We start from the raw sequence: 57,671 nt of genomic DNA, 5'->3' as shown, positions 1-57,671 counted from the left end.
CATACCCGACTATTTTATGAAATTCATCAACCACTATAATTTTAAATAACGACCTGAAGTAGGTAGCCGGTAAAGAAGCGTATTCTTCGTGAAACGATGGAGGCACCGGTATCAGTGGCCAGAGCGGGTATTGGAGGGTGTTATCCGGTTTACACAAACATAAAGCGCCACAGCAACCACCAGCAGGATGATGCCTGTTCCCGTCCATAAGGTATTGAAGCCATAGTCCTCCGCCACCTTGGTTCCAAGCAAAGGCGTAAAGATAAATGAGATGGACACGGCCATGCCATTAAGTCCCATATAAGAACCTTTATTTCCCTTTCCGGACCGCAGGGCAGTTATAGCCGACATAAAGGGAAGCACCAGGATCTCTGCCAGACTTAGTACTGTGATGGACAGAAGAATCAGCCAGATACTATGACCAGCGATCAGCATTGCATAAGAAGCTGCTGCGCCAAGCGTGCCCACCAAAAGCGTGGCAGCCGGCGTCAGTTTTCTTTCGGCCAGGTTTACCAGCAGCATTTCCATCACCACAATCACGAAGCCGCTATACCCCAGCACATAGCCAATGGTTGTTTGATTGAGCCCGGCTTCGTCGCGGTAAAAAAGAGGCAGCGTATTAAAAAACTGGAAAAAGCACAGGGCAAAGATCCCGCAGAACACGGAATACAACACAAAGGGCGCATCCCGGTAAGCAGACCGTTCGCTTAAGCCTCCGGTTTCTTTCATGGCCATTTTCCGTTCCCGCTCCTTTTTACGGAACAGGATGGAACGTTTTCTGAAAAAACGTACGTATACGATACCGGCAGCCAATGCAGCCAGCGCATTTACCGCGAACAGAAAATTGTACGACACTGCTGCAAGAATACCACCCAGGGCGGGGCCAATGGAAAAACCCAGGTTGATCGCCATTCGGTTTAGTGAAAAAGCACGGGTAAGATTTTCCGGTGCCGCATACTTGGTAATGGCCACGGAGTTGGCCGGCCGGAATGATTCGCTGATAACGCTCTGGATAAAAATAATAGCCGCCAGCCCCTGCAAGGTGGTAAAAAAAGGGATCACCGCAAACAAAGGTGCACTTAAAAACAAACTGGCCCATTGCACCCTGAACTCACCGATGCGGTCTGTAATATAGCCGCCCAGCCAGGAGCCCACCACCGATCCGATGCCAAAAAAACTAAGTACAACACCCGACTCCTTTAAACCCAAATGAAGATGATCGGTCATATACACACCTAAAAAAGGCAGCACCATGGAACCTGAGCGGTTGATCAACATAACCGCCGCAAGCATCCAGGCCTCTTTTGACAGCCCTTTAAATGAATTGATATAGACGCGCAGAATTCCCATAGGATATGAAAAGCTGCGAAGGTCTGTAAAAAAAAGGAATAAACCAGTAAATTTGAACTACCAGGAATTGTAATATGCAGCATCCGTATGTTTTCAAACCCGGGTTTGCGCATAAACTGCGCGCCATCGACCGGGTCTATCTATCGTTTATTGCCGGCAGTATTACTGCTGCTGCATTGTATCTGTCCGGCCTTCCTACTATGATGATCATTCTTGCCGGCTGGCTGGCTTTTTGTATTTGCTATCTCGTGCTTTGCTGGCAGGTTATTTACACTACGCCGCGGGAATACATTATAAAAAAGGCTGCTGCAGAAGATGGCAGCAGGGCCTTTGTTTTTTTATTTATTGTATTGGCCTGCTTTGCGTGCATGGGTGCAGTATTAAGCATTGTGATCAATTCCCGAGGAAACAATGTCAGTCATTTTTTGTGGTTACCCCTGTCGGTATCCGCAATGATCGCCTCCTGGCTACTGGTGCACACCATTTATACGTTTCATTACGCCCACCTGTATTACCAGGATGGGGCCGAAGGAAGGGGCCTGCATTTTCCAGGAGATGAGCAACCCGATTACCGCGACTTTGCATATTATGCGCTTTGTATGGGCTGTACCTTCCAGGTTTCGGATGTAGATACCACTTCCCGAAACCTGAGAATGGTGACCATGTATCACGGACTGATTTCCTTCGCTTTGAATACCTTCCTGGTAGCCCTTACCATCAATATTGTTTCAGGGTTGGTGCATTAGGTGAGGTCATCAGCATTCAGCTGTTGTTAAAAGCCGATGGCTGATGACTGGTAACTGACCGCTTAATTCTCCTGGGCGGACAGGTTCCGCTTATCTTTCCTGAAATATACCGGCTCGGGAATTTCGGAAGGATTAAAGGGGTTGTAAAAATAGATATCATCATCCCGGTAAAGTGCAAACTGCTTTTTTAAACGACCGGTAAAGTCCGCATAATTTTTTAATTCCTCCTTTGTCCAGGCCGCCTCTGCCAATGCAGCAATACGTGGAAACACAAGGTAGTCCATCCGGTTAAAATCAGGAACAGTTTCTGTCCATAAATTCGCCTGAATGCCCTGAACCTGTTTTTGGTGCCGCGCACCTATCAGTGCAGAGAGGTTAAAGGAATAAACATCTTCCAACGGACTATAGCCCTTTCCCCATTTGCGGCCCATACGATGCGTGCTATCCTGAACAAAATCGAAATAATACGGCAGGCGCGGGCATACCACTACGTCATATCCCCTATCCAATGCCATTTTCAACTGCGCCGGCTTGTCGTGCCGCCACCAGAAAATCACGGTCTTGTCATTGGGGAGGTTGATCTCGGCCATCTCATCCCAGGCCAGCAATTTTGCATTCATTGCATATACGGAGTCGGCCATACGCTCCATAAAATAACGCTCTACGGCTTTCAGATCCTTTAAGCCTTCACGTTCCATTAATCTCCGGATGCCCGCATTCTTCAGCCACTGATCGGTACCAAAGCTCACTTCATCGCCCCCCAGATGCATCATTCCGGAGGGGAACAACATATTCACCTCACGAAGCATATTAGTCAGGTACCCATAGGTATGCTCATTACCTGGGTCAAAGGTAAAATCCGGATGCTGCTCATTGCCGCCGCCGCTGTATTGCGGGTACGCACGATTTGCTGCGGTGGCATGCCCTGGCATATCAATCTCGGGGATTACAGTGATATTGCGCTGCCCTGCATAATGAACGATCTCAGCAATCTCCTGCTGCGTATAGTAGGCGGCCGGCGCTTCGGGATCTGTAAAACTACCGGCCCCGCCAACCAGGGTCAGCCGGGGATACCTACGGATCTCCAACCGCCATGCAGGTTCATCAGTCAGGTGCCAGTGAAACCGGTTCAGTTTGTAAAAAGCCATCCAGTCCAGCAGTTGCAATACTTTTTTCTTGCCCATAAAATGCCGCGATTCATCCAGCATAAACCCGCGCCAGCGATAGCGGGGACCGTCGGAGATCTCCCATCCATCAATAGCAATGGTACTGTTATGGCTCTTTTGTGAGCGCACCAATTGTAAAAAGCTGGAAATCCCGTTAACCACGCCTCCCACCGAGTTGCCCATAATATGTACGCCCCGGTCTGTAATGCGCAGCGTATATCCTTCATCTACTTCCATAGCGCCCTTACTCAATGTAAGCAGGATCGTATTGGCTTCTGAAGATTGCGTTGTTAGACCCAACGGGAGCAACTCTTTTTTGATGAGCTCCTGTTGAAGATACCCCGCAGCATCTTTCAGCAGTGTGGTTGCGATATAGATGCGGGTATACTTATTAAGCACAAATGAACGGTTGGAGACGGTTGCCTTCTTCGGCGCAGGAATCACCGGACAGGAGGTTTGAGCATTCGTCAAAACAACCATCGTCAAAAACAGCAAGGCAGTATACACTTTTTTCATCGTCGGGTATTTGGTTGAAAGATAGGATTTTTAGCAGATTCCGTCATCGTGCCGCGGTATAGGACAACCAAGTTACAGGAGCACAAAAGCAACAGCTTTGTATGCCGTGGCAACTCACATTTTCGCATCCATTAATTTGCCGGTTTTTTTTGCCGGCGCTCCCAGATGTATCTGGATCACAAACGCTCTTTCAGTCTGAAAAGATGACGGCAGCCGGATATCATAATAGGTATTTTTATCCAGGTCCAGACCCATATCCGCAGGCTCAACCTCCAGCTTGCCACCCGTTTCCACTAATATTGCCGAAACCGGCACCTGTTTAAAATTCTTTGGAACCGTGATCCGCACCCGGTTGTTTACCGGCCGGTTGAATACCGTAAGATACAATGTGCTATCCTTTTGTGTAAAGTAGCCGTATTGACCAGCCGGAAAATCGGAATGCCGGCCTTCATATACCGCCGGGGCGTTATGCTTTATCCAGGCCCCGGTTTCAGCGGCAATCCGGTCTTCTTCCGGGCGCATATTCCCATTGCCGTCCGGTCCGAAATTGATTACAAAATTGCCATTCATCGAACGGCAGCGCATCAGCATATCCAACAGGTCATCGGTTGTCTTGGTGTAGATCCCTGACCAGTCTTTCATATATCCCCAACCGTTCGGGGGGATCGTCATCACACAATCCCAATCGTTTCCATCGAGCCATTCAAAACTTCCGGGCATCTTCCGCTCCCATCCCTGTTCATAATCGCCCAGCAAGCGGCCGTTGCTGTCGAAATGCCGCGCACCAAATTCATCATTACGGAATCTGGATCCAATGATCAGCCCCGGGTGTTTCTCGCGCAGTTCTTTCTCCAGCTTATAGGTAAAATCGTAGGCGCTTTTCCAGGAGTTGTCCCAGGTGCCGTCGAACCAAAGTCCTTTGATCTGCGGGTAGTTTGTGATCAGTTCCAAAAGCTGGTTGCGCGTATAGGTCAGAAACCGGTCAAAGCGTTTTTTTTCATCTGCTGTTTTTGGCACACCGCCGATATAATCCGGGTTGTTCCACTCCAGCACGGAAAAATACAGGTATACATCAATGCCTTCTGCTGTATAGGCATCAACTACCTGCTTAACAATATCTTTCTTATACGGTGTTTTGGCAATACTATAATCAGAGTACTTTGTAGGCCATAACGCAAAACCGTCGTGATGCTTGGTTGTAAAGATCACATAACGGGCGCCCATTTCTTTGGCCTGTTTTGCCCAGCGTTTTGCATCAAACCTTTTGGGATTAAATTGCCTGTATAAATTATCGTAAATATTTTTCCAGTCCTTCGGAGCCGTTGGCCCTCCCCAGGAGCGGATCCATTCCGATGCAGCTGCCCCGCCTCTGGCACTTACCCCGTTCCATTCGTTGCCGGGGATGGCATACAGGCCCCAGTGAATAAACTGGCCCAGGCCGTAATTTCGGAATGCCTGCATAGCCGCGTCGCTACGGTGCGCCGGTGTTATCGGACCATATTGAATTGTTCTTAAACTATCCGGTTTCCTTTTGGGACCTGTCCATTGTGCGTTTGCGAACGGGTTTAAAACCACGATCATTACAAAAAAAATGAAGCCTGTTTTTTTTATCTTTGTCATTATCTGATCCTTTACCTATCTTTTTTAAATTACCGCATCCCCGCCCTATCGCCATCGGGCGCTATATTTCCATATTCCCGCATTTTCAAATTCCTATTGCAGTATCCACGTCATGGCATCTTTTAATATTTTACCATTGCTTACACCCGTTGCTTCAATTTTATTGTTCCCCTTCTTCAACGCGATATTTTCAAATATCCAATGTCTTTGATTTACCCCATGGATGCCTTTTACTTCCTTCCCATTTACAAAAAGATGTACCTGTGCCAGGTTTGAAAAAGCCTGCACGCTGGTAGTAGCCTGTGTACGCAAGCTGTCTCTCCGGTTAGCTAAGTAGATCATCGGTTCCGGGTTCCAATTGGCTTTATACCAGTAAAAGGCATCCTTTTTCCGTTTGCGGTCGAAGCTCACCAGTCCTTTCAGGTTACGCGCATTTACGCCGCCCCGATTCCACAGCGGCACCGCAAATTCAAATGTATTCCATAGGTAGGAAGCCAGGATATAGGGATGCTTTTCAATGATGGCCCATTGCCGGATATGGGTTTCCGTCTGGTAGTTTTCGGGATAGAACTGCCCGTTTACGGGATTGATTTTTGAAGGGTCCGGAAGCCTTTCCGAAGCCTGGTCCATATTGCCGTCCGCACCATATTCGGATAGCATCACCTTATAACCGGGGTACTGGGTCTCCAGGCCAGACGCCCATTTTTCCAGATCGCTGATCCTTCCTTCATACCAGCCATAGTAGCGGTTCATGCCCTGCACGTCGGCGGCAAGATTAGCCGGGCGGTCCATTTCACCATAACCGGAAACTGCGACCGTGTAACGGTCCGGATCATCGGTCTTGGCAATATCATTAAGTTCTCTTGTAAGTACGGGCACATGCTCATCTTCTGTTTTGGAATATACTTCATTATGCAGTCCCCATAAATAGATGGACGGATGATTCCGGTTCTGGCGCACCAGTTCTGTCATCTGCTGCCGGGCATTCTCTGTTTCTCCCAAAGAAGTTGTATTTACAAATGGAATCTCTGCCCAAATCAGAAGGCCCATTGTATCGGCCAGCGCGTACATATCCTCCGCCTGTTGATAATGTGCCAACCGGATGGTAGTGGCCCCCATTTCCCGGATGATCTTCATATCTTCTTCGTGCTGTTCATGTGAAAGCGCATTCCCGTACTGCCAGCGATCCTGGTGCCTTGTAACGCCGTACATCGGATACTTAACACCATTCAGATACACGCCATCTCCGGCCCGAAGTTCAACCCGGCGAATGCCAAGCGGCTGGGTAACCGCGTCCAGTTCCTGCCCATCCCGGATCAGGGAGGTGGTCAGGCTATACAGATAGGGATCCCTGATTCCATTCCAAAGGTGCGGACGGCTTACCTGAAATACCTGCTCTACGTAGGTGGCCCCCTGGGGGTTTAGCAACACATTTTTGCGTACCTGGACCACGGTCTTCCCTGCAGCATCTTTTACAATGGTTTGCAGCATCACCGGCTGCGCCTTCATTTCTTTATTCTCCAGTTTTGCCTTCACATGGATATCAGCATTTTTTGCCGAAACATTCTTTTGTGTAACGTAAATACCCGGCGATGCATAATCTGTAACGGTTATATTTACAGGGCTAGTAACAATCATGCTTACCGGCCGGTAAATGCCTCCGTAAATCGGAAATAAAAAATGGTTTACCGGTATCACATCTTTACGGGCCTCATTATTGGTTTTGACCAGGATCTGGTTTTCTTCCCCATACCTTACGGAATTGGTGATCTCAAAAGAAAAAGCCGCATAGCTTCCTTTATGCTCCGTAAGGTAACGGCCATTGATATAAATAGTGGCCACAGATCCCACGCCCTCAAAGCGCAGAAAGATCCGCTTTCCCTTTAATTCATTTTTCACCAGGAATTTCTTTTTATAAAAAGCGTCACCCGCGTAAAAATTTTTATCCAGCTGCATGTCGGTGCGGTTATAGGTATGCGGCACTACGATCTTTTCCCAATCCTGGTTCAAATAGCTGGTATCCTTTCCAAAATCACCCGGTCCCTTTTTAAACTCCCAGTTATCATTAAAGCCGATCACCATCCTGCCGTTCTGGGCGGCAACAGTATTGATCGCCCAGCTCCCAAAAATAACCACACCTAAAACCACCCTTTTTAAAAAAGGGAGAACATAATATTTTATTTCCATAATTTATGATAGATGCTCAACATCAAATTTCTCCTGAAGGATTTAGGAAGCCCTGTAGCAAAAAAGAGTTCCGGCGCTTAAACGTCTGCAAATATAACTTCCCCTCTTCTAAAACCTCTGTATGCCAGGTTGCTTTTTACCTTACTTGCGATATTTCACTGCATGCAAACGATTGTCCTGGTTTATAAAAAAATTGGCAATCCGGCATCACTCCCGGGAACAGGTAAAGGCGGTCTACAGCCGCGAATCCGCAGCACGCGCTGTACCGGAAAAGAACAGGATCCTGTGTTATATTTGCATAGCAAACCCCACCGGAGTCAAAAAGCAACACTTATACGATGAATCATAAAGATCCCAACCCATGGTTAAAATACCTGGGGCTCACGGCCCAGCTGCTGGTGCTGTTGGGCGTGGCCGTTTATGCCGCCATCTGGCTGGATAAAAAACTCGGCGTTTCGCCATTGTTTTTAATCCTGCTACCTTTGCTAGTCTTAGGCACTACGTTTTATCAACTTTATAAAGAAACCATTAGGAAAAAAAATGACTCAGTTTAATGCAAAGGCCGCCATCAAAACCCCGGTAAGGATCATGATTATCCTGTTTGTGATCATCAGTGGCCTCTTTATTTTTGGAAAAACCACATTACAACAACAAAACATTGATACCACGGTAGTGCTGGCAGGGAATCTCTTGTTATTCCTGATCAGCCTGCTAAACCTGGTGCGTTCTGCAAACGCCATCGACAATCCTAATCCTCAGGTATTTGTACGTACTTTTTACAGCGGGTTCGTAATCCGGCTATTTGCCTGTGCTATTGCAGCCTTTATCTATATTTATACGCAGCAGGGGCGTATCAACAAGCCCGCCCTGTTTATTTGCCTGGGCATCTATATTGTTTATTCGCTTATTGAAACCACTACCCTCAAAAAAATATTCAACAGCAAAAAGAACAATGCCTAAGAAACAGGTTCCGATGGGGCAGTTAGCCGCATACCTGCCCGATAATACTTACGAAGCAGTGCTGGCCTACCTGGATCACTACAACGTGCATCTGACCATTGCTAAAAGCCGGTCCTCGGTGCTGGGCGATTACCGGCACCGGCTGTCTACGGAGCATCACCGCATTAGTGTAAACGGAAACCTGAATAAATATGCGTTCCTCATTACCCTGCTGCACGAACTGGCGCACCTGGTTACATTTGAGCAATACGGAAATAAGGTAGCCTCCCATGGCCGTGAATGGAAACACCACTACGGGCAATTGCTGGCGCAGTTTCTACTGAAAAAGGTCTTCCCTGCTGATATTGCGGCAGAGCTGCAACGGTCCCTGCACAACCCGGGTGCGTCTACCTGTGCAGAAGAAAGCCTGCAACGGATTTTATACCGGTACGACGATCGCAAACAGCATCATTACCTGGTAGAAGAGCTGCCGGCAGGCACCCTGTTTGCCCTCTCGGATGGGCGCATTTTTAAAAAAGGAAAGAAACGGACGAAGCGGTTTGAGTGCCTTGAAATGAAAACCGGAAAACTCTATTTGTTCAGCCCGGTGTATGAGGTATATGCACCGGAGCGGTTTCAAGCCTGATGTTTGTAGTTCCCCGGCAGAGGTATGTATTTCAACCGGAGAAAGGGCACCAAACAGTAACGACACCTCCCCCTTTTATATTTGATATTCCTCATTGGCTATTTTACATTCCCGAAGGGAAGGTTTGACGTTGGTTTTCGTTCCGGCTTGGTGAGAGATATGAGATACCAGATATCAGACATCAGATGTCAGATATTAGTGTCTATTGTCTATAGCATATCGATCGGCGGTGATTTACGGAGCAGGAACGGCATCTCCATTTTCACATTTCCGCATTCTCAAATTTTCAAATTCCGAAGCAGGAACGGCATTTCACTTCTACATTTAATATTTCCAATTCGATATTTTATATTCCCAAGCGGGGACCGGTATGTGTTTTTTGTCTTTTGAATCTTGTCTTTCCGAAAGATGGATGATCGAACCGCAACGGAATCTTCATTCTCACATGCGCACATTTTCAAATTATTCCAATATCAGCTTTTGTAATTTCTTCCGGTCGCCTACGATCCAGATAATATCCCCCCATTCCAGCACGGTAGATGATTCGGGATTCAGGATCCGTCCCTTTTCCTTCTCGATCCCAACGATCAGTCCGTTGGTCCGTTCCCGGAGCCCGGAGCCATGTATGGTTTGCCCCCTCAGCTTGGTATGCTCATCCACCAACACTTTCTGAAGTACAATATCCTCAATGCTTATAGCCTCATCCTCCAATACCTCCCGAGTATCAAAAATCGGTTTAAATACGGCGAGTTGGTCATCGGTGATCAGGATTCCTACCCGGTCAAACGGAAGCAGGCGGTTGTTCCGGCCGGGTGTATGAATAATCTCATCACCCCGCTTGATGTATACGATATTGATTCCGAATTTTTCCCGCCATTGCAGGTCTTTTAATAAAATACCAATCGCCTTGGCCTGTGGATTTACTTCCATTTCCACAATATGCGCATCCCAGGCTTCCATTCCTGAACGCATTTCATTATTTTTTTCCTTCAGATTATGTTCAACCATATGGGCCGCTGCCGCCTCAAGTTCACGTTCGTTCAGATTGTGCATAAACCGCTTTTCCATCCGCTGGTAAAACTTCTGGATCCTGTTGGAGAATAATATTAAAACCAGTATCGTAATGGGAATGCCCACCAGCAATGCGATCCGTGCCGGCACCAGTGTATTTACGAATATGGCCATAAATAAAATCCCCATAGTTACCCGCAGCAGTTCCACTATAAACAGGGGGCCACGGTTGTATTTTTTATCTACCCATAATTCTTTATACGCCTGGTTCTTGGGCTTTCCGGCCATAAAGGCCCAGAAAAAGGGAGCGGCAGCAGCCAGCGAAACCACTAACAGAATGCCGTTGCGCAGGTAACTGTGCTGCACCCGTTCATCAATAAAGGGTTGCAGGAAATTTTTACTCACCAATAGTACGGCCACCAGGATGATCGTATTCGTTACAAGAATCCGGAGATAGGTTTTTAACACGACCTTCCAGTCGCTCTCTGCCTGTATCTGCTGGGTGCTGGAAGAATACCGGTTTAGTTTATGAACCCATTTACCGGGAAGTACTTTTACCAGGCGATTGTAGATCGGTTCCGAAAACTTGATCAGGTAGGGGGTTGTAAAAGTAGTGATGGCAGAAGCGCCTACCGCGATGGGGAAAAGGAACTCCGAGATCACTCCCAATGAGAGTCCCAGGGTGGCCACGATAAAGGCAAACTCACCGATCTGCGCCATACTCATTCCTACCTGTACCGATTGCTTTAGGGGTTGCCCCGAGATCAGCGCTCCGATAGTGGTACTGATCATTTTGCCGAACAGCGTCAGCAATGTGATCCAGCAGATGGGGCCGGCATAGGCAGCAATGGCTTTGGGATCGATCATCATGCCAACGGAAACAAAAAACACCGCACCAAACAGGTCCTTAACGGGCTTGATCAGGTGCTCAACCTTTTCTGCCAGCGTAGTTTCTGCTATGATAGACCCCATTACAAAGGCGCCCAACTCTGCCGAAAAACCTACCTGCGTAGCCAGCACCACCATGGCCAGACAAAGCCCTAGCGCCAGTATCAGCAGGGTCTCCTCATCCAGCAGTTTACGGGCAACCCGTAAAAAGGTCGGCAACAAAAAGATGCCTACAATAAACCACATCCCCAGGAAAAACAAAAGCTTTAAAACGGTAAAAAGAATTTGCCCGCCTTCAAAATTCTTGGTAACCGCCACGGTGGAAAGCAATACCATCAGCAGGATCACAACAATGTCTTCCACTACCAGTACACCAAAAACGATCCGGGCGAACTGCTTGGTCTTCACTCCCAGTTCATCAAAGGCCCGCAGGATAATAGTGGTGGAAGAACTGGCCAGCATGCCGCCCAGGAACAGGCTGTCCATGGTACTCCAACCCATGAGTTTCCCTGCAAAATAGCCGCCCACGGTAATAAAGATAATCTCGGTAAAAGCCGTAATGGATGCAGTGCCTCCCACCCGCACGAGTTTTTTAAAGCTGAACTCCAGACCCAGGCTAAACAACAAAAAGATCACACCGATCTCCGCCAGCGTTTTCACATTCTCCTGGTCGACCACATTGGGTGTAAAAATAAAATGCGGACTCACCAAAAAACCAGCAATGATATAGCCCAGCACCAGCGGTTGCTTTATTTTCCGAAACAATAAAGTTACGATGGCACCCGCCATCAGTATGAGTGCCAGGTCTTCGATCAATTTTGGTAAATGCCCCATATATGTGTATTACGTGCTTTGTGGTTTGCGGGAAATATAAGCATTTTCGGGCAGAAAAGGAAGGGAAATAGTCTTAAATTTTTATTTTCAAATCCCTGGAGATGAGCCGCTGGTTTCTAAAAAAAAGAGCAACCGCTACGGGTTGCTCTTTCTCCAATCATCGTTCTTTTTTAGTTTTATTGTTTCAGTTCTTTGATCTTTAAGGAACGGTAAGACACTTCATCGCCATGATCCTGCAACAGCAAATGTCCTTTAGGCGCCATACCGAAATTGGGCCAGTTTTTATACTTGCTGATGGCTACTAATTTTAAGAACTCCGGAGAGCCCCGTTGATATTCTACCATTTTCCAGCCGTTCAGCCAATGTTCTACTTTATTGTTGGGATATACGATCACCATGCCCTTGTTCCACTCCCCGATCGGTTTGCGTGCACGCTTTTCGCGGTTGGATGTGATGAGATCGTACAGCGAAGCCAGTGTACGGTTTCCGTCGCGCCCCATCTTGGCATCCGGATGCACGGCATCGTCCAGGATCTGGTACTCCAGCCCTATTGCAGAACCAGAATTTTTTTCGCTTTCTGTTACAAAATATTTCACGCCACTGTTGGCCCCTTTTGTCAGTTTAAAATCAAACTCAAAGATAAAGGCACTGTATTCTTTTTGAGTTACAATGTCGCCGCCGTTCGCCGATTCTTTTCCCTGAGAAGACTGTACCGTTAACACGCCGTTATTTATAGTCCAGCCCTTGGACGGGAATGCCGGTTTGTAAGCACCTCTCCATCCTGTTGTGGTGTTACCATCAAACAATAACCGGAAGCCGTTTTTCTTTTCTGCAGCAGACAGATTGTTCGGGATCATATTCACCACAAAGGTTCCATCGAGCGGAGCGGGTTTCAGACCGGAGGTCCGGATGCGGATATTCCGCCAGCGGATCTGCCGTCCTTCATCCTTTTTATTACCGATACCATGTACCTGCAGGGCTATAAAACCCCTGGGTGTAAGATCATCCACCAGGTATGCACAGGGAACCCCGTTTAGCCAGGTGCGTATATTATTACCGATGCATTCCAGTTTTATACGGTTCCATTGCCCCTGACGAAATGCTTTTTTGGCAACGGGGTTCAAATCCAGCGGATACAGCCAATCGCGCCGCGCCTCATCATAAATACCGCCAGACCAGGCCCGGGGCGAGGGATCGATCTCAAACTGGTAACCATGCACGCGACCGTTATTGTATTCCGGCTTACTTTCACTGCGGAATTGCACACCGGAGTTCATCGTGCTGTCTACTTTAAACTCCAGCTCGAGGATAAAATCACCATAATCCTGTTCGGTTACCATAAAAGAGTTGGGCTGCCCATACACCGTAGTTCCAACAATTTCTCCATGCTCCACGGTATATTTCGCCTTGCCATTCAGTTGCTTCCAGCCGGTAAAATCCCTGCCGTTGAAAAGATTTTTCCACCCGGAGCCCTGGGCAGCGGCAGCCAGTACCAGCAGGGCAGTTCCGGCAAGCATCATTATTTTTTTCATTGCCTTTGTTTTAAAAGAATACCGGCTAAATTACCAGCTTTCCGCTAAACAACAGAAATTAACTATTCAAACGTTTTCGTAAATAGCTTTTTGAGAAATGCCCTATATTCGTCAATATTACAATTCATATAACAATTGCCAGATGAGTACAAACAGAAGAGTTTTTATCCGGAATACCGGATTGGCTGCAGTTGCAGCGGGCCTGGGAGCCATGGTTCCGCTGGAGCTGTTAGCGGCGGTTAAAAAAGCAGTATCTCCCAATGACAAGATTGGTATTGGTGTAATCGGTGTTAAAGGGATGGGATGGTCCGATCTTTCTTCGATGCTAAAGGTTCCGGAAACCCAATGCGTAGCGCTTTGTGATATAGACGATAGCATTATCCGGCAACGGCTTGCAGATCTTGAAAAAATCAGCCCGCTAAAACCAACGATATATAAGGATTACCGGAAGCTCTTACAAAATAAGGATGTGGATGTAGTGATTGTGGGTACGCCGGACCACTGGCATTGTTTGCAGATGATTGATGCCTGCGCGGCCGGCAAGGATGTGTACTGCGAAAAGCCGCTGGCCAATTCCATTTTTGAAGTACAGTTGATGGTAAAAGCCGCCGCAAGATACAACCGCATGGTGCAGGTGGGTCAATGGCAGCGAAGCCAGCAGCATTTTAAAGATGCCATTGCCTATGTGCAGTCTGGAAAACTGGGCCGCATTGCTGCTACCAAAACCTGGATGTACCGTGGGGGATCCACACCCCTACCCGTAGTGCCCAATAGTCCCGTGCCGGCAGGTGTTGATTATACCATGTGGCTGGGTCCTGCCAAGAAGCGTCCGTTTAATAAAAACCGCTTCCATTATGAGTTTCGCTGGTTTTGGGATTATGCAGGCGGCCTGATGACCGACTGGGGGGTACACCTGATCGATATGGTGCTGATGGGCATGAAAGCGGAAGCACCCAAATCGGTAATGGCAACAGGTGGCAAATTTGTTTTCCCGGATGATGCCCGCGAAACACCGGATCTCCAAACCACCTTATACGATTTTGGCTCCTTCCAGATGAGCTGGGAACACAACCTGGCAACCGGGGTAGGACTGTATAATATGCAGCACGGCATTGCCTTTATCGGTGAAAACGGAACCCTGCTTCTGAACCGGGGCGGATGGGAGGTACGGCCGGAGAAAGATAAAATTGCTGCTGTAGCCTGGACAAAATCGGTGGACAACGGATTAAACCTGCATACAGCAAACTTCATTGATGTGGTAAAATCCCGGCAGAAAGCAGATCTCCATTGCCCCGTGGAAGCAGCCGCTACCGTGGCTATTGCCAGTCATATGGGAAATATTGCGGTGCGTACCGGACAAAAGATCTATTGGGATCAAACCAGAAACCAGTTTAATAGCCCTGCCGCCACACAACTGGTAAAGCCGGTTTATCAAAATGGATGGAAACTGCCCAATATGTGATACTGACAAAGGGTAAAAACGTGAATTGACAGGCTATAAAAGCGCACAAATTTATCATAGACAACATATAATTTATCCAAGACGAAGTATAGGTTGTATCTTTGCAAAAAGATCTACTTGTGAAATACTTCTTTTGGCTAGGCGTGATGCTGTTGGCCGTTAGCTGTGCAAAACGCACGGCTCCGGCCATTGATACCAACGGTACTGTCATAAGCCTCGCCCTTCATGAAAAAAAAGCATACGGGAACATAACCATTGCCGTATCGCGGATACAGGAAAGCCGGTGCCCTATGAATGCACGTTGTATCCGGGCCGGGGAAGCCATTGCCGATCTGACCATCAGTGACGAAAAAAGCAGTGCCGCTGTTTCATTGTGTACGGGCACGGATTGTGGTATGCAGAAAAAAGAGGCTCAGGCCACTGCAATATTAAGCACACATCAATACCAGCTCAGCCTGGTGGATATTTTACCTAACCCTACAAAGACCCTGGAAAAAGGCACCCAAAAAGTACTATTCTCTATCCGTAAAATTCAGTAGCATGCAGGCGGAAGAATCCGTCATATTATTTGATGGCGTATGTAATTTATGCAACCGGTCGGTGATGTTTATCATAAAACATGATCCGAAGGGCCGGTTCCGTTTTGCGGCGCTGCAATCTCCTGCAGGCTTACAACTCACCCGGCAATACGGCATTCCGCAAACATATGGCTCTGTGGTGCTGATCGAAAATGGGAAGGCGCACCTCAGCTCTACAGCAGCACTAAGGATTGCACGAAGGCTAAACAGATTATGGCCATTGGTTTATGTGCTCATGTTGGTTCCGGCAGTGATCCGCGACCGGCTGTACAACTGGGTTGCACATAACCGGTACCGCTGGTTTGGCAGCGCCGATCATTGCATGCGTCCCACAGATCGGCTACGGGCAAAATTCCTTTAATGAGCGGCTGAGTTAAAACGCAAGGCAAAAATTGCAACAGGGGATCGAGTACTTGGCGGGCATTGCGAAAAGACCTTCCCTTGCGGTTTAATGCTAACCACAAGGGACGCCACTAGTTCATCGAGGTGAGCCACCATACATTTCCGAAAGGATCCCTTACCCCGCCGCTGTAACCGTAATCACGCTGTGCCAGTTCATCAATAACCTCGCAACCGTTGTTTATCGCTTTGCGGATGATTTCACCAGCGTCCTCTACATAAACAAACAGGTTCGCGGGGGCCGGGTCGTATCCCTCTGTTACATCCGCAAACAGGATATTACAGCCATTAATCTGCACTTCCGCATGCATGATTTCTTTACTGTCTGCATCCCGGTAACTTTTAAACACTTCCCGGGCATCGAATACCCGCTGTGTAAAACCGATAAAATCTTCTGCGTGCAGCAGGATCAGGTAAGGCATAAGCGGCTGATGCCCTTTTGCTACTTTCATATGATTTGTTTTCACAACAACAACCAGGATGGCTAGTTTGTTGGCCCGTCGAAGTACAGTTTTAATGCAGCGCGCAATGGATCCGGCATGGCGGCCCTTTTCATGGTTCGGGCTTCCATAAAATAAAGCACCACATGTCCTTTCGCCAGCAGCTCTTTTTCCTCATTGTAAGCCTCCTGGTGAAAAGTGATGCGGTGTCCTTCCGGAAGTTCATACAGGTTGGCCGTAACCGTAATGAGATCATCATAGGTAGCCGGACGGATGTATTTACAATGAACCTCAATAACCGGCATAATGATACCCGCCGCTTCCATTTGGGCATAAGTAATGCCCAGGTTCCGGATCGATTCGGTGCGCGCTACTTCAAAATAATTGATATAATTACTATGATACACCACGCCCATTTTATCAGTATCTGCGTAGCGTACGCGGAGCTGTGTTGCTGAAGTAAACATATACGTTATTTGCCGATTGCTTTATCCACGCTGTATTTCCCCGGTCCTACCAACAACAGTACCAGGAATATAGCAAGAAAAAGACCCGCCAATTCTCCCTGGCCAAAGAAATCCCCATTATGTGCGACAAACAGGGCAACGCACATCGCGATGATCAGTGGAATGGTAGCCAAACGGGTGAGCAGCCCCAGCAGAATCAGCACCGCGCAGAAAAATTCGGCAAAGATGGTCAAACTTAGCGAGGCTTTTACACCGATATGAAACGGGTCCGAAAAACCTTTCGCCGCAATTTCTGAAAAGCCGGTTAGCTTTTTGTAGCCATGATTCACAGCCATTGCACTTCCGGCAACCACCCGGAGTACCAGCAATGCCAGCGCTACACCCGAGTCTTTATATTTTGTGTTGAGCAATCTCATACAAAAATGTATTAGGAAACAAACATAGGAATTATTTTCTTTTCCTCCTTGTGTATACCCGGCGTTTTATACCGCCCTTCCAGCCGGGCGAAACTCCGCTCCCCCATCAACAGCTAGCTCAAGGTGCTTTAAGTGCCGGCGCCGGATGGTGGCAGCGCACCTGACGATTTTCTTTTTCGCACATACGCGGGGAATTGTATATTCGTTCCTGTAAAACAATCGATCATGTTCCCTTTACTGTCGGCCTACTTATACCAGAAAAAAAAAATAACCATCCCCGGGATCGGTCTCTTTGAACTGCATCCGGTACACGCATCCACTGGTTTTGACACGGTGGACGCCCCGGGTTGGGAGATCCGGTTCACCGAAAACAGGAATGCGACAAGCAGTGAAAACCCGGATGTCTTATATGAATCCCTTGCTGCAAAAGAGGGCATCCGGAAGATAGAAGCGTTGGAACAATTTGAAGAATTTGCCCGCAATATACTGGTCCGGCTAAATGACCAGGAAACGGTTCTATGGGAAGAAGTTGGCTCCCTGGAAAAGCCCGATTTCCGCATCGCCTTTACACCACAGGCAATTACCCTTTCCCCTTTTACCGGTATTACAGCGCAGAAAGTGATCCGGGAACATGCAAATCTGCAGCTGCGGGTTGGGGAAAAAGAGACCAGTGCTGAAGCGATCAGGGAAGAACAGCAAAAAGAACTGGCCGAAAAAAACAGATCCCGTAAAATTACCTGGATCGTATTGGCAGCCGTTGTGGCAATCGCCGCCGCATTCTTATTAAGAAACGGGTGCAGTACTCAATCTTCGGGAAACCGGCAGAAAGTATCTATACAAAAAACACCGTCCACCTACCAGCAAAAGTAATGTTCCGTTTTTGCTGGTTCATAAAAACCGGTCGCATAAAAAAAACAGCGGGTTTATTTATTGCGGGGGCTTATCGCCTTTAGAAGAAGATAGAGGCCGGCCGGAATCACGTTAAAAATTACAACCACAATAATCCCCAGCACTTTTAAGTGCGCCGGCAATACTTTACTCAGAAGCACCGCTCTGATCCCAAAAAAAACGATCAATATATATACCAGGATCAACAACACATACCACACAGGCATCCATTTATTTCAATCGGGCAAAGGTACAGTTTTAGAACGGAAGGCGGCACCTGCCCCCGGGTGGAGGTGTACCGGGCTAAAATCGTATACCTAAACCCAATCCCGCATTGTAGTAAACATTGTTCAGATCTTTTTCCCAATTTTCCGGATATGTATGGGATGCCAGTCCCCCGATCACACCTCCAATACCCACATTACCCGACAGGCATAAGACCTTGTTTACATTTACCGTTATTTTCCCGGTAAACGCCATAGAAGAAAACCGGGCCGTTTCCTTTGCATATACACTGGGTGCGTCGTAAAAGGGAACGCCGTTGCTATGATCATTCGTAACACGATACTGGATAACCGCCTTCTTTACAGCAAGCATATATTGTGGCCCGATGCCTACCCGTACCCGGCCCTTGTTCTTTGGATAAAACCGCATGGCAAGGCCAAAACCGTACGCCCCATCATTCAGTCCCACAAATGGCGCCACATCCAGTCCCAGCCGGTTGTTCAGCAGTGTTCGTTCATACGACAACTGGAAAATGGCCGAGGGGCGGTTACGCAGGTGGGCCGGTTCATTAATCCCTGTATATGGACGCGCCAGGTCAAGAATGCCGCCGGAAGCTGTAGTAGTATTAGGCCCCATTTTATTGTATTCCTTTAACCGCATGGCCTTTTCGCGGCTGATTGGCCGGTGCCGTTTTCCCATTGAAAAATAATCGGCAGTACCATTGGCGTAAACGATTGAATCTACATATTTCCGTGGGTAAGTATATACCGGCCCATCCGGGTTACTAAGCTTTCTGTAGTTTATGAACTCAATGGTTACTTCTGTTACCTGAGCCTCTATGACCCGCTGTGCCCGTTTCGTGTAGATCCGGTCCTGTGCCTGCACCGGCAATAATTCCATTATAAGCAGCAGCACCAATAGTATCTTTCTCATACAATTTTTTAGGTTTTTAATGACCGGCAATAATATTGCCCTGTATTAGTTATGAATGGTGCCTATTTTCTGAGGATTCACCGGATTGGTGATATCATAAAGGATAAAGCCCCCTTTAACATAGACGATCAGTGTATGATCATAGGGAATCACATCGACAAAGTCCGTATCCTCCGAAAGCACTTTCCTGCTTATAGGTTTTGTTTTATCGGTTACATCAATCACGTTCATCCCGTTTTTGCCCATGCATACATAAAGCGTATTGTTCTTCAACCCCAATCCCTGCGGCTCGGGCATCACCAGGGTTGCCACCTGCTTTGGGTATAATACATTGGTACCCTGTATATCGTAAATGTTCAGCTGGTTCAGGGTTCCGCCGCAGCCATTATTATTGCTGCGCAGGGTTACATACGCATAATTCTCGTCAGCTACCACCGGGTCGCAGGAGCGCAAATGTTGTGCCTGTCCCTGCAGCTGCGGCTTTTTGGGATTGCTGTTATCAAACACAAACATACCGGTTTGCGATCCAATAAAAAGTTTATCACGGTAAGGGAAGATGGTTTCAATGTTCCAGCCCACATTCTGTGTATTCAACAAAACGGTTTGGGCAGGATCGGAAATATCAAAGGTATGGAGCGTAGAATGATCCACCAGGTAGAGGTAATTACCGGAAATAGTCATGCGTGCCGTGGAACCACCTTTGCCGGAATCAGAGGGCCCCATTGTATCTCCTTTTTTACATCCGAAGGCCAGTAAGATGCCGCCGGTCATGATCATAAGAAATTGTTTCAGGTTCATCTGGAAGTTTTTAATGGGTCAATAGGAACAGCCAGGATTGACGAGTGTTTTCTTTTGCCAGCCGATCACGACCCCTTTTGACCGGTCAGGACATTCAAAAGGTCCCCGCTCCGGCGGTAACGCCGGGGAAGACAACTTGCCAAAGGCGTCCGGAAGTCGTTTAACAGTCTGCAGCTTATTGTTCTCAATCTTGAGGATCACCAGGTCGTTCTGGCTATTGGTATAAATCAGCCCGTTTTTGACGGCCACTTCCTGGGCGCCACCCGCCTGAATAAAACCTTTCTGCACCGGTGCCGCCGGGTCTGAAATATCCGTGATGTGAATGCCTTTTCCTGTTTCCACCTGGTAAAGCAGGTCACCCCACACATAAATTTTCCCTCCGTTCTCAACGGCCCGCGCAGGAACCAGCGATACGCCCTTCATCTCCGAAAGATCTCCATAAAGGGGTGCATATCCGGTTACTTCGTTTTTTCTGTTTGAGCAGGACAATAAAAGCAGTGCGCTCATAAGCATTAATGTTACACTTTTCATGGCTTGGATTTAACCCGTTTTAATGATCGTTTCAGTTTGTTCTACAACCTGGTCACAAACCAGGTTAATAGTCCGTTCAATACCGGTCTTCGCCCGGTATCCTATTGCAGCCGTTTGTTTAGATCAGCAACGCTGTTGTTTAGTAAGAACGTGACCTGTTGTAAAAGCGCAACAACCGCCTGTCCTTTTTTTTCGGCCGGCCGGCACATCGCCGGAAGATATGTTATGCCGCGGGAACGCATAGAGCCATCAACCGGCAGCGTCGTTATAAAAAAACAGAACTGTGGTCCGGACCAGAAACAGCCTTCTCCCGCTACGGCGCGGTTTCATTAAAGAAACAAATGGGTCATATTAAAGCAGCATACACGGATAAAAAATCAGACAGCCGGCCCGTTACTCCAAAAAAAAGAGGTTGTCCTGCTTTACAGAACAACCTCCCGTATCCGGTTAAAAAGCTTAGATAATATCCATGGCTTTTACAAAAAAAGTAGTCACAAAAGGCAGTACCAAAGTGAGCCAGGGATTGTGGCTAAAAATCAAGAACAGAAAAAACGCTGTGGAAAGAAAAAACAAGATCCACATTAATCCTTTATTTTTTGATGTAGCTGCCATCTTTTGAAATTTTACACAAAAATAAGGGAACCTGGCTATATAAAAAAAGATGATCGTATAACATTTTTATTTTAGCTCAAAAGCCAGGCGAGACAACGTTTTAAGGCAACCGCTTCTACCTCACCAGGCAGAAAAGCAGCTCTCAACGCGGCAAACGCCCAAAACCGTTCCGAAAATTCTGGCCTTAAAGTCCTCCAAAAAAATCATCGTTTTTTTTGAATGTGTATCAAATACACATTATCTTTATAAAAAAGATCAACGATTATTCAAGAAAACCCCGTTACTTGCCGGTTTCATAGAAAAAGTCTTACAATGAAAGTTCAGTTCAACATCAGGTTCCATACAAACTATGGAGAAAGTTTATGGCTATGTAGTGCAGGCAATACCTGGGGAAACGAACCGGATGCTGGCGACTTCCTGATGAAGTACCTCAACTATGATTACTGGACATTGGAACTGGACATTGACCCTGAAACCCTGCAACAGCCGCTTTCCTATTTTTACATTTTTCAGACTGCCGAAGGCGAGCGGGTCCCCGAATACAAAACAGCCCGCCAGCTGCGGCTTCCCCTGCAGTCGGAAGGGCCCCTGGTTATTTATGATACCTGGATCGCCACCGATGCGATCGAAAACGTATTTTATACCGCACCCTTTGAGGAGGTACTGCTTCCGGCTGCTTCCGAACCGCCGATTATTCCGTTGCCGGAGACCAACTATATCTTTATGGTAAAAGCACCGCTTCTGGAAGCGAACCAGGTTGTTTGCCTGCTGGGCAATAGCGAAGCGCTTTCGAACTGGAATACAGCGGCCCCTGTGCTACTGCAAAAGAACGGCTCTTACTGGATGGCACAGCTTTCAATAAGACCTGCGCCGCTTTTACTGGAGTACAAGTATGGCATATACGATATCAACCAACAGCGCTTTATTGCTTACGAAGAAAAAGAAAACCGGGTGCAGGACTGGCCGGTAACAGAGAACGGAATAACCGTTTTACAGGATGGTTTTATCCGATGCGCCAACAATACCTGGCGCGGTGCAGGGCTGGCCATTCCCGTATTTAGCCTCAGAACGGAGAACGGACTGGGGATCGGTGAATTCAACGATCTTAAACAACTGGCCGATTGGGTGCAGCAAACCGGTTTGAAGTTAATCCAGATCCTGCCCGTAAATGATACCACAGCTACATTTACCTGGCGCGATTCCTATCCCTATGCCGCCATTTCTGCTTTTGCCCTTCATCCGATTTACCTGAACCTGGAAGCGGTAGCCGGTGAAAAAGCGCAGGACCTGGTGAGCGGACTCTGTGCGGATAAAGACCGGCTCAATGCGCTTCCGCAGATCGATTATGAGGCGGTATTGCAATTGAAGATCCAGACGCTTAAAAAACTATTCGACCGGCTGGGTAAGGAACAGCTGCAATCAAAAACCTATAAAGCGTTTTTTGAAACCAACCGGCACTGGCTGCAGCCCTACGCTGTGTTTTGTTACCTGCGGGATCAATATAAAACGGTAGACCATTCCAAATGGACAACAAACAGCATATATGATCCGGCAGCGATGCGTTCGCTCTTCCGGGACAATCCTGTGGTTCGCTTTTATTGTTTTTTACAGTACCACCTGCATCTTCAACTGGAAGAAGCAGTTGTCTACGCGCATAAAAAGGGCATCGTGATCAAAGGAGATATCCCCATCGGTGTATACCGGTATGGTTGTGATACCTGGGTTTCACCGGAACTCTATCATATGGAACTTCAGGCCGGCGCACCTCCTGATGATTTTGCCGTATACGGGCAAAACTGGGGTTTCCCCACCTATAACTGGCCCCGCATGCAGGAAGATCAATTCAGCTGGTGGCGAAGCCGCTTTGAGCAGATGAGCCATTATTTTGATGCATTCCGCATCGACCATATTCTTGGCTTTTTCAGGATCTGGAGCATTCCATTGAATGGCATACAGGGTATCATGGGTTATTTTGATCCAAGTATTGCGCTAAATGCCCGCGAGTTTCATGAACGAGGTATCCAGTTCAGCGAAGACCGGTTCTGCAATCCATTTATCAACAATATTGTGCTGAACCAGGTATTCGGCAACCAGGCAACGCTGGTTAAAGAACAGTTCCTGTCAACGGAGAACGGATTCGACTATTTTTTCCTACCGGATTTTGACAGCCAGCGCAAACTGGAGCATTGGTTCGCCCGCGAAGGCGATCCGGATGATTTGAAACATGGGTTGTTCCTGCTTCTGGCCAATGTACTGATGTTAAAACAGGAAAACGATGGCCTAACCGGTTATCACCCCCGTTTCGGACTGGATCAAACCATCTCTTTCCAATCGCTGCCCCATGATCAACAGGTGAAAATAAAAGCACTTTATAATGATTATTTTTTCAGGCGGCAGGATGCATTCTGGAAAAAGGAATCCATGAAAAAGCTTCCGGAACTGAAAGCCGCCACCAATATGCTGATCTGCGGCGAAGACCTGGGCCTGGTTCCCTCCTGCGTTCCCGAAGTGATGCAGGAACTGGGTATCCTGAGTCTCGAGATTCAGCGCATGCCCAAGCAACCGGGAGCCCGGTTCTTCAACCCAGCCCACGCCCCCTATCTTTCCGTGGTTTCTCCCTCCACGCATGATATGAGTACGATTCGAGGCTGGTGGGAAGAAAACCGCGAACTTACCCAGATCTTCTACAACGAAATGCTGCATCTGCAGGGCGAAGCGCCCCGCCATTGTGAAGACTGGATTAACCGGGAGATCATTAAACAACATCTTGCGGCCCCCGCCATGTGGTGCATTTGTCAGCTACAGGATTTGCTGGGTATGGATGAACATATACGGAGAAAGGATCCGGCAGAAGAGCGGATCAATATTCCTGCAGACCCCCATCATTACTGGCGTTACCGTATGCATATGACCCTTACGGAGCTGATCGGGAACGAGGCTTTCACCCATCTGCTGAAAAAAATGATTGTAAACAGCGGAAGGTAGGCAGGAGTGCATTTTATTTGAAAGAAAGATCACGGGGCCGTAAAGGAATCTTACTTTCCATTGGTTGTTTACATCCCAATATAAGAGATTTAAGGCCGGGCTTCTCATCGGTACGCTTAGATCCGTTTTTATATTTGCTGTAAGGCATTAGATTTTAGATGCTAGATACGAGATACCAGACACCAGATATTAGACGGCTGTCGTCTATAGCCGGAGAAGGATCGCGGAGCAGGACCGGCATCATCTCCTTTTACATTTAATATTTCTCATTGGTTATTTTAAATTCCCGCAAGGGACGATACCTTTGCAGTATGAGCACAGTTACGATCAGGCAGGTTGAAGCGCGGGATAACAGTAAACTCGCCTCCATTATTCGCACGGCATTCCAGGAGTTTAACGCTCCAACAAAAAATACGGTTTTTGAAGATCCTACCACTGACCGTCTCTTCGAACTTTTTCAAACCCCAAAAGCATTGCTATGGGTAGCCGAGCAGGATAATGACCTGCTGGGTTGCTGCGGTATTTATCCCACCGAGGGATTGCCGGAAGGCTGCGCTGAGCTGGTAAAATTTTACCTTTCAGGTACTGCAAGGGGCAAGGGTGTTGGAAAGGCATTATTCCTCAAGTGCCTGGAATCTGCATCCGCCCTGGATTACAAAGAAATATATCTCGAAAGCCTGCCCCAGTTCGCTACTGCCATTGGAATGTATGAAAAAATGGGATTCCGGAAGCTGAACCATCCGTTGGGAAACTCCGGCCATAGCGGTTGCAATATCTGGATGCTGAAAACACTTTAGTCGCTCTGCATCATCCGGGTTCATCACCGGATATCGTTTCGCAGCGAACATCGCTGCCGGAGATATATGAAAGAAAGTTGAAATTCTTATCGCATTATCCTATCTTCACTTCCGAATCGAGTACCTCTTCAACTGCCGCTGTTTGACAGGGCGGTTGCCATTGATCCAAAAGTGATAAATAACCAGAACGGTCTAACGAACCAATAACCCTGCAGGTGATTTCTCAAACGTTTGCTAGAGCGCTCACAATTAACGGCATGCATGATATACAGAAACCAAACGCAAAAAGTAGCAAAAACCGGGGTCCTATTTTTTTTACTGACCGTTCTTCTTTCAGAAGGTTGTAAAAAAGATAACATGGAGATAACCGCAGTATCAAAAACAACAGCAGATGCACTGCGCTCCGGGGGCAAGCCTGGCAACCCCATACTTCCGGGTATTAACAAACCCCTCGGGACCTGGTGGTGGAGTGTAAATAAAAAAGATTGGGATAACTATCTGAACTTTGCCCAACAGAATGGGGTTACGGAAATCTATTTCTCAACCGTGGATTTTTCAGAAACAACTGCCGGGTTTGTCGACAAGGCTGCAAGCAAGGGCATCCGGGTATTTCTGCTCGCGGGCAGCTATGTGTGGATCTCAGATCGTACCGGTTTTATTAACCTTATGAGCAAATACACACAATATCAAAATACTGTAAGCAGCAGCAAACGTTTCGCAGGCATTCACCTGGATGTGGAGCCGCACCAGGATCCGGAATTCCAGCAACGCCGTTCAGAAATCATGCAACAGTATATCGATTTTGTTGTATGGGTCAGCAGCCAGTATGCTGCTGCCGGAAATATTGACTTTGACATCCCCTTCTGGCTGGATGACGTGGTGCTGTATAAGGGTCAAAACCGCCTGTTGTATGAGGCCGTTATTAGTGAGGCCACCCGTGTTTTCATCATGTCGTACAGGGATACGGCTGCAAAAATGTACGAAGTGTCAAAAGAAGAAATTGCCTTTTCGACTTCCTTAACCAAGCAGATCTTTCTGGGTGCAGAAACAGCACCTTCGGCTGAGGGCGATGTTGTTTCTTATGCAGAAGAAGGTAAAGCATATATGTACAGCGAGCTTCAAAAACTGGGGACGCTTTGCGGCAATGCAGATTATGGGGTATCTATACATCATATCACCTCCTGGTACAAGCTGAAGAACTGACGTCCAAAGACCGCAGACGGTAACATAGTACAACGACCTGCTCCTCTATGGAGTTAAGCACCTGACCGGTTTCTTTTTTTATCGGCATAATATTCACGCAGGATGGTTCCGATCAACGGTTGGTAAAAACTCCAGAAAAAACTTTTCCGCTGTGTTTTATCCAGCCGGTTCATAAATAAGAATTTGAACTTTTCGATTCCTTTAAAGTAGGATGTACCGAACGATATGGGGTTATCAGAGAAATCACCTGAGAAATACCAGAACTGGTAATCCTTTCCTTTGTGTGAAAGGACGGCGGGAAAAGCTGCGGGAATGCCATATCGCTGCAGTTCCTTTCTGCCCGCTGCTGTGAGATCAATTGTAAACCGCGCCTGCACCTGGTTCACCGCTGTATCCGGAACCAGAATATCAAACCAATACGAATAATTTACTTTTTCAGGCAACCGATAATGATCCCGGAACGTTTTTTCTGTTTCCATATAAGGGAGTGGTGATACCAGATCTTTACCCGCTTCCAGCACCACGATGGTATTATCGTCGCCCACGAAAACAACACCTTCGTTCTTAAACGGCCAGCTGTTATTATGCCGGCTTGTATACCCTTTTACCAGCCAATGAGGGATATCTTTGTTTTTCGAAGTGTCCAGTTCATCAAAGTACCGCCCGATCCACCCTGTCCACTTAAGACCAAATAATTGCTCAAACCGGTAGCGTTCGGTAAGCGCGGAGGGAGAGCCAATCGTATTAAACTCCGCCAGAACCAGCTTATGCTTCTGCTTCATTTTCTCCATAAAGTCCACGTCCGCTGAACTCAGTCCGCCATACACCATACCGGAGCGCTCCGCTACCCGCTTCTTCAAATACCATTCATTTGCGTACACTCCATAGGTATCTGTGTAATAAGCAAGGTCTGCATCATTGCTCAGTTTGTCCAATAGTGATGCATCGAAACGCTCGAGGCCTTTTAAACGGAATTTTTCATGTGGCTTTGGAAAAAAGCCAAAATAATCGCTGCCTACCCGGTACAGGTGGTGCGCGTCCTTTGTAAACCGGTAATGATTTAAAATCCAGGTCAGCGAAATATGTTCCTGTCCTTTTGGCGTTAAAACGGTCTTATCGATGATGGCCACCACCAGTTGCTTTTTAGGGGTCAGCAGCCAGCATACCCACATTGTGAGTGGTACCAGGAACAATACCCAGGGAAAGAAATAAGCATACCTGCGATTGATTTTCATAACGGGTCTTCTTTAAAAGCGGCGGATATATCCGATACCCGCCTGGAGCTGATTCCCCCTGGTATCAGGCATATATTCCTGGTTAATAAAGGAAGCGCCTAACGTAACGATATTCAATTTGAATGCATGCCTGAAATCAAGATTCACCTTATAGGTTTTCAGCGAATAGGTTGCATTCAGCTGCGGGGCCAGATAACGCTCGTCTGGTGATATACCTGTTCCGATATTCAGCCCGATATAATCATCCGCGCCACCAAAGTAATACCGGCCCAAAAGGTTATAAGAAGCTGAGTTCTTAGTGGTTTTAGAGGGTATGAAATAGGTTCGCGCACCAAATAAAAAGCTGCGGTAATATTTGCCGATATAGGCCGTATAGATATTTGTAGTGGTGGTAAAGTACAGATGCCGGATCCCCAGCTCGGCTTCAAAACTTTTGGGGAGATTGGCGTACACCGAAAGCCCCAGGCGCCAGCGGGGGAAAACGCCTACATTATTGGAGTAGCCGGCATTCATATACAGGTAAAAGGTATTGGAGATCCGGGGATAGGCATCGGCTTCAAACTGTACCCCGTTTTCGCGGAACCGGTTGGCATAATTCACGCGTCCGATTACCGTTCCGATCCGCGTCCGGCGTCCATAGTCAATACTTGCCAGGTGCCAGGCGTCATTAAACTGCTTATCAAAATATACATAGTCATACGATATACCGATCCGGTTTAAAGACCGCTCATCTTTAATGCGGTTACCCAGGGCCAGCGCCTCCGTGTTTTTCTTATTTTTTTTCAGCAAGGTATCTACAATATTCCCTGCTTCCCCGTAACGGCGGAGAGCCGCAAGGATCCGGGCTTTCCGGAGCAGGAGATCTGCCGACGCCGGGTGGTACCCCAGGCCCGCATTGACCCGCTCCAGCGCTGCTTCATTCTGATCGCTCCAAAATTCCAGGTCGGCAGATGCCACGGCAGCATCTTCATAATCCGGCTGTTCTTTCAGTACCGCATCAAAACAGGCTCGCGCACTATCGGGCTGCTTATCCCAGGTATACAACCGCCCCAGGAAAACCCGTATCTCTGCATATTTCGGACTCTGCGTCAATGCCTTTAAAGCATACCGCTTCGCAAGCGTATAGTCCTTATTCACAAAAGCCGCATGCCGTGCCGCCTGAAACAGTCCGTCAGATGTGGTCGTATCGGTCTGGGCAAACATCTGCAAACTGCTCAGAAGCAAGATCCATAACAGACAAGATTTAATTGGCATAATTGATCATTTTTAAATTTCCGATTCAGGTTTACCTTGCTTTCACAGCAATTATTTTCCCGTTGCATATCGGTGGTAAATGGAGTCCGGTATCAACCCCGCACCGTTGATCACCTGCTGGTTCTTCCGCTTAAACCGGTCAAAGGCTCCCGTTACCCGGTTCAATAGTTCCTTTGAATCATCCGGCACCAGGTTCAACTGAGGATCCACTTCAAACAAAGTGCTCATATTGACCATATGGGTTCCCTCTATAAAATCAACCAGGTCATTTTTATCCTGCATCATCGGGTATGCATGTACATTCCGGAAAACCCTTGATGTATCCAGTCCCGACCCGATCCAGCTTACCAGTGAGGGCAGCTGCACCGGGTAGTTATTCCTTAGAAAGGCTAGTAAGGACGGCGCCACATCAAAATGAGAAACCATAGATGAAAAAGCGGCCATGCGGCTTAATAACGGCGAATAGATCAGCAGCGGTACATGATAGCGATCTATTTTACTGTTTAGCGGGAGCTCCGGCATCTGGTGATCCCCCGTTACCAGGAAGATCGTCCGCGCAAAATCACTTCTCTTGCTATAGGCCGTAAAAAAATCCTTTAATGCATCATCTGCATACAGGATACTGGCGTACTGATCGCGGTAGTTACGGGCCACCTGTTTTCCAGACTCCGGGAAATGCAGTGCCGCCAGGCGTTGTTCAAATTTCTTGAAGTAGGTTTCCTGGTCGTTTACCAGGAAAGGACTATGCGTGGCTACGGTTAGCAATACGGAAGCCTTGGGAGCCGTTGATAACGGGTCCTGCGAAGCCAGGTACCAGCGAAATAGTTCTTTATCTCCGTATCCCCACGAAAAGCCGGAGCTGGCTGCGGGTAGTTTCCGGTATCCCGCCGGAAAGCTTTTGAGATCCCTGATCGTACCGATATGGTTCTTTTGCATAAAAAGATCCATATTGTCGAAATGCGCATCTCCACCATAGTAAAACGCCGTCTTGTACCCGTTGTGTTGCAACAAAGAAAACAGGCTGACATGAGGAGGCATCGATGCGCCCAATTCAGCAAAACCACTTCTGGCAAAAGGCAAAGATGCCAAAAGACCGGGCAATACCGAAAAGGTTCTTCCGGATGTGCTCAGGCAGTTTTCCCAATAAAGACCGGCACGGGACAGCGAATCAAAAAAAGGCGTAAAACTACCCAGCCGGGCACCGCTTCCGGCAAATGCACTTCCCAGCCCCTCCACAATGATTACTACCAGGTCGGGTGGAGCGGTTGGTTTGTTAAAGAACGGCGAAAGCTGGTCCGGCGTATCCTCCATACGCAGGAAGGGAAATTTTGTTTCATCTACATATTTAAAGGTCCGGATGGAGTCTACAACTGTTGAGTCGCTATCATAATCGCCGGAGTAAAAATCACTGTAGATATCTGTTTGCAGTTCCGGCGGATTAAAATGGTCGATGGTACCGGAATAAAAATAGTAGGATTTGTTTGCCGACAGATTATCAGCATATTCATTACCGGTATGCAGTTTTGAAGCCCGTAATGCCGGGTGAAACGGCATCAGCAGCGCCAGGAAAATGATCACGCCGTAAACGCTGCCTGCCGGCAGTTTCAGCCTCCGGGGCAGGATCGCCAGGGCGGCTGCAATAAGCGCCAGCACTACGGCAAGCGCAACAAAAATCCAGATACTAACCCCCGCAGCTCCCACCGTTTGCCGGATGTCCGCAAGTTTATACTGCCACAGATCGCCGCCCAGTAAATTGAACGAAAACTGGAAATAGAAAGCCAGGGCCAGTTGTGCCAGGCAAAGGGCGCTGCCCAGCACAATAAAAACGACACGGGCAAATTTTCTACCCGCCCAAAAGCATGCGAAGTACAAAAGATACAACAAAAAGCCGGCACTAGCCACAAATGCCAAGTCCTTCAGCAAACCCGCAAAGAGCGCCTTCCAGAGATACCCGTTGAAACCGTGCCGGAAGGCTTCATATCCCGCTTCGAAAAGGCGCAGCACCAGGAACAGTGCCGCCAACACCAGCAGCTGCGGCACAAAGTCTTTACAGGCGCCTTTTAAGCTTCGCCTGAGGAACGATTCATTTTTAACAGGTTTATGCGGGTACCTCATTTTATGATGTCTTTTTACCAAATCCTTCCCGGGCCATATCGCCCCAGCTATGCCGGTTTCTGAAAATATCCACAAGCCCCCGGATACTGCTCCATACTACGAACGGATGAAAGTTAAACGGCTCGCTTAAGCTTGTCAGCAATAACTTTGCAATATCGGTTTTCCGCCGGTACTGGTTATAGGTTTTCACTTCCATGTAAACCGCAAATGCGGAGTACAGGTAGTTAAAACCAATCACTACTGCAAACAAGGCGATAAAAAGCTCCCAGTCTACAAGCCCCGCAAACACCATCACAAGGAAGGCAAGAAACCCAAGGAATTCAATAACCGGTGCCAGTAACTCAAAAAAGAACCAATATGGATAACTAACCATTCCCAGCAACCGGTACCGGGGGTTAAAAAACATAATCTTGTGAAACTTTAAGGTTTCATAGGTTCCCCGGATCCAGCGGTTCCGCTGCCTTCCCAATACTTTATAAGATGCGGGAGCCTCCGTCCAGCATAAAGGATCGGGAATATAGGTAACTTTGTACGGTTCTTTCCGCTCTTCCATATAACGCCGCATACGCACTACCAGCTCCATGTCTTCACCGACGGTATTGCGGTTATATCCACCGCATTTTATCACTATTTCTTTGTCGAAAGCCCCGAAGGCCCCCGAAATCAGCAACAAGCCGTTGAGCCGGCTCCAGGCCATCCTTCCCAGTAAAAAAGCACGGATGTATTCCAGCGTTTGCATCCGCGGGAGGTAATCTTTAGGCAGTCTTACTTTTACAAGGCTGCCATGCTCCACAAGAGAGGAGTTGGCAATACGGATTACGCCGCCCGAAGCGATTACCCGTTGGGTAGTGGCTTCCATAAACGGTTTTACCATTTTCAAAATAGCATCCTGCTCCAGTATACAATCCACATCAATACAAATGATATAATCATTGCTGGCAATATTTACGCCTACGTTCAGTGCATCGGCCTTGCCCCCGTTCTCCTTATCTACTACCACCACTTTCCGAAGTACCGGGTTCCGGCTTTTATATACGCCCCTGACCTCTTTGGTAGGAATCTGGTCCGGTATAAAAAAATCGATCTTTTCCAGCTGGTAGGCATCAATCAGTTTTTGCAGGCTATCGTCCTTGCTGCCATCGTTTACGATGATCACTTCCAGGTTATAATAATAAATGGAGAGCAGGGAGCGAACGTTATCCACGATCGTAAGTCCCTCATTATAGGCCGGCGCAATGATACTTACGGAAGGAGCATGCATGGAGGAGGCGATCCTCCGGTAATCTGTTACCCGGTTCTGATAGATGTATTTACGCGTTTCGCCGATGGAAAAAATACCGATAAATATATAAAAAGCAAAGAGCACAACGGAATATAAAAATATCCCAAATGCAAAGGCTTCCAGTATCAGAATCCACCAGTTCATTTTTTTAGTTCAAATCTTAGATGATTATAAATTTTACGGAAGGGCAATGGCTGTTCCAGGGCCTTTGCCTCCAGTATGGCCCAGCCGTTGCTGCAACAGGTTGCGATTACACGGGCAGCTCCTAATTTTAAAAACGCATTTTCATTATCCAGCTCTTTTATTAGAAAAGCTTGCTGGGCATCACCGGCAATAACCGCCAGGCTGTTCAACAGCACAATCTGGTTCCTGACAGTTTCACTGGCATACTGCTTACAAAGAATCGCGGCTGTTGAATCGTCGGCGATCTCTTTCAGTGTTTTTGCGGCCTGCCCTCTTACCGCTTCGTTCGCATGCGTTAAACAACAGACCACATCTTCATGCACTTCGAAACACTGGTAAATCTCTGCCAGTCGTAAAGCAAAAATCACTACGGTATCATTATCCGAGTGCAGCCAGCCACTTAACCCCGGTATCGGTTCCGGATCCAGCGGTCGCAGTTGCTCAATCAAATTCAGCTGCTGCCAGTCTGAAATGGATTGGGTGAGTACATTCAGGAACCGCAATCCTTTGAATCCATAAAAATTAAACATGGCAGACTGCGCCTCCCTCCGGATGTATATATTCCGGTTATTGGTTAGCTTAAAGATCCGGGCATTCATATCCTCCTGTTGCATTACAGACAATTCATTAATACCCTTTACTTTCCGGTGCCAGATAACGCTGTTGAGCTTTTTCAGAGAATCTTCCTTGAAACCCAATTCCAGGTACAGGGCTACAACCTTATCTCCCGCAGCTCCTGTTACGCTCTTCTTAAGTTCGATGAGACTATCAAGCGCAAATTGACGTTTATTCGGCTGCTTTAAGTGTTTCACAAACTTGGAAGGAAGCGGGGCAGCAGGAGCATCTTCCAGAATCCATTTGCTTACCCACAGCTCAAAACCCATCCGGAAAGATTGCGGCTGAAAAAAAGCGATTTTACGACGATACAGATTCCAGTAAATCAGCAAGAGCAACCATACAATCAAGGCAGCAAAAACAGCCGCCGTCGCATAAAAAAAACCAGGTTTAAAGAGGTCGAATATTGAAAGCAAGGAAAACAATATCATTAAAAATCAGAATCGGGTGTATACAGTCATCTCTCAGATCAGGAATGCACATCGGCATTGAGGGTTCCCAACAATCTTTTAATCCGCATTTCCAGTTCTTTCAGACCAAAAGGCTTTACCACATAATCATCTGCACCCAACAGGAATGCTTCCTCCACTGCATTCTCCTGCCCCATAGCAGAAAATACAATTACCGGCATCTTTTTATTCTTTGCTTTTGCGGCGTTTAACACCTCCAAACCGGAAACAAAGGGCAACATGATATCTGTAATCACGAGATCTGGCGTAAAGGACTCCAGTTCTGCCAGCGCCTGGCGGCCATCTGCGCAGGAATGCACATCGTAGCCGCTCTTTTTCAGTTTCAGCTCAATGGCACGCAGCAAGGCTGTTGCGTCTTCAACAAGTAAAATTTTCATAGTTTAGTTTTTTCTGATATAAACAAAACCATCTTTATTGTGCTAATAAAGAAGCCAATACCGAGGTAACCATTTAAAGGGCCGTTACAGGGTAATAACTATTATAACAAAGATAAATAAAACCGGCCTTATTTGTGCAAAAGCAGCCCACCTCCCGCACAAGAAGCAGTAATTCGCTCCTTGTTTTAGCAGAAAATATCCGGAGCTACAGCTGGAACAGAATGCAGATTACCGGCCGATGCGGATTATTGGGGATCAAAGAAGACACCGCCGCTGTGGAACGGTCAAAGACAGCGGATATCAGTAGCCTCCGCTGCTTTTTTCTCCGGTTACAATGGTTACGCCGGCACTGCAGCCCAGGCGTGTGGCGCCTGCATCTACCAATTCTTTAGCAAAGGCGTAGTCGCGTATGCCACCGCTCGCTTTTATCTGCACATGAGGTGGCAGGTGCTTTTTAAACAGCTGTACAGCATGTACGCTGGCACCTTTCTCGGCATAGCCGGTTGAGGTTTTCAAATAGTCGATACCGGCAGCGCCGTAGAGTTCGCAGCATTTAATAATCTCGTCATCGGTTAGTACACCGCTTTCAATAATGATTTTAATGACTTTGCCTTTTTCTTTAATCACCGGCATCAGGTGATTGATCTCGTTGGCCAGGTACTGCCAGTCGTTATTCTTCAGGGCAATGAGATTGATCACAATGTCCAGTTCATCCACTCCGTCTACCAGGGCCAGTAATACTTCTGCCAGCTTGGCCTCAATGGCAGAATAACCAAACGGAAACCCGATGACCGTAGCCGTTTTTACCGCAGACCCCTCCAGCAGGGCCTTTGCCTTTTTTACAAACGGAGGTGGAACACAAACGGCGGCAAAGCCATATTGTTTGGCTTCACTGCACAGCTTTTCAATATCACGCACCAGGGTGGTGGGCTTCAGGATGGTATGATCGATGTATTTGGCGATGTCCATTGCTCTTGTTTTAGAGTGCAAACCTACTGATTTCCGGCAGTATTGAGCGGCCGGCCTTCCACTTTTAGCTTTCAGCTATAAGAACCGGAAGCCGGGAGCTCACATCAAGTAGAAAACGGCGCTGATCTGGAATTAACTTTAAACATAAACCCTATCCAAAGACCAGCTCCGGGGAATGAAACTTTGAACTTTAAACCTATAAACCTCGCCTCAGCCCTTATCTTTGCGGAAATTTTGAAGCATGTTTCGTACACAAACCTGCGGTGAACTAAGAATCGCAGACGTTAATAAAGAAGTGACCCTGGCGGGATGGGTGCAAACCGTTCGTAAGTTTGGCAGTATTACTTTTGTGGATCTTCGCGACCGCTACGGCATCACCCAGTTGCTGTTTTCGGAAGCCCTGAATACGCAGCTGGATGCCAATCCGCTGGGCCGCGAATTTGTGCTGCAGATCACCGGAAAGGTAAGCGAGCGCAGCAGTAAGAATAAAAACATTCCAACAGGAGATATTGAGATTCTCGTAGAGCGTTTTACGATCTTAAACAAAAGCATCACCCCTCCCTTTACCATCCAGGATGATACCGATGGCGGAGATGACCTGCGGATGAAATACCGTTTTCTTGACCTGCGGCGGAATGCGGTTAAGAAAAACCTGGAATTGCGGTATTCGGTTAACCGGGCCACCCGCAATTACCTGCACGAACAGGGCTTTATGGATATTGAAACGCCTTTCCTGATCAAATCCACTCCGGAAGGGGCCCGTGACTTTGTGGTTCCATCGCGGATGAACCCCGGCGAATTTTATGCCCTGCCCCAGTCGCCCCAAACCTTTAAACAATTGCTGATGGTAAGCGGGTACGACCGGTACTACCAGATCGTAAAATGCTTCCGTGACGAGGACCTGCGGGCAGACCGGCAGCCGGAATTCACGCAGATCGATTGTGAAATGGCCTTCGTAGAACAGGAAGACATTCTCAACATGTTCGAAAATCTGATCAAGCACATTTTCAAAGCCGTAAAAGGCATCGACTATACCGAAACCGTGGAACGCATGAGCTGGGAAGAAGCCATGTGGCAATACGGCAACGACAAGCCGGATATCCGTTTTGGCATGCAACTGCTGAACCTGAAATATCCTTCGCATGTATTTGGCGGAAAGCCCAACAATGGGCATTTGATCGCAGATGCCGGTTTTGGTATTTTTGACGATGCAGAAACCGTACTGGCCATCGCCGTGCCGGGTTGCAGCGAATATACCCGCAAGCAGACGGATGAACTTACAGAATGGGTAAAACGTCCCCAGATCGGGATGAAGGGACTGGTGTTTATTAAATGCAACACCGATGGAAGCTTCAAAAGCAGTGTAGATAAATTTTACAGTGCAGACCGGCTGAAGGCCATTGCAGCAGCAGCAGCAGCCAAACCCGGCGACCTGATCCTGGTACTGGCCGGTGCCGAAGAACGCACCCGCAAAGCGATGAGCGAACTACGCCTTGAAATGGGCAAACGCCTGGGACTGCGGAAGGAAGATGAATTTAAATTACTGTGGGTACTGGATTTCCCGCTGTTTGAATATGCTGAGGAAGAGAACCGCTGGGTAGCAAGGCACCACCCGTTCACCTCACCCAAGCCCTCGGATATTGAGACCATGATTGGCAACAACCCGAAAATTGAAAATGCGGCAGCATACCTCAAACACCCGTACGCGCATATCAAGGCCAACGCCTATGATATGATTTTGAACGGGAACGAAATCGGGGGTGGCAGCATCCGTATTTACCAAAAGGAATTACAACAAAAAATGTTCGAAGCCCTGGGCATGGATGAAGCAGAGCAGCAGCATAAATTCGGCTTCCTCCTCGGAGCGTTTGAATATGGGGCTCCTCCGCACGGAGGCATCGCCTTTGGGTTCGACCGGTTGTGCTCCATCCTGGGCGGCAGCGAAAGCATCCGCGATTTTATCGCTTTTCCCAAGAACAACAGCGGAAGGGATATTATGCTGGATGCCCCGGCTACCATCGACAATAAGCAGCTGGATGAATTGCAGATAAAAATCGATCTGAAATAACCTGCTGCCCGTTGGGTAGCATTAAGAGCAGATAACTTAAGACCCGGCGTTGATCTTTTACCAAGATGGACGCCGGTCTTTTTATGCCCTTCCACGCTTCGAACCCAAACTCTTTACGATTGGTTCCCACCGCAAGGGAACCAAAGATACTTAACCCCAATAGCACTCGTTGCGGTCTTTGCGGATCCTTTGCTCACTGCGGTCCAATTTTAAAACGCAATGCGCAAAGAACACACCAGGCCCGCTGAGATCTTTACCGGTTCAGCCGCTTTTTTGTATTTTTAAGGCCAAATATGACCCCAATGCTGCAAACAATACCCGGGTATATCCCACAACTGATCATCTTGGGAGCCCTGTTTTATTATCTCATCCGGAAAAGAAATACACTTAGTGTACTTCTCTTTTGCAGTTACCTCGCCTGCGTTATTACCGGGCAGTTACAAATCTACCAGTCGCTTTCGATGCGGGGCGATTTCAGTGAAAAGGCCAGGGCTTTGAAATTATTGGGCATCCTGTCTTTTATAAGTTATACCTTTTTTGCTATTGCCTTTTTAATGCTGATCATCAACATTCTTAAGCCGGCGGCGCAGGACTACCAATTCCTCGATGACTCAAAACAAAGTAACAATGCACCTTCGGAAAATTCATTGTAGCGATTTACCGGAACCAGATCACCCATAAGCCTTCACTATTGATCATTAACCATTCACTTCAAGATTTAACCCCGTCAAGATGAAACGTATTTTTCTATACACACTTTGTTTATCCGTTTTCATTACGGCCTGTAACAAGGAGGATAATTTCAAACCTGATGAACCTAAGGTAAGTACAGAAGCGCAAACCTTAAAAGACATTGCCTATGGCAGCGACAACCTGCAGCGCATGGATATTTACCTGCCTGCAAACCGGTCAACAGCCACCACCAAAGTCTTCATTTTTATACATGGCGGTGCCTGGGCAGAAGGCGACAAAGCAGATGCTGCTCATGCTCCGTTGATCGATTCATTAAGACGACGCCTTCCGGATTGGGCATTTTTCAATTTAAATTACCGGCTCGCCAGTATTAACGGCATTTCAGTCAAAAATAAATTCCCGGCCCAGGAAGAAGATATCAAAACCGCGATCCAGTATATTTACGACCGGCGGCAGACCTTTGTCATTTCCGATAAATGGGTATTTGCTGGCGCCAGTGCCGGGGCACATCTGGCATTGTTACAAGGCTACAAGAACAATACTACGATTAAACCCAAAGCGATCATCGACCTTTTCGGACCCAATGACATGACCGCTTTATATAATTCATATAGCAGTTCCGATCCCGGTGAAGCGTTTCTGATCAATTTATTATTAAGCGGTACGCCCACCAGCAACCCTACAATGTATCATGACAGCAGTCCTATTAACTATGTAACCGCACAGTCTGCCCCTACTATTATATTTCACGGAGGGCTGGATGATGTGGTTCCCAAGGAGCAATCGTATATCCTGGAAGCAAAACTTGACAATGTGGGTGTAAAAAATGAATTTGTCTATTACGACAACCAGACGCATGGGTGGTCAGATCCCGCAATTTGGTACGATTGTCTGAACAAGGCCCAAAATTTCCTTAACGCAAATGTGCAGTAGATGATACCGCTTCTGGTATCCAAATAACGGGAAGGCTTTATGGCATATACACTTCCGTTATTTTTATGACCCGGGCGCAATAAGCCACTCATGTAATTTATCCTTATCTTTTTTTGGCTGCTACAGATTGCGTTGGTGCAATCCGGTGCCGCGTTCCCTATCAACCGGGTCACACAGGTGTTTGCGATAGCATCCTGCCGGGGCAAAACAAAACGGTGACATCTTCGCCAACCTTCGCGCAATGCCTCCCCTTCCCTGCTCTAAAACCAATATTTCTATTAACGGCATTTTGCACCAGTTGCGCGCATACCACGATCATTTTGATTACATTTGATAAAGTAATGAACAAAGAGCACTGCTTAAACGCCACGATTACATTTGAGACAGAACGGCTGTTACTGCGTCCTACCAACGAGACAGACGCAGCTTTTCTTTTTTACCTGATGAATGCCCCAAAATGGCTCAAATATATCGGCAACCGGGACATCACATCTGTAGAAAAGGCCCGGAACTATATCCTGCAACGTATAAAGCCGCAGCAGGACCGGCTGAGTTTCGGCAGCTTTACGGTTATCCGGAAATCGGATCAGAAAAAAATGGGTACCTGCGGACTTTACCAGAGAGAGGTGTTGCCGGCACCGGATATCGGCTTTGCCTTCCTGCCAAGGTTCGAGCAAAAAGGTTATGCTTTTGAGGCCGCTCAAAAGATCCTGGAGGCTGGATTCAATACGTTTCAGCTGGAACAGATCTTTGCCATCACCGCGCCCGGCAATGCCTCCTCCCAAAAGCTTTTGCTAAAGCTGGGATTTAAACAAACCGGCACCATTCAACTTCCGGGTGACCAGGAAACCTGCTTTCTTTTTGAGCTTCAGAATCCGGCTCAAACCGGTTGAGAGCACCTGGACCTGGCGATAGTTTTAGAAAAAATCAAATAAACCACCATCGCTTCCAGTTTATTTTAAAAATATTCAAACGGAAATAGGGCATTTTACTATTTTTACAGAAACGACCTCAATAACAATTACTATGAAGTTAAAATTAATTGCTTGTGCAGCTGCAGGTATGCTGCTCGGCCTCCATACAGGAGCCCAGCAAAAGAATTACCAGTGGTCTTCAGGTGCTACCGATGGCATCCCTTACAAATATGTAAGTAATGATCCCATGAAGACCCGATTTTATACGCTAAAAAATGGGTTAACCGTAATCCTGACCGAGAACAAAAAAGAACCGCGTATTACAGCAAAGATTGCGGTAAGAGCCGGAAGCAATACCGATCCCAGGGACCATACCGGTTTGGCGCATTACCTGGAGCACCTGTTGTTTAAAGGTACCAGCGAAATGGGCACCACCGATTTTGCAAAGGAAAAGCCCTATCTCGATCAGATCGAATCCCTATACGAACAGTATAACTCCACCACCGATACAGTAAAACGCCGAGCTATTTACAAGACCATCGACCAGGTATCGGGATCGGCTGCCAAAATCTCTATTGCCAACGAGTACACCAAATTAATGGCCACGATGGGCTCCCAGGGTACGAATGCGCACACCTGGGTAGAAGAGACTGTTTATGAAGAGAACATTCCATCCACTTCACTGAACCGGTTTCTGAAAGTTCAGGCCGACCGTTTTCGCGATCCCATTTTCCGGATCTTTCATACCGAACTGGAAGCTGTTTACGAGGAAAAGAACCGTACGATGGATAACGATGCCTGGAAGGTGATGGAAGCCATGCATCGCAACCTGTTCCCCACTTCTAACTACGGGCAGCAAACGACCATCGGCACTATAGAACATTTAAAAAACCCCTCACTAAAAGCCATCCGGGAATACTTTAACAAATACTATGTTCCCAATAATATGGCCATTATCCTTTCGGGAGATTTCAACACCGAGGCTGCTATCAAACAGATCAATCAGCAATTTGCCTATATGCAGCCGAGGCCTGTGAACAGCTACGAGCATGCACCCGAGCCCGAAATTAAAGGGCCTGTGGTAACCGAAATCCTCGGCCCCAGTGCAGAGAACGTTCAGATTGGGTTCCGCGGCGGCCCTGAAGGCAGCCGGGAAGCTATGATGGCCGACCTTCTTTCCTCCATCCTTGCAAACGGAAAGGCCGGGTTGATTGACCTGAACCTGAACCAGCAGCAAAAGATTCTTTCGGGAGGTGCCTATCTGAGACAGTATAAAGATTATGGTGTTTTTGATATTTATGCCACCGCCAAGCAGGATCAATCGCTTGAAAATGTAAAGGATCTGTTATTTGAACAGATTCATATCATAAAAAAAGGCGCTTTTGACGATAACCTTTTAAAAGCCATTGTGGCTAACTACAAATTAGATGAAATCCGCGGACTTTCCAGCAATGATAACCGGGCCAGCCAGTTGATGCAATCCTTTATAGCCAATAAAGGCGAGGGCTGGATCAAAAACGTATCTTACCTGCAGGATCTTTCAAAGATCACCAAAAAAGACATAGTGGATTTTGCCAATCAATTCTTTAAAGACGATAACTATACCGTTATTTACAAGCGCAAGGGAGAAGATAAAAGCATTGTAAAAGTAGAAAAACCTGCTATTACACCGGTGGCGACCAACGACAATCTGGAATCGGACTATGTAAAAAAAGTAAATGCCATGCCGGCCACACCGGTGAAGCCACTATGGATCGATTACAACAAGGCCATCCAAAAAGGAAAAGCCGGGGCTGTTGAACTACTGTATGTTCCTAATAAAGAGAACGAGTTGTTTAGCCTGTATTACCGGTTTGATATGGGATCCTGGAACAATAAAATCCTGCCGGTTGCAGCCAATTATCTCTCCTACATCGGCACCGATAAAAGCACAGCAGAAGCCATCAACAAGGCGTTTTACAATATCGCCTGTAACTATTCAGTAAATGTAGGAACCGAGAATACAACCATAACTATCAGCGGCCTGCAGGAGAACTTTGAAAAAGCTGTACGTCTTTTTGAGGACCTTCTTTTAAATTGCAAAGCGGATGATGCAGCTCTTACTGCCTTAAAGGGAAGGCTGGTAAAAGCAAGAGCCAACCGCAAACTGGACAAAAGCTCCATTATGCAGGGACTGAATGCCTATGCTGCCTACGGGGATAAAAACCCCTTCAATTACACCCTTACCGATGAGGAGCTGAAAAATCTTGACAGCAAAACCCTAATCGATGCGCTACATCAGCTTACCGGTTATAAACATACCGTTATGTACTTCGGGCCGGCAGCAATTACCGATGCATCAAAGAAGATTGGCACACTTCATCAAATACCCTCCCGGTTTAACCCCTATCCGAAAGGCCTTACGTTCACCCGCACTTCTCAAACCGCCAATCAGGTGCTTTTTGCCAATTATGATATGGTGCAATCCGAAATCCGCTGGGTACGCAATACCGATCTTTACACGCCTTCAAAGGAGTTAACGGTGGATGTATTCAACAATTATTTCGGCGGCGGTATGGGAGGCATCGTATTTCAAACGATCCGGGAATCAAAAGCATTGGCTTATTCTACCTATGCACTTTACCTGACACCGTCGAAAAAGGAAGACAGCTATAGCTTTATGGGCTATGTAGGCAGCCAGGCCGATAAAATGAATGAAGCCGTTGCAGGAATGAATGAGCTTATTACAACATTGCCTAAGTCTGACAAGAGTTTTGAGAGCGCCAAAGCCAGCCTGAAAAACGATCTGGAAACCGACCGTATTACCAATGAGGGGATCCTGTTCAGCTACCTGGCGGCACAGCGCAAAGGCCTGGATTATGATATACGGAAACAAAAATATGAGCAGCTGGGTAAGGTGAGCTTCAGCGATATTCAGGCTTTCCACCAGCGGGAACTTTCGGGCAAGCCCTATACCTATTGTGTGCTGGCCTCCGATAAAAAAATAAAAATGGAAGACCTGCAAAAGATCGGGCAGGTTAAAACCATTAGCCTGGAAGAACTCTTTGGATATTGATGATTGTACGATCTCTTTTTAAAAAGCCGGGCATTGTTCCGGCTTTTTTATGCGTAATATTTATTTGTTACCGGGTAAAGAATGATGAAACGAGCAACAGCCACACATTCATTTTTGATGCAACCGGAAATTAGTTAATTTCATCCTGTAAAAAAAGAACGATGAAATCAGGCCGCTTATTGCTTCTTATCTGCCCCTTCCTGATCTCCGGTACACTGTATGCACAATCCGCTGTTCCAAAGGCAAAAGTAGATTATGACGTCTTTGCGCAGCTGGTAAAAGAAGTAAAACAGCACCGGAAAAAACGGCTGGTTGCCCTGGATGTTTTTTTAAGGCTGGCAGGTGAAACCGGTACTGTAATCCTGGATACCCGCTCTGATGAAATGTACAACCGCAAACATATTAAGGGAGCCCTTCATTTGAATTTTGCAGATTTTACACAGGCGAATCTTTCAAAAGTGATCCCGGCATTTGACACAAAAGTGCTGATCTACTGCAATAACAATTTTGATGGCGATCAGCAAAACTTTGCCACAAAGGCTGTTGTGCCCACAGCCGCTTTCAAAAAGAACAAGCCGGTTACGCTGGCATTAAACATCCCCACCTATATCAATTTGTACGGATATGGATACCGGAATGTGTATGAACTTGCAGAACTCGTAAACATCAATGACCCCCGGCTGAAATTTGAAGGAACGGAGGTTGATACTCCGGAATCGTCACCAGCTGGTGTTACGTTAATGTCGAAACGGTAAGATGCCCGTGGGGAATGAAAAATGACCAATAAAAAATATTAAATGTAAAAGTGTTGATGCCGTTCCTGCTCCGTAATCTTTCTCCCGTCGATATTCTATAAGCGATAACCATCTAATATCTGGCGTCTGGCATCTCGCACCTAGTATCCGGGGGCTAAAATTGAATGCCTCACATAAAGCATAAAAACGGAGCGGAATGTAAAAGTGAAGATGCCGTTACAGCTTGATAATCCGCTACCCGCCACTCTTTTTCACCTGGGTGTAGCCATTTTTCTGGAACCATTGAAGCAACTTATCCCGGTGATCGCCCTGGATGATGATCTCGCCGTCTTTGGCATTGCCGCCTGTTCCGCAAAATGATTTCAGTTTCTTTGCCAGGTCCTGCAAATCCTCATCCGTTCCGGCAAATCCAAGAATGACGCTGGCCGTTTTTCCACCCCGGTGTTTGGTTTCCAACTGTATGCGCAGCCGCTGCTGGGCTGGCGGCAGGGTCTCCTGATTACCGGCATCCTGCTCAAATTTAAAATCGGGGTTGGTACTGTATACAAACCCATGCTGATCTGATTTATTCTTTGCCATTTTTTTGTTTAAGGTTTCAGGTTCAACGTTTCAAGTTGAGTTTCCGGTTAAAATTGGATGTTTATACGCTACTCCTGGCTAATGGCCGATAGCTAACTGCTGAATACTGTTTCAGATCTTTTCGCAGGATACGCATCCAACCTGAAACTTATAGGGCCGCTTTCAAACTCAGGTCTAGGCTTTGCGCCTGGTGAATCAATCCGCCCACGCTTACAAAATCAACGCCAGTGGCTGCATAGGATTCGATCGTATCCAGGTTGATACCCCCGCTGGCCTCTGTTTCAAACGCGCCGTCGATAATGGAGAGTGCCTCTCTTATCTGCGCAGGCGTAAAATTGTCCAGCATTACCCGGAATACCTTTCCCTGTCCCACCGCCATCACCGTTTTTACATCTTCCAATGTCCGGGTTTCTATTTCGATCTGTATGGAAAGCTGATCACGTTGCACATAGTCATATGCTTTTTCAATGGCATTCTCAATGCCGCCTGCATAGTCGATATGATTGTCCTTCAGCATAATCATATCATACAACCCAAACCGGTGGTTGACGCCTCCTCCCATACGCACCGCTTCCTTTTCCAGCAACCGGAAATTCGGCGTTGTTTTGCGGGTATCGAGCAACCTTGTCCGGTACCCCTGCAATTTATCAGTATACTTTTTTGTAAGTGTGGCAATCCCGCTCATACGTTGCATGCAGTTCAACAGCAGGCGTTCGCATTGCAGAATGGTGTGTTCCAGTGCCGTTACTTCAAAAGCAATATCGCCGGGTTTCATACTTGCACCATCGTGCATAAAAAACTGTATCTGGCTATCCGGCTCTTTAAATTTTAGAATCATTGCAGCCACCTGCACTCCGGCCAGTACTCCTTCCTGTTTTACCTTTAATACGGCCCTCCCTTTCGCGGCCGGGTCAATACAACACAGGGTGGAATGATCGCCGGATCCGATGTCTTCCAGCAGGGCTTCGCGGATCAAATGTTCGAGTTTTTCCTGAAATGCGTCCATGACTGTAAAAATAAACAGCCTCTCATTAGGAGAGGCCGTTTTATCACTAAATTTTCGCAGAATTCTTTATTCAATCAGCTGAAAGCGCAGTTCTTTGATCACTTCACCACCCTTCTCCTTGCGCATAAAGATATTGACCCGGTAGTTGCCCCCGGCGGTTTGCAGGGTTCCGATCGCATAATTACCGGTGGGAGAACTTCCTTTGTGTTTCAACTCGAACCCTTTCACGGATGCTTTCCCAAAAAAATCTTTCAATGCCTGTTCCGCCTGCGACTTATTGTAGGTGCTGCTTTTATCAGCGATCGTCAGCTGCATGCTTTCTCCTACATTACCCACCAATTGGGCGGCATTGCCGGTTTTAAGACTGTTAATGACACCATCCACGCTCTGCGCGTGCAGACCGGTGACCAATAAGCTGGCTGCAAAAGCAATTAAGGACAATCGTAAAAAATGTTTCATTGTATTCATCATTTTTGTTATGATCCGTTGTTCTAGGTGGTACGAATATATTAAAAAAACCTGCTTCGTCACCCTTTCATGAAAATGTGTGTAAACAGACCCCTTTTTTGTCGTCTATTCTTCAAACATTCTTTTTAATTTTACTGCTTTGGCTGCAAACTCTTATACTTCTGATTTCGCAGCCGCTAATTTTTAACTAAAAGCAAGTTCAATGTCACAAAAAAGAGCGATTTTACTAATAATGGACGGCTGGGGACTCGGGAAAGTTGCATCCGCAGATGCCATCCAGAATGCTAACGTGCCTTTTACCAGATCTTTATACAGCAAATATCCCAATACCACGCTTACTACGTTTGGAGAATTGGTAGGGCTGCCGGAAGGACAGATGGGCAATTCCGAGGTAGGCCACCTTAACCTTGGCGCCGGACGTATTGTGTATCAGGAGCTTCAGCGGATCAATGTAGCCATTAAAACCGGTGAGCTGGCAGCAAATAGTGAATTGCTGCGTGCACTTTCGCACGCCAGGGACAACCATAAGCCCTTACACCTGTTAGGGCTGGTAAGCGATGGTGGCGTGCATTCACATATCAACCATCTTAAGGCACTAATAAACATTTGTAAGGACAATGACCTGCAAGAGGTATATATTCATGCGTTTACAGATGGAAGAGATACTGATCCCAAAAGCGGGCTTGGATTTATTGAGGATCTTCAGCAACACCTGAACCAGACCGGTGTGGGTCAAATTGCAACTGTAGACGGTCGTTATTATGCCATGGACCGGGATAAACGCTGGGAGCGCGTGGCGCTGGCTTACGAAGCAATGGTCAACGGTAAAGGCGAGACCGCTGCATCAGCCATTGAAGCGATTCAAAACAGTTATGCCAACAACATTACAGACGAGTTCATAAAGCCTACTGTTATTATCAACGCAGAAAATCAGCCGGTAGCCACAATCAAAAACGGAGATGTGGTACTTTGCTTCAACTTCCGTACAGACCGTTGCCGGGAGATTACCGAGGTACTGACCCAGCAGGATCATCCGGAGCAACACATGCACACGCTGGACCTGGACTATACCACAATGACGGTTTACGATCATACGTTTAAAAATGTCCATGTACTGTTCCGTAATGAAGACCTTACCCAAACCATCGGTGAAGTAATTGAGGCCAACCATCTGAAGCAGATCCGCATTGCTGAAACGGAGAAATACCCGCACGTGACCTTCTTTTTCAGCGGCGGGCGTGAAAAACCTTTTGAAGGAGAAAGCCGGATCTTAAAGCCTTCACCCAAGGTAGCCACTTATGACCTGCAGCCGGAAATGAGCGCCCGGGAACTTACCGAAGCCATTCTTCCGGAAATTCATAATAAAACAGCCGATTTTATTTGCCTGAATTTTGCAAACGCCGATATGGTGGGACATACCGGCGTGTTTTCAGCTGCCGTAAAAGCCGTGGAAACCGTGGATCAATGCGTGGAACAGATCGTAACCGAAGCGCTGAAACAGGATTATGTGATCTTCCTCACCGCTGATCATGGCAATTCCGATTACCTGATCAATGAAGACGGTACACCCAATACTGCGCACAGTATGAATCCTGTGCCCCTGTTCATTATCGACAATAACTGGAAGGGAACAATAAAAGAAGGCAAACTGGGCGATATTGCACCAACCATCCTTACATTTATGAAATTGCCGATACCGAAGGAGATGACCGGTGATATACTGGTGGAAGACGTATAAATTAAATGCAGCCGGAAATCGCTCAGGAGGCTGGATCAAAAACATAAAGACTTTTGATGCAGCCTCTTTTTATTTTACAACTAACAGCTTATATAAAAATGAATCCCCGTTTTCAAATAACCTACGAGCAAACTGAAGAAGACCTTGCAGCCTTGTACATCTATTACTATCTGAAAAGCTCCGTTCACAGAAAAAACAGGTTTATAAAAACCTGGTGGCCTCTGTTATTTGGCATTGGCCTGGTTCTGGTATTTAAGAAATTCAACTTTCATCGATATCAATGGAGCGATTTTCTGTTTATTTTATTTATCCTCTGCCTCTTAATTTTTCGAAAACCGCTGGATCAATGGTATTTAAAAAAACAAGCGAAGAAGCTGCTCAAAAGAGGCAAAAACACAGATCTCACAGGAAGCAGGACCCTGATATTTCTTGACGAAACACTTGTAACAATAACGGATTCCACCAAATCGGAAACACGTTGGTCTGCTTTTGAATACTTGGCGGAAACCCCTTTGTACTTTTTCCTGTTTGTTCATGTAAACAGCGGCATTGTTATTCCAAAACACACATTAAAAACTGAACAGGAGGCAACAGCATTTCGATCCTTCCTACAAGAACGAATCGCGTAATTAGAGGTCACTTTCAACGATTTTTTTTAAAATAACATTTACCGGTTAATTTTGTACGTTTCTAAACACCCTTTTGCAGCAATTGACACAGGAACAGTTTTCAAATATTGCATCCACGATTCCGCACCAGCCGGGCATCTATAAATACTTTGATGAAACCGGGAAAATCCTCTATGTAGGTAAGGCAAAGGATCTGCGCAAACGGGTAAGCTCCTACTTTAATAAAACCTTTACCAATTATAAAACGCATGAGCTGGTACAGCGCATCCATCACCTGGAGTTTACGATTGTAAACAGTGAGCCGGATGCCTTCTTCCTGGAAAACTCGCTGATCAAACAGTTTCAGCCCAAGTACAACATCAATCTGAAGGATAGTAAATCCTACCCTTATATCGTGATTAAAAACGAACCCTTTCCGCGCATTTACCTTACGCGGCAACCGGTAGATGACGGATCGGAATACCTGGGCCCCTATACTTCTGTTTTTAAGGTGCGGGAACTGCTGGAGTTTATCAAACGCACCATCCCCATGCGTACCTGCAGCCTCAACCTCGCCCAGAAAAATATCGAAAAAGGGAAATTTAAGGTTTGCCTGGAATACCACCTTGGTAATTGTAAAGGTCCCTGCGAAGGATTGCAAACCCGGGCAGATTATGATGAAAACATCGGGCAGATCCGCGACCTGCTGAAAGGCAATCTTCGGCCGGTGATCCGTCATTTCAAAGAAGAAATGAGGACTCATGCCGAAGCCCTGGAGTTTGAAAAAGCAGAGCAGGTGCGTAAAAAGATTGAGTACCTCGAAGATTATTATCAGTCTAAATCGGTAATCACCGGTATCAAAGGCGGCGACAAAGATGTGTTCTCCATCATTAAAGACCAATCGATCGCCTATGTCAACTACCTGATGATCCGGAACGGAACCGTGGTGCAAACGCAAACCAACAAGCTGGAAACCCACCTGGACGAACCGGTGGAAGAAATACTGGTATATGCCATCAGCCAGCTGCGCATGACCTTCAACAGCCATGTGCCGGAGATTGTAGTACCTTTTGAGATCGATTACCCGGAGGCCGATGTTGAAATTGTAGTGCCCAAGGCCGGAGACCGCAAAAAACTGCTGGAGCTTTCAGAAAAGAATGCCGGCTATTTCATTGAAGAATTAAAGAATAAAGAACGCATCAAGATCAACCGCAATGTAGATCATGTAAAAGTACTGGAGCAGTTACAGATCGATCTGCAGCTCCAGGAACTTCCCGTGCATATCGAATGTTTTGATAACTCGAATTTCCAGGGCAGCTACCCGGTATCGGCTATGGTTTGTTTTAAAAACGGGGTACCGAGTAAAAAAGACTACCGCCATTTTAACGTAAAAACGGTGGAAGGCATCAATGATTTCGCCAGCATGAAGGAGGCCGTTTATCGTCGCTACCGGCGGCTTACAGAGGAAGGCGAACCATTGCCCCAGTTGGTGATCATTGACGGCGGAAAAGGACAACTGAGTGCCGCACTGGAAGCCATTGAAGCACTGGAATTGCAAGGAAGCATTACCCTGGTGGGACTGGCAAAAAATGTGGAAGAGATTTTTTTTGCCGGAGACAAAGACTCCCTGAAACTGCCTTATAACAGCCCCAGCCTGAAACTGATCCGGTTTATCCGCGACCAGGTGCACCGTTTTGGCATCACTTTCCACCGGCAAAAAAGAAGCAAGGGCACGTTTAAAAACGAACTGGAGTCTATAAAAGGCATCGGGAAAAATACCGCAGCGGAGCTGTTAAAAACATTCCGATCGGTAAAAAATGTCAGGGAACGGTCGCTGGACGAACTGGCTGCCGTCATTGGCAAGGCAAAGGCACAACTGGTGATCGATCATTTTGCCTCTTAAACGCTTTCAAATTTGAAAATCAGGGAATGTGGGAATGAAGATTCCATTGCCATTCAATAATCCATTCTTCGAAAAGACAAGATTCAAAAGACAAAAATCAAATACCGGTACCCTTTGGGAATGTAAAATATCGAATTAGAATATTAAATGTAGAAGTAAAATGCCGTTCCTGCTTCGGAATCTGAAAATTTGGGAATGTGAAAATGGAGATGTTGTTGCTGCCTCCAAGAACTTTCTCCGATCGATATTCTATAGACATAGAAACCAATATCTGATGTCTGGTGTCTGGCGTCCGGTATCGGGTATCTAACATCTCACACCAAGCAGAAACGAAAACCCAACCTGGAACTTGAATCCTCTCTAATCCTCATCCATCTCCTCCCTTAGCTCTTCACTGATATGCACCAGCACCTTATCAATACGGTGACCGTCCATATCAACGATCTCAAAATCGAACCCGTTCCAGTCGAGTTTATCACCGGTTGACGGGATCTGCTTCACCCGGTGCAGGATAAATCCCGCCAGGGTATCAAATTCCTGCTCACCTTCGTTCATCCATTCGGCTTTATCGAAATAGGAAAGGAAATCATAGAACGGGATCTGCGCATCCACCAGGAAGGAGTCATCTTCCCTGCGGATGATTTCATAGTCGTCCTGGTTTTCCTCCGGCATATCGCCGATAATGGCTTCCAGGATATCATTGAGCGTGATCATCCCCAGCACACTGCCGTATTCATCCACAATAAAGCAGGAATGTAGCTGGGATTCTTTAAACTTTTCCATTACCCGGAACGCCGTATTGTTTTCCGGTACAAAAAGCGCCGGGCGCATCAGTTCTTTAAACGGAACCGTGTCTTTATTGGTATAAAGGTCCTTTAAGGAAATCACGCCTTTAATATTATCAATCTCCTCATCACAGATCGGGTAAATGGAATGCGGCTCTTTCAATATTTTTTCACGGATCATCTCCTCCGTATCATCTACTTTAAACCATACGATATCGCTGCGGTGCGTCATCAGGGAAGTAATATTCCGGTCGCTCAGGTGAAATACCCGTTCAATGATCTCCTGTTCGGTTTCCTCCAGTGTGCCCTGTTCGGTACCTTCGCTGATGATGGCCTTGATCTCTTCCTCCGTAACCTGATTATTCTCGCTTTTGATATTAAAAAGCCGGCCGATCAATCCGCTCGATTTTGTCAGCAACCAGATAAACGGATACGTGATCACGGAAACCCATCGCATGGGCTGCGCCACGAACTTGGCGATTTTTTCGGGACTTGAAAGTCCGATGCGTTTGGGCACCAGCTCGCCGAAAATCAGTGTAAAATAAGTAATGATAATCACTACAGTGGTGGTAGCAATGCCCTTGCTGTAGGGTGCAATTGCCGGAAATTGCTCCAGGAAGGATGCAATGTGTCCGGTTATTTTATCTCCGGAATAAATACCGGTTAAGATACCAATAAGGGTGATACCAATCTGAACGGTAGACAAAAAAACATCGGGATGATTGGCCAGTTTCAGCGCTGCTTCTGCACGCTTATCTCCTTTATTGGCCTGGGCTTCTAATCTTGCTTTCCTGGCTGATACGAGCGCTATTTCTGCCATTGAGAATAGTCCATTGAGTAAAATCAATAAGGCTATTATGAATACTTCCATTAATTTATTTCGGTTGATTCCTTATCGAAGATATGAAATCCGATCCTTTTATTAAATAAGTTTGCCCAAAACAACCCAATTAAAATTCCCAGGGTAGCTCCCGCCAAAACGTCCAGCGGATAATGTACGCCCACATACACCTGCGCCAGGCCGATCATACCCGCCCACACCAGTGGAATCCAGGTAAACGGGAAAAAACGCCGGAAAGTGGCAAAAAAGAACATACTGATCCCGAAATGATTGATGGCATGATTCGACACAAAACTAAAACCGCCGGAACAACGTCCCAGCACCAGCCGCACATGCCCTTCCATTTCCGGGTCGTTACAGGGGCGCAGCCGCTCAAAGATATTTTTAAATAAGTGTGCCCCTACCAGATCGGTACTGGCTGCCGTGCAAATGAACAGGAGCAGCCAGATCCCACCCTTCTTTTTAAAGTTGACAAGCACAAAAACTACCATGAACAGATAAAGCGGGCCCCATACATAAGGATTGCGGAAAGCCGGGAACACCATATCTAAAAGCGGGCTGGCGCTTTTTACATTGATCAACTCAAACAGCCAGCGGTCGGCTTTTACCAGCCAGTCTGGAAACGGGATATACAAAAAAGAGGTCATTTGACAAATTTAGCAAATGTGTTCATTTGAAGATCTGAAATGTGGGAATATGGACATGTGTGAATGTGGAAATTCCGGTAGGCTATATACCTGGGAATGTGAAACAGGATCTGACGTTGAACTTTGACCGTGAAACCTGAAACTTTTAACTAAGTTTGCTGTTTTATGTTATCAAGGCTGAAAATACCAAAAACGATCCTTTGGGTCATTAACACCGGACTGGTACTTTTTACCTTGTTTTTTATCTTCCGGCTGATCACTTTTTTTGCATTCAATCCGCCTGGCATTTCATTTGCAGACTGTCTCCCTTCATTTGCGCTGGGCGCTCAGTATGATCTCCGTTGGATTTCGATCTTCCTGCTTCCGGTAATCCTTTTCAGTTATCACCGTCCTTTTTCTCCCTTTTATTCGGCGCGTAACAAACGCATCTGGACCTGGTACCTGGCGGTAATCACGTTCCTTTTGTTCCTGTTTTTTATTGCCGATATGGTAAGTTTTTCCTACAACCGCACCCGGCTGGATGCCGGTGCCATGAACTTTGTAGAAGATCCCGGCATCTCGCTTAACATGATCTGGCAGACCTACCCGCTGATCTGGATCCTGGTGGGCCTTGCTGCGGCCATTGTCTGTTTCAAATGGGCGCTTAACAAAAGCCACTGGCAGGTGATCAACCTCACGGACGGGAAGGCCATTATGCACCGTAAAATGCCCTTTGTGATCACAGCATTGTTGCTGGGCCTTTTTGTTTACGGCCGGATGGATAACACGCCATTGAAATGGAAGGATTCCTTTGCGCTTAAGGACAGCTTTAAAACCTACCTGGCACTGAACCCGCTGCAAAACTTTTTTTCAACTATGCAGTTCCGCAAACCGGTAATAAATGAAAAAGGCGCCCGTGAAGCCTTTCCGGTCATGGCTGAATTTCTGCAGTTTCCGCCCAAGGCGCCTTTCGGCTTTAAACGAACCGTGGCGCCGCATAGCGCTGCGCTTGAGAGTAAACCTAATGTAGTGCTGGTGATCTGCGAATCGTACAGCATGTACAAGAGCAGCATGAGCGGAAATGTACTCAATGCCTCCCCGTATTTTGATTCACTGAGCAAAAAGGGCATTTTCTTTGAACGTTGTTTTACCCCGCATTTTTCCACGGCGCGCGGGCTTTTTGCTATTTTAACCGGTATACCGGATGTACAATTGTTTAAGTTCTCTACCCGAAATCCGGAGGCGATTGACCAAAACACCATTATCAATGACTTTACGGATTATTCCAAACATTATTTCCTGGGTGGCGATCCGGGATTCAATAATTTCGAAGGGCTGCTAAGAAATATCAGCAATCTCCAACTACATACGGAACGAACCATTGACGCACCAAGGATCAATGTTTGGGGCATTAGTGACAAAGACCTTTTCCTGGCGGCAAATACGGTTTTTAAAAAGGAGCAGCAGCCTTTTTTTGCCATTATACAAACCTCCGACAACCACCGCCCTTATACCATACCTGAAACAGACCACGACTTTCAAAAGAAGATCGTTTCAAAAGAAATTCTGGAGGCGAACGGATTCGAATCCCTTGAGGAGTACAACACATTCCGCTATGCCGACTATTCTATCCAGAAATTTATAGAAGCAGCTGTACAGGAGGAGTATTTCCACAACACCATATTCGTGTTTATAGGCGATCACGGAGTGGCCGGGAATGCAACCAGCGTGTATCCTTCCGTATGGACCACCCACCGGCTTTCTGACGAACATGTTCCGTTTCTTATTTATGCGCCTTATCTTGTTGCGCCACAGCAACGAAAAGAAACCGTTTCCCAGATCGATGTGCTGCCCACAATTGCAGGTTTACTGCAACGTCCATACGACAATTTTACCCTGGGCCGTGACCTGCTGGCGCCGGACAAAAAGGGCAACCTTGCATTCATTACCAATACTGCTGGTAAAATCGGCATTGTCAATGATCAGTTCTACTATGTAAAAAGTCTCGACTTTGCAGAAGAAGACCTCGCGCCGATCGATACCACCATTAGTTATCCCCGCGGGGTACTGGACTCGGTGCAACGAAAAATGCGGACCCTGACCAACGCTTATTATCAAACGGCACAATATCTCCTCCTCAATAACAAAAAATCGCCTTAAAACCGGCCTTTTTCCGGGTTTTTCAGGCCATTTCAAGCCGTTCGAATGCTCGTTGACAGAAAAAACAATACTCCGCCGGCTGTTAACCCAGCTAATCCGCAGTAAGAACAACCGTTCGCTTTCATAAATGACTGGCATAAGCGTGATAAAAGTAATGTTATAACTAAAAGAATCTCGGCTAAGCGGCGTACTTTTGCAAGTTCAGGAAACCGGCGGATCAACAGCCATCCTGAACCTAAAATTTTAAACAGCATATTGTGGCGCTTATAAAAAGTATATCCGGAATCCGAGGAACTATTGGAGGGAAGACCGGGGAAACGCTCTCCCCGGTAGATGTAGTAAAATTTACAGCAGCATACGGTACTATTCTGAAGCAGGCAGCAGCACCGTCGAAGAAATTAAAAGTAGTCGTAGGCCGCGACGGGCGTATCAGCGGTCCGCTGGTTAGCAACCTGGTTACCGCAACCCTTAGTGCGCTGGGTATCGAAGTAGTGGATCTTGGACCCAGCACTACTCCAACCGTAGAAATCGCCGTACCGATGGAAAAGGCAGATGGCGGTATTATCCTTACCGCCAGCCATAACCCTAAAGAATGGAATGCGCTAAAGCTACTGAACCAGGATGGCGAGTTTATTTCAGCAGACCTTGGGAAGCAGTTGCTGGATATTGCGGCAGCGGAAAATTTTGAATTTGCCCCAGTGGACAAGCTGGGTAACATTCAGCTGAATGACAGCTATATGCAAAAGCATATTGATGCAATTCTGGCTTATCCGCTGGTGAACAAAGAGGCGATTGCAAAGAAAAATTTTAAAGTGGTGGTAGATGCTATTAATTCTACCGGGGCCGTTTTTGTGCCAGCACTGTTAAATGCGTTGGGTGTGAAAGAGGTGATTGTATTAAACAGCGAGGTAACCGGAAATTTCGCCCATAACCCCGAGCCCCTGCCCGATCATCTTGCAGAACTTTCGAGTGTGGTGGTAAAAGAAAAGGCCGATCTGGGTATTGCTGTGGACCCGGATGTGGACCGCCTTTGTTTTGTAAATGAAGACGGCAGCATGTTTGGTGAAGAATATACACTGGTTGCCGTTGCGGATTATATCCTTTCTAAACGCAAGGGCAACTCCGTAAGCAATATGAGCAGCACCAAGGCGTTAAAAGAGATCACCATCAGGCACGGTGGTGCCTATTACCCCTCCGCAGTGGGGGAGGTAAACGTGGTTTCAAAAATGAAGGCCGTAAATGCAGTGATCGGAGGAGAAGGGAATGGAGGCATCATTGTGCCTGATTTTCATTACGGCCGCGACGCACTGATCGGCATCGCCCTGTTCCTAAGCCATCTGGCAGGTCACAAAGGCAGCATCAAATCGTTACGCGGTTTGTATCCGGATTATTTCATCAGCAAGAACAAAATCGAGCTGGATAAAAGCACCGACCTTCCTTCTATTTTTGCCCGTATCAAAGAGAAATACAGCAAACTTCCCCTGAATGATGAAGACGGTCTGAAAATAGAATTTGATGAAGATTGGGTGCACCTGAGAATGTCGAATACAGAACCCATTATCCGCATTTATTCTGAAAGTGATTTTGAGGTAAAAGCCAAAAATATTGCTCAGAAACTGATGCAGGATATCAAAGAGAACATGGGATAGAACGGCCGGGGCCTAAGCTTCAGCGTTTAAGGGTTTCGCCCTGTCTTATGACCTGTGCCTTTCAGCATGATTTTCATTGCTTCAGATTGTTTTAAGCACCAGTCTGATCAATAGTCAATAGCGCCGGGCATAATGCGGGAGCCAACCCTGATACTTAAGCGTTGGTAGTCTACAAAATCCATATGCGATTGCTTCATTAACTTTGCAAACATTTTCACCGGGAGGAGACATACCGGCTAAAAGGAAGAAGCGTTCATGGAAAAAATATATTTAGACAATGCCGCAACCACTTGCCTCGATAAGGAAGTACTGGATGCGATGTTACCCTATATGACCTCGGGATTCGGCAATCCGTCTTCTGTGTATTCTTATGGAAGAGAAACCCGGCTGGCCATAGAAACCGCCCGAAAAACAGTGGCAAAACACCTGAATGTAAAACCAGGTGAGATTTTCTTTACTTCCGGTGGAACAGAAAGCAATAATACCGCCATCAATGCCGCAATCCGGGACCTTGGCTGCACCCATATCATTACCTCCGGCATCGAACACCATGCGGTGCTGCACACAGTAGAACATTATAGTACTGGCAATACGATTACCTTCAGCCTGATAAAATTACAATCCAACGGGCATGTAGACCTGAAGGACCTGGAGGAGCAATTAGCCACACAGGAGCGCAAATGCCTGGTTACCCTGATGCATGCTAATAATGAGATCGGAAACCTCCTGGCTATCAATGCAGTTAGTGCATTGTGCAGGAAGTATGACGCCGTTTTTCATTCAGACTGTGTACAAACCGTTGGGCACTACCCGATAGATCTGCAGCGCATTGATATCGATTTTATTTCTGCATCCGGTCATAAATTTCACGGACCAAAAGGCTCGGGAATCCTGTATGTAAACAGTAATCTGCAGATCAAGCCCTTTATTTTTGGCGGCGGGCAGGAGCGCAATATGCGGGCCGGAACAGAAAACGTGTATGGTATTGTAGGTTTTGCCAAGGCGCTGGACCTGGCCATGGCTAATTATGAAAAAGAAGCGGCTTTTATCCGTGGGTTGAAACAATATATGGCGGAGCAACTTCAAAGCAAGATCCCTTCCGTTACGTTTAACGGAGATGCGTTTGGCAGTTGCCTGTACACGGTACTAAGCGCCTCCTTTCCGCAAACAGAACGCTCCGAAATGCTACTCTTCAATCTCGACATTCATAACATCTGCGTGTCGGGCGGAAGCGCCTGCAGCAGTGGGGCCAGTCAGGGTTCCCATGTCATCGCTGCCTTAAACAGCGCTGCGGACCGGGTACCTATCCGTTTTTCCTTTAGTAAATACAATACAAAAGAAGAGATTGATCATACCATTAACACGCTTAAAGAGCTGCTCTGAGCCAGCTACCGGTAATCAACTAAGCTGCTCCATCAGAATTTTCAGGTATTGCATTATTGAATGCGTTCGAACACACGCAAAGACCAGGCGGCAAACGATGCCGGTTATTTCCGTTTTAGCATAAAAAGGCAAGCTAATCTCCTCTCATTAAATGCGCTGTTAGCAGTTTCCCAGGGCTGTATTTCCGTACGGCATTCAACCCTTGGCAACATTTAGACAACTATATCATACACTCGCGCTGTTTTATGGCGGCATCCCTCAAACTTAGTCAAAACATGAGAGGGCGCCACATCATGAATGCGTCAGGCTTCTTACAACCAAACCAGCTTCGCCCTAAATATCCCCAAATGATAATCCTGCCCTTAAGCTTTGCAAAGTTCCGGGCAGGATTATCTGCGACGTTTATACTAAAACGACACTATAGACCATTTACAGAAAGCCGCAAAACATAGGGGCCGCCATATGTCCAGGCATTATAGTTTCCAGTCGTATAGGACGAACCACTGAACGACCAATTCCGCGTTCCTCCATAATTTTTCATGGATACATAGATGGTTGATGTTCCAGAATTATTTGTAACGCCGATCGTATATTGGGACGTCGTATTTATATAAAAGGTACGTGAAGTGCCGGGTACGATATTACTGATGGTTGTTTGTGCTGACGTTGTTTGATTCGTTAGTACAATATCCCCGGTAAAACCATTAGAAACGACGGTCATGGTTTCCCTTGGCGCCGGGTCGCTTACCCGCAGAATGGGAATCAGCTTCCATTTTTGATTCAACCCGCCGGAGGTACCTGACAATTGTAATTGCGTTCCGGCACCCGGACTGGAACC

Annotated in this window: 49 protein-coding genes (2 of these 49 running past the window's edge); 24 read left to right on the top strand and 25 right to left on the bottom strand. The window is 46.9% G+C overall.

The features are described 5' to 3' along the window. Nucleotides 1–49, top strand: partial view of a LysR family transcriptional regulator gene (locus LL912_RS22510; RefSeq protein ID WP_235555868.1) — the end only. Its footprint begins 845 nt before the window's first position; the window shows 49 of its 894 coding nt (coding positions 846–894); the start codon falls outside the window, past its left edge; its stop codon occupies nt 47–49. 62 nt (nt 50–111) lie between these two features. Here the strand turns inward: LL912_RS22510 and LL912_RS22505 are convergent, their stop codons facing one another. Further along, nucleotides 112–1,350, bottom strand: a complete 1,239-nt coding sequence (locus LL912_RS22505; RefSeq protein WP_235555867.1) for an MFS transporter — start codon at nt 1,348–1,350, stop codon at nt 112–114. A gap of 74 nt (nt 1,351–1,424) precedes the next feature. On the opposite strand from LL912_RS22505, the gene LL912_RS22500 reads away from it, so the two are divergent. Beyond that, complete coding sequence (locus LL912_RS22500) at nt 1,425–2,096, top strand: DUF1345 domain-containing protein (RefSeq protein WP_235555866.1); 672 nt, start codon at nt 1,425–1,427, stop codon at nt 2,094–2,096. Nucleotides 2,097–2,158: 62 nt separating this feature from the next. Here the strand turns inward: LL912_RS22500 and LL912_RS22495 are convergent, their stop codons facing one another. The 3 genes from LL912_RS22495 to LL912_RS22485 form a co-directional block, all read right to left on the bottom strand. Further along, nucleotides 2,159–3,778 carry a beta-N-acetylhexosaminidase gene (locus LL912_RS22495; RefSeq protein WP_235555865.1) on the bottom strand — a complete coding sequence of 540 codons (1,620 nt, stop codon included), beginning with the start codon at nt 3,776–3,778 and terminating at the stop codon, nt 2,159–2,161. A 114-nt stretch (nt 3,779–3,892) separates the two neighbouring features. Next, nucleotides 3,893–5,398, bottom strand: coding sequence for an alpha-L-fucosidase (locus LL912_RS22490; protein ID WP_235555864.1), 1,506 nt, complete (start codon nt 5,396–5,398; stop codon nt 3,893–3,895). A gap of 93 nt (nt 5,399–5,491) precedes the next feature. Beyond that, nucleotides 5,492–7,585 carry a glycoside hydrolase family 2 protein gene (locus tag LL912_RS22485; RefSeq protein WP_235555863.1) on the bottom strand — a complete coding sequence of 698 codons (2,094 nt, stop codon included), beginning with the start codon at nt 7,583–7,585 and terminating at the stop codon, nt 5,492–5,494. Nucleotides 7,586–7,923: 338 nt separating this feature from the next. Between LL912_RS22485 and LL912_RS22480 the strand changes: the two genes are divergently transcribed. From LL912_RS22480 to LL912_RS22470, 3 genes are read left to right on the top strand one after another with little or no spacing between them, the layout of a single operon-like run. Next, nucleotides 7,924–8,139, top strand: coding sequence for an AtpZ/AtpI family protein (locus LL912_RS22480; protein ID WP_235555862.1), 216 nt, complete (start codon nt 7,924–7,926; stop codon nt 8,137–8,139). Next, nucleotides 8,126–8,545, top strand: a complete 420-nt coding sequence (locus LL912_RS22475; protein WP_235555861.1) for a hypothetical protein — start codon at nt 8,126–8,128, stop codon at nt 8,543–8,545. The genes LL912_RS22480 and LL912_RS22475 overlap by 14 nt, the downstream gene beginning before the upstream one ends. Beyond that, nucleotides 8,538–9,170: a SprT-like domain-containing protein gene (locus LL912_RS22470; protein WP_235555860.1), complete on the top strand. Its 633-nt coding sequence runs from the start codon at nt 8,538–8,540 to the stop codon at nt 9,168–9,170. The genes LL912_RS22475 and LL912_RS22470 overlap by 8 nt, the downstream gene beginning before the upstream one ends. Before the next feature lie 462 nt (nt 9,171–9,632). Here the strand turns inward: LL912_RS22470 and LL912_RS22465 are convergent, their stop codons facing one another. Together LL912_RS22465 and LL912_RS22460 are read right to left on the bottom strand one after the other, a co-directional pair. Continuing rightward, nucleotides 9,633–11,903 (bottom strand): cation:proton antiporter domain-containing protein, encoded by a 2,271-nt coding sequence (locus LL912_RS22465; protein WP_235555859.1) that lies wholly within the window; start codon nt 11,901–11,903, stop codon nt 9,633–9,635. Between the two features lie 176 nt (nt 11,904–12,079). Then, the gene (locus LL912_RS22460) at nt 12,080–13,435 is read right to left on the bottom strand and encodes a 3-keto-disaccharide hydrolase (RefSeq protein WP_235555858.1); all 1,356 of its coding nucleotides are present in this window, start codon (nt 13,433–13,435) and stop codon (nt 12,080–12,082) included. Nucleotides 13,436–13,577: 142 nt separating this feature from the next. Between LL912_RS22460 and LL912_RS22455 the strand changes: the two genes are divergently transcribed. From LL912_RS22455 to LL912_RS22445, 3 genes are all read left to right on the top strand, one after another. Beyond that, on the top strand, nt 13,578–14,897 hold the full coding sequence (locus LL912_RS22455) for a Gfo/Idh/MocA family protein (RefSeq protein ID WP_235555857.1): 1,320 nt from the start codon (nt 13,578–13,580) through the stop codon (nt 14,895–14,897). A 119-nt stretch (nt 14,898–15,016) separates the two neighbouring features. Next, on the top strand, nt 15,017–15,436 hold the full coding sequence (locus LL912_RS22450; protein WP_235555856.1) for a hypothetical protein: 420 nt from the start codon (nt 15,017–15,019) through the stop codon (nt 15,434–15,436). A gap of 1 nt (nt 15,437) precedes the next feature. Then, nucleotides 15,438–15,836, top strand: coding sequence for a thiol-disulfide oxidoreductase DCC family protein (locus LL912_RS22445; protein WP_235555855.1), 399 nt, complete (start codon nt 15,438–15,440; stop codon nt 15,834–15,836). 112 nt (nt 15,837–15,948) lie between these two features. On the opposite strand, the gene LL912_RS22440 is transcribed toward LL912_RS22445, so the two are convergent. From LL912_RS22440 to LL912_RS22430, 3 genes are read right to left on the bottom strand one after another with little or no spacing between them, the layout of a single operon-like run. Further along, nucleotides 15,949–16,326 (bottom strand): VOC family protein, encoded by a 378-nt coding sequence (locus LL912_RS22440; RefSeq protein WP_235555854.1) that lies wholly within the window; start codon nt 16,324–16,326, stop codon nt 15,949–15,951. A gap of 32 nt (nt 16,327–16,358) precedes the next feature. Beyond that, nucleotides 16,359–16,781 carry an acyl-CoA thioesterase gene (locus LL912_RS22435; RefSeq protein WP_235555853.1) on the bottom strand — a complete coding sequence of 141 codons (423 nt, stop codon included), beginning with the start codon at nt 16,779–16,781 and terminating at the stop codon, nt 16,359–16,361. 5 nt (nt 16,782–16,786) lie between these two features. Then, on the bottom strand, nt 16,787–17,197 hold the full coding sequence (locus LL912_RS22430; RefSeq protein WP_235555852.1) for a DoxX family protein: 411 nt from the start codon (nt 17,195–17,197) through the stop codon (nt 16,787–16,789). Between the two features lie 225 nt (nt 17,198–17,422). On the opposite strand from LL912_RS22430, the gene LL912_RS22425 reads away from it, so the two are divergent. Continuing rightward, nucleotides 17,423–18,067, top strand: a complete 645-nt coding sequence (locus LL912_RS22425; protein ID WP_235555851.1) for a hypothetical protein — start codon at nt 17,423–17,425, stop codon at nt 18,065–18,067. Nucleotides 18,068–18,388: 321 nt separating this feature from the next. Here LL912_RS22425 and LL912_RS22420 read toward each other — a convergent pair whose 3' ends face one another. From LL912_RS22420 to LL912_RS22410, 3 genes are read right to left on the bottom strand one after another with little or no spacing between them, the layout of a single operon-like run. Next, on the bottom strand, nt 18,389–19,243 hold the full coding sequence (locus LL912_RS22420; RefSeq protein ID WP_235555850.1) for a hypothetical protein: 855 nt from the start codon (nt 19,241–19,243) through the stop codon (nt 18,389–18,391). A gap of 45 nt (nt 19,244–19,288) precedes the next feature. After that, on the bottom strand, nt 19,289–20,041 hold the full coding sequence (locus tag LL912_RS22415; RefSeq protein ID WP_235555849.1) for an LVIVD repeat-containing protein: 753 nt from the start codon (nt 20,039–20,041) through the stop codon (nt 19,289–19,291). Nucleotides 20,042–20,059: 18 nt separating this feature from the next. Then, nucleotides 20,060–20,572, bottom strand: coding sequence for an LVIVD repeat-containing protein (locus LL912_RS22410; RefSeq protein WP_235555848.1), 513 nt, complete (start codon nt 20,570–20,572; stop codon nt 20,060–20,062). Nucleotides 20,573–21,496: 924 nt separating this feature from the next. Here LL912_RS22410 and LL912_RS22405 point away from each other — a divergent pair. The 3 genes from LL912_RS22405 to LL912_RS22395 all read left to right on the top strand — a co-directional run bounded on the left by LL912_RS22405 (nt 21,497) and on the right by LL912_RS22395 (nt 26,169). Beyond that, nucleotides 21,497–24,169, top strand: a complete 2,673-nt coding sequence (locus tag LL912_RS22405) for a 4-alpha-glucanotransferase (RefSeq protein WP_235555847.1) — start codon at nt 21,497–21,499, stop codon at nt 24,167–24,169. A gap of 311 nt (nt 24,170–24,480) precedes the next feature. Then, nucleotides 24,481–24,966, top strand: a complete 486-nt coding sequence (locus LL912_RS22400) for a GNAT family N-acetyltransferase (RefSeq protein WP_235555846.1) — start codon at nt 24,481–24,483, stop codon at nt 24,964–24,966. A gap of 357 nt (nt 24,967–25,323) precedes the next feature. Next, a complete protein-coding gene (locus tag LL912_RS22395; protein WP_235555845.1) occupies nt 25,324–26,169 on the top strand; it encodes a hypothetical protein in 846 nt (281 codons plus the stop codon). A 53-nt stretch (nt 26,170–26,222) separates the two neighbouring features. Here LL912_RS22395 and LL912_RS22390 read toward each other — a convergent pair whose 3' ends face one another. From LL912_RS22390 to deoC, 7 genes are all read right to left on the bottom strand, one after another. Further along, a complete protein-coding gene (locus LL912_RS22390) occupies nt 26,223–27,404 on the bottom strand; it encodes a hypothetical protein (protein ID WP_235555844.1) in 1,182 nt (393 codons plus the stop codon). 12 nt (nt 27,405–27,416) lie between these two features. Continuing rightward, nucleotides 27,417–28,658 (bottom strand): YaiO family outer membrane beta-barrel protein, encoded by a 1,242-nt coding sequence (locus LL912_RS22385; RefSeq protein ID WP_235555843.1) that lies wholly within the window; start codon nt 28,656–28,658, stop codon nt 27,417–27,419. A 51-nt stretch (nt 28,659–28,709) separates the two neighbouring features. After that, entirely contained in the window at nt 28,710–30,773 is a 2,064-nt protein-coding gene (locus LL912_RS22380) for an LTA synthase family protein (protein WP_235555842.1), read from the bottom strand. Nucleotide 30,774: 1 nt separating this feature from the next. After that, complete coding sequence (locus tag LL912_RS22375) at nt 30,775–32,199, bottom strand: glycosyltransferase family 2 protein (RefSeq protein ID WP_235555841.1); 1,425 nt, start codon at nt 32,197–32,199, stop codon at nt 30,775–30,777. Next, on the bottom strand, nt 32,196–33,122 hold the full coding sequence (locus LL912_RS22370) for a HEAT repeat domain-containing protein (RefSeq protein ID WP_235555840.1): 927 nt from the start codon (nt 33,120–33,122) through the stop codon (nt 32,196–32,198). Before LL912_RS22370 ends, LL912_RS22375 begins: the two co-directional genes overlap by 4 nt. Before the next feature lie 200 nt (nt 33,123–33,322). Beyond that, nucleotides 33,323–33,700 (bottom strand): response regulator transcription factor, encoded by a 378-nt coding sequence (locus tag LL912_RS22365; RefSeq protein ID WP_235555839.1) that lies wholly within the window; start codon nt 33,698–33,700, stop codon nt 33,323–33,325. A 300-nt stretch (nt 33,701–34,000) separates the two neighbouring features. After that, the gene (gene deoC, locus LL912_RS22360; protein WP_235555838.1) at nt 34,001–34,669 is read right to left on the bottom strand and encodes a deoxyribose-phosphate aldolase; all 669 of its coding nucleotides are present in this window, start codon (nt 34,667–34,669) and stop codon (nt 34,001–34,003) included. Nucleotides 34,670–34,910: 241 nt separating this feature from the next. Between deoC and aspS the strand changes: the two genes are divergently transcribed. The 6 genes from aspS (at nt 34,911) to LL912_RS22330 (ending at nt 43,087) form a co-directional block, all read left to right on the top strand. After that, on the top strand, nt 34,911–36,737 hold the full coding sequence (gene aspS, locus LL912_RS22355) for an aspartate--tRNA ligase (protein WP_235555837.1): 1,827 nt from the start codon (nt 34,911–34,913) through the stop codon (nt 36,735–36,737). A 302-nt stretch (nt 36,738–37,039) separates the two neighbouring features. Beyond that, on the top strand, nt 37,040–37,390 hold the full coding sequence (locus tag LL912_RS22350; RefSeq protein ID WP_235555836.1) for a hypothetical protein: 351 nt from the start codon (nt 37,040–37,042) through the stop codon (nt 37,388–37,390). Between the two features lie 79 nt (nt 37,391–37,469). Beyond that, nucleotides 37,470–38,363 (top strand): alpha/beta hydrolase, encoded by an 894-nt coding sequence (locus LL912_RS22345; protein WP_235555835.1) that lies wholly within the window; start codon nt 37,470–37,472, stop codon nt 38,361–38,363. A gap of 320 nt (nt 38,364–38,683) precedes the next feature. Beyond that, on the top strand, nt 38,684–39,256 hold the full coding sequence (locus LL912_RS22340) for a GNAT family N-acetyltransferase (RefSeq protein ID WP_235555834.1): 573 nt from the start codon (nt 38,684–38,686) through the stop codon (nt 39,254–39,256). Between the two features lie 133 nt (nt 39,257–39,389). Then, entirely contained in the window at nt 39,390–42,332 is a 2,943-nt protein-coding gene (locus LL912_RS22335; RefSeq protein ID WP_235555833.1) for a M16 family metallopeptidase, read from the top strand. Nucleotides 42,333–42,493: 161 nt separating this feature from the next. Further along, the gene (locus LL912_RS22330; protein ID WP_235555832.1) at nt 42,494–43,087 is read left to right on the top strand and encodes a rhodanese-like domain-containing protein; all 594 of its coding nucleotides are present in this window, start codon (nt 42,494–42,496) and stop codon (nt 43,085–43,087) included. Nucleotides 43,088–43,321: 234 nt separating this feature from the next. On the opposite strand, the gene LL912_RS22325 is transcribed toward LL912_RS22330, so the two are convergent. From LL912_RS22325 to LL912_RS22315, 3 genes are all read right to left on the bottom strand, one after another. Continuing rightward, nucleotides 43,322–43,666, bottom strand: a complete 345-nt coding sequence (locus tag LL912_RS22325) for a translation initiation factor (protein ID WP_235555831.1) — start codon at nt 43,664–43,666, stop codon at nt 43,322–43,324. 148 nt (nt 43,667–43,814) lie between these two features. Then, nucleotides 43,815–44,672: a carboxylating nicotinate-nucleotide diphosphorylase gene (gene nadC / locus LL912_RS22320; protein WP_235555830.1), complete on the bottom strand. Its 858-nt coding sequence runs from the start codon at nt 44,670–44,672 to the stop codon at nt 43,815–43,817. A gap of 66 nt (nt 44,673–44,738) precedes the next feature. Then, nucleotides 44,739–45,131, bottom strand: a complete 393-nt coding sequence (locus LL912_RS22315; protein WP_235555829.1) for a DUF4783 domain-containing protein — start codon at nt 45,129–45,131, stop codon at nt 44,739–44,741. A gap of 211 nt (nt 45,132–45,342) precedes the next feature. Between LL912_RS22315 and gpmI the strand changes: the two genes are divergently transcribed. The 3 genes from gpmI (at nt 45,343) to uvrC (ending at nt 49,389) form a co-directional block, all read left to right on the top strand. Next, nucleotides 45,343–46,878 carry a 2,3-bisphosphoglycerate-independent phosphoglycerate mutase gene (gene gpmI / locus LL912_RS22310; protein WP_235555828.1) on the top strand — a complete coding sequence of 512 codons (1,536 nt, stop codon included), beginning with the start codon at nt 45,343–45,345 and terminating at the stop codon, nt 46,876–46,878. A 56-nt stretch (nt 46,879–46,934) separates the two neighbouring features. Next, a complete protein-coding gene (locus LL912_RS22305; RefSeq protein ID WP_235556539.1) occupies nt 46,935–47,507 on the top strand; it encodes a YcxB family protein in 573 nt (190 codons plus the stop codon). Between the two features lie 73 nt (nt 47,508–47,580). Then, a complete protein-coding gene (gene uvrC / locus LL912_RS22300; protein WP_235555827.1) occupies nt 47,581–49,389 on the top strand; it encodes an excinuclease ABC subunit UvrC in 1,809 nt (602 codons plus the stop codon). A gap of 360 nt (nt 49,390–49,749) precedes the next feature. On the opposite strand, the gene LL912_RS22295 is transcribed toward uvrC, so the two are convergent. Beyond that, entirely contained in the window at nt 49,750–51,045 is a 1,296-nt protein-coding gene (locus tag LL912_RS22295) for a hemolysin family protein (protein ID WP_235555826.1), read from the bottom strand. Next, nucleotides 51,045–51,662, bottom strand: coding sequence for a phosphatase PAP2 family protein (locus tag LL912_RS22290; protein ID WP_235555825.1), 618 nt, complete (start codon nt 51,660–51,662; stop codon nt 51,045–51,047). Before LL912_RS22290 ends, LL912_RS22295 begins: the two co-directional genes overlap by 1 nt. 165 nt (nt 51,663–51,827) lie before the next feature. Here LL912_RS22290 and LL912_RS22285 point away from each other — a divergent pair, with 165 nt between their 5' ends. From LL912_RS22285 to LL912_RS22275, 3 genes are all read left to right on the top strand, one after another. Beyond that, nucleotides 51,828–53,801, top strand: coding sequence for an LTA synthase family protein (locus LL912_RS22285; RefSeq protein ID WP_235555824.1), 1,974 nt, complete (start codon nt 51,828–51,830; stop codon nt 53,799–53,801). A gap of 257 nt (nt 53,802–54,058) precedes the next feature. Then, on the top strand, nt 54,059–55,450 hold the full coding sequence (gene glmM / locus LL912_RS22280) for a phosphoglucosamine mutase (protein WP_235555823.1): 1,392 nt from the start codon (nt 54,059–54,061) through the stop codon (nt 55,448–55,450). Between the two features lie 255 nt (nt 55,451–55,705). Continuing rightward, a complete protein-coding gene (locus LL912_RS22275; RefSeq protein ID WP_235555822.1) occupies nt 55,706–56,833 on the top strand; it encodes a cysteine desulfurase family protein in 1,128 nt (375 codons plus the stop codon). Between the two features lie 418 nt (nt 56,834–57,251). On the opposite strand, the gene LL912_RS22270 is transcribed toward LL912_RS22275, so the two are convergent. After that, nucleotides 57,252–57,671: the 3' end of an RICIN domain-containing protein gene (locus LL912_RS22270; protein ID WP_235555821.1), read on the bottom strand. It continues 768 nt past the right edge of the window; 420 of the gene's 1,188 nt are visible here — the last part of the coding sequence; its start codon lies off the right edge, out of view — the gene reads right to left on this strand; its stop codon occupies nt 57,252–57,254.

The organism is Niabella agricola (assembly GCF_021538615.1).
GTDB classification, from domain to species: Bacteria; Bacteroidota; Bacteroidia; order Chitinophagales; family Chitinophagaceae; genus Niabella; species Niabella agricola.
The sequence above is the reverse complement of the archived record's forward strand: the minus strand, read 5'-3'. Positions and strand labels throughout refer to the sequence as shown.

Excerpts from the sequence above, each read along its gene's own strand:
- LL912_RS22430 (WP_235555852.1), bottom strand. The coding sequence starts at position 17,197 with ATGAGATTGCTCAACACAAAATATAAAGACTCGGGTGTAGCGCTGGCA.
- LL912_RS22350 (WP_235555836.1), top strand. The coding sequence starts at position 37,040 with ATGCTGCAAACAATACCCGGGTATATCCCACAACTGATCATCTTGGGA.
- deoC (WP_235555838.1), bottom strand. The coding sequence starts at position 34,669 with ATGGACATCGCCAAATACATCGATCATACCATCCTGAAGCCCACCACC.
- LL912_RS22285 (WP_235555824.1), top strand. The coding sequence starts at position 51,828 with ATGTTATCAAGGCTGAAAATACCAAAAACGATCCTTTGGGTCATTAAC.
- LL912_RS22415 (WP_235555849.1), bottom strand. The coding sequence starts at position 20,041 with ATGAACCTGAAACAATTTCTTATGATCATGACCGGCGGCATCTTACTG.
- LL912_RS22420 (WP_235555850.1), bottom strand. The coding sequence starts at position 19,243 with ATGAGAAAGATACTATTGGTGCTGCTGCTTATAATGGAATTATTGCCG.
- LL912_RS22455 (WP_235555857.1), top strand. The coding sequence starts at position 13,578 with ATGAGTACAAACAGAAGAGTTTTTATCCGGAATACCGGATTGGCTGCA.
- LL912_RS22365 (WP_235555839.1), bottom strand. The coding sequence starts at position 33,700 with ATGAAAATTTTACTTGTTGAAGACGCAACAGCCTTGCTGCGTGCCATT.
- LL912_RS22375 (WP_235555841.1), bottom strand. The coding sequence starts at position 32,199 with ATGAACTGGTGGATTCTGATACTGGAAGCCTTTGCATTTGGGATATTT.
- LL912_RS22465 (WP_235555859.1), bottom strand. The coding sequence starts at position 11,903 with ATGGGGCATTTACCAAAATTGATCGAAGACCTGGCACTCATACTGATG.
- LL912_RS22305 (WP_235556539.1), top strand. The coding sequence starts at position 46,935 with ATGCAGCCTCTTTTTATTTTACAACTAACAGCTTATATAAAAATGAAT.
- LL912_RS22460 (WP_235555858.1), bottom strand. The coding sequence starts at position 13,435 with ATGAAAAAAATAATGATGCTTGCCGGAACTGCCCTGCTGGTACTGGCT.
- LL912_RS22290 (WP_235555825.1), bottom strand. The coding sequence starts at position 51,662 with ATGACCTCTTTTTTGTATATCCCGTTTCCAGACTGGCTGGTAAAAGCC.
- LL912_RS22295 (WP_235555826.1), bottom strand. The coding sequence starts at position 51,045 with ATGGAAGTATTCATAATAGCCTTATTGATTTTACTCAATGGACTATTC.
- gpmI (WP_235555828.1), top strand. The coding sequence starts at position 45,343 with ATGTCACAAAAAAGAGCGATTTTACTAATAATGGACGGCTGGGGACTC.
- LL912_RS22410 (WP_235555848.1), bottom strand. The coding sequence starts at position 20,572 with ATGAAAAGTGTAACATTAATGCTTATGAGCGCACTGCTTTTATTGTCC.
- LL912_RS22480 (WP_235555862.1), top strand. The coding sequence starts at position 7,924 with ATGAATCATAAAGATCCCAACCCATGGTTAAAATACCTGGGGCTCACG.
- LL912_RS22425 (WP_235555851.1), top strand. The coding sequence starts at position 17,423 with ATGTTCCCTTTACTGTCGGCCTACTTATACCAGAAAAAAAAAATAACC.
- LL912_RS22345 (WP_235555835.1), top strand. The coding sequence starts at position 37,470 with ATGAAACGTATTTTTCTATACACACTTTGTTTATCCGTTTTCATTACG.
- LL912_RS22505 (WP_235555867.1), bottom strand. The coding sequence starts at position 1,350 with ATGGGAATTCTGCGCGTCTATATCAATTCATTTAAAGGGCTGTCAAAA.
- LL912_RS22330 (WP_235555832.1), top strand. The coding sequence starts at position 42,494 with ATGAAATCAGGCCGCTTATTGCTTCTTATCTGCCCCTTCCTGATCTCC.
- LL912_RS22495 (WP_235555865.1), bottom strand. The coding sequence starts at position 3,778 with ATGAAAAAAGTGTATACTGCCTTGCTGTTTTTGACGATGGTTGTTTTG.
- LL912_RS22315 (WP_235555829.1), bottom strand. The coding sequence starts at position 45,131 with ATGAAACATTTTTTACGATTGTCCTTAATTGCTTTTGCAGCCAGCTTA.
- LL912_RS22475 (WP_235555861.1), top strand. The coding sequence starts at position 8,126 with ATGACTCAGTTTAATGCAAAGGCCGCCATCAAAACCCCGGTAAGGATC.
- LL912_RS22470 (WP_235555860.1), top strand. The coding sequence starts at position 8,538 with ATGCCTAAGAAACAGGTTCCGATGGGGCAGTTAGCCGCATACCTGCCC.
- LL912_RS22325 (WP_235555831.1), bottom strand. The coding sequence starts at position 43,666 with ATGGCAAAGAATAAATCAGATCAGCATGGGTTTGTATACAGTACCAAC.
- LL912_RS22490 (WP_235555864.1), bottom strand. The coding sequence starts at position 5,398 with ATGACAAAGATAAAAAAAACAGGCTTCATTTTTTTTGTAATGATCGTG.
- LL912_RS22390 (WP_235555844.1), bottom strand. The coding sequence starts at position 27,404 with ATGAAAATCAATCGCAGGTATGCTTATTTCTTTCCCTGGGTATTGTTC.
- LL912_RS22335 (WP_235555833.1), top strand. The coding sequence starts at position 39,390 with ATGAAGTTAAAATTAATTGCTTGTGCAGCTGCAGGTATGCTGCTCGGC.
- nadC (WP_235555830.1), bottom strand. The coding sequence starts at position 44,672 with ATGGACGCATTTCAGGAAAAACTCGAACATTTGATCCGCGAAGCCCTG.
- LL912_RS22440 (WP_235555854.1), bottom strand. The coding sequence starts at position 16,326 with ATGAAAGTAGCAAAAGGGCATCAGCCGCTTATGCCTTACCTGATCCTG.
- aspS (WP_235555837.1), top strand. The coding sequence starts at position 34,911 with ATGTTTCGTACACAAACCTGCGGTGAACTAAGAATCGCAGACGTTAAT.
- LL912_RS22370 (WP_235555840.1), bottom strand. The coding sequence starts at position 33,122 with ATGGGTTTTGAGCTGTGGGTAAGCAAATGGATTCTGGAAGATGCTCCT.
- LL912_RS22435 (WP_235555853.1), bottom strand. The coding sequence starts at position 16,781 with ATGTTTACTTCAGCAACACAGCTCCGCGTACGCTACGCAGATACTGAT.
- LL912_RS22385 (WP_235555843.1), bottom strand. The coding sequence starts at position 28,658 with ATGCCAATTAAATCTTGTCTGTTATGGATCTTGCTTCTGAGCAGTTTG.
- LL912_RS22405 (WP_235555847.1), top strand. The coding sequence starts at position 21,497 with ATGAAAGTTCAGTTCAACATCAGGTTCCATACAAACTATGGAGAAAGT.
- LL912_RS22500 (WP_235555866.1), top strand. The coding sequence starts at position 1,425 with ATGCAGCATCCGTATGTTTTCAAACCCGGGTTTGCGCATAAACTGCGC.
- LL912_RS22445 (WP_235555855.1), top strand. The coding sequence starts at position 15,438 with ATGCAGGCGGAAGAATCCGTCATATTATTTGATGGCGTATGTAATTTA.
- LL912_RS22395 (WP_235555845.1), top strand. The coding sequence starts at position 25,324 with ATGGAGATAACCGCAGTATCAAAAACAACAGCAGATGCACTGCGCTCC.
- LL912_RS22485 (WP_235555863.1), bottom strand. The coding sequence starts at position 7,585 with ATGGAAATAAAATATTATGTTCTCCCTTTTTTAAAAAGGGTGGTTTTA.
- LL912_RS22400 (WP_235555846.1), top strand. The coding sequence starts at position 24,481 with ATGAGCACAGTTACGATCAGGCAGGTTGAAGCGCGGGATAACAGTAAA.
- LL912_RS22380 (WP_235555842.1), bottom strand. The coding sequence starts at position 30,773 with ATGAGGTACCCGCATAAACCTGTTAAAAATGAATCGTTCCTCAGGCGA.
- LL912_RS22275 (WP_235555822.1), top strand. The coding sequence starts at position 55,706 with ATGGAAAAAATATATTTAGACAATGCCGCAACCACTTGCCTCGATAAG.